Raw genomic sequence first — 56,775 nt, forward strand, 5'->3', positions numbered from 1 at the left:
ATCGGCCCTATAAAATTATGATCATCACCACCAGACAAACAAGAAACACAACCACCAGAACCAACATCCTGTGAAGTTATTTTCCCTGTCAGCCCCTCGCGGCGACTTGGATTAATCTACACACGTTATAGATTGTTCACAAATCACCAGTTTAAAGGGTAAAAACTACGACTTATAACGGGTTATAAGTCGTCTTAAACCGCTACCCTAGCGCCTGCGAAATTTTTCTTACCGCGGCGCAGTACTAGCCAACTTCCGTGCAATAGATCTTCTGCCGAAGGCTCCCATTCCACAGATTCGATGCGCTCGTTATTCACGTAGGCACCTCCCTCTTTGATGGTGCGGCGCGCCGCGCCCTTGGAATCAACCAAACCGGTAGCTATCAACAGGTCTACGATCGATCGCGCATGTCCAGCGCTAATTTCCGCAACCGTCGTTTCTTGCAATGCCCCCTGCAAGGTAGCCTCATCCAGCTGGGTTAAATCAGCCCGTCCAAACAATGCTTGCGAGGCGAGTTGCACCGCTTCGCGGGCTTTCACACCATGAACCAGATCGGTCATTTCTTCCGCCAAACGACGCTGAGCAGCCCGCTTGTGCGGTTCTTCAGCTACAGCACGCTCATACTCACCAATCTCTTCTTGTGAGAGGAACGTGAACATCTTCAAATAACGCACAACGTCGGCATCGCCGGAGTTCACAAAGTACTGATACCACGCATAGGGGCTAGTCTTTTCTGGATCCAACCACAACTTGCCGCCACCGGTAGACTTACCGAATTTCTTGCCGTTTGCGTCAGTCACCAATGGCACGGTCAACGCGTGCGTTTTAGCGCCAGATACGCGGCGATTCAGATCGACACCAGAGATGATATTTCCCCATTGATCCGAGCCACCGATTTGCAAGACCACGTCGTGCTCTTTATTCAAATGCACGAAGTCGTTGGCTTGCAGGAGCATATAGGAAAACTCGGTATATGAGATCCCATCAGACTCCAGGCGACGCTTAACGGTATCGCGATCCAGCATTGTATTCAGGGAAAAGTTTTTCCCGACATCACGCAAGAATTGCACAATAGACATCCCCATTGTCCAATCAGCGTTATTAACCAGGGTAGCGGCATTGTCGCCGGTAAAGTCAATGAATTGGCGCAGCTGCTTTTTAATAGCAGCGACATTCGCTTCTAGTTCTTCTTCGCTCAACATGGAGCGCTCCCCCACATCACGTGGGTCACCAATAAACCCAGTGGCACCACCAGCCAACGCGAACGGCTTGTGTCCAGCTTCCTGGAAACGGCGCAACATAATCATCGGCACCAGGTGCCCAGCATGCAAAGAATCCCCGGTTGGATCGAACCCGCAGTACAGCGCGATGGGTGTCGACGTCGCCTCGCGCAACTCATCGAGATCAGTGGATTGGTTAATTAGTCCGCGCCATTGCAGCTCATCCACAATATTGTTCATGGTTAGTTCTCTCCTTGGCAGTCATTTGGCCAGTCCATCGCTTCTTCTGCGAGCAACACGGGCACGCCGTCGTCGATACGGTAGGCAATACCTTTCCTCTCGTTCACCAGGACGTTGTCTGTGTCGCGATAGTGCAATGGACCTTTGTCTTGTGGACAGGCCAAAATTTCCAATAACCGGGGATCAAGGCTCATGCGGCTAGCTTATCGCTTTGCCTTATCCGCGACAGTGATCGAGGCCCATTCCCGAAACTCTACCGCTGCTTTTTCCACGGATTCGCGCTGCTCGTCGACGCGCTCACCAGCGGTTCCGCCACGGGTTGCCCGCGATGCCACTGCCCCATCGATGGTCAGGACATCGCGTACCTCTGGGGTCAATCGCTTGTCGACGCTTGCCAACTGCTCGTCGGTCAGATCAACCAGATCAACACCCGATTCTTCAGCCAAGCGTACGCACGAGCCAGATGCTTCGTGGGCCTCCCGGAACGGTACTCCTTGGCGCACCATCCACTCGGCTAAGTCAGTAGCCAGCGTGAATCCACGCGGTGCAAGTTCCCGCATCCGGTCTTCGTGGAAAACCAGGGTGGAAACCAGCCCAGTCATAGCGGGCAACACCAGATTGAGCTGAGCGAAGCCGTCGACAAGCGGCTCTTTGTCTTCTTGCAGATCCCGGTTATACGCCAAGGGCAAGGCTTTGCACGTCGACAACAGCCCGGTCAGGTTGCCAATCAGGCGACCAGTCTTACCACGCTGCAGCTCCGGAATATCCGGGTTCTTCTTCTGCGGCATGATCGATGATCCCGTGGACCACTCGTCGCTAAGCGTGACGTATCCGAACTCTGGGGTCGACCAAGCGATGATCTCTTCCGACAAGCGAGACATGTCGACGGAGATCTGTGCCAGGACGAATGCGGTCTCCGTGGCGAAATCACGGGATGAGGTGCCATCCAACGAGTTTTCCGCGGAGCTATCGAAGCCCAGCTCCTCCGCGATAGCTTCTGGGTCCAGCTGCAACGACGAGCCCGCCAATGCCCCGGAGCCATAAGGCGATACTGCCAAACGCTTATCCAAATCACGCAGGCGATCAAGATCTCGCAGCAACGGTTGTGCGTGAGCCAGCAGACCGTGCGCCAACAAAATTGGCTGAGCTGCCTGGAAGTGAGTCTTGCCCGGCATGATCACACGAGGGTGTGCTTTTGCCTGCGCCGCCAGCGCGTCAATAAGATCCACCAACTGCATGGCAACATCACGAATGGCATCGCGGACCCACATCCGAAATAGCGTGGCAACTTGGTCGTTGCGGGAACGGCCTGCGCGCAAGCGACCACCCAGTTCCTTACCGACGCGATCGATCAGGCCTCGTTCCATGGCACCGTGGACATCTTCATCGCCTGGATCTGGGGTAAATTCACCGGATTCAACGTCGCGACCAAGCTGATCCAACCCGTCGAGCATCGATTCCAGATCCTCATCCGACAGCAACCCTGCCTTGTGCAATACCCGGGCGTGTGCTTTGGAGGCCAACACATCGTAGGGCGCCAACACCCAGTCAAAGTGCGTCGACACAGACAGCGCAGCCATGGCATCGGACGGACCGCCCGAAAAGCGGCCGCCCCACAGCGCGCCTTCGTTCGTAGAATGCGCCTGAATTCCAGCCATTAGTTATTTGCCTCGCGATCACGCTTATTGGAAATCTGGGTGGACAGACCGTGCAGCTGAACGAAACCCTTGGCAGCGGTTTGGTCGAAAGTATCGCCGGTGTCGTAGGTAGCCAGGTTGAAGTCATACAGCGACTGGTTCGAGCGGCGGCCGTTAACGATGATGTTTCCGGCGTGCAGTACCAGACGGATATCGCCGGTGACGTGCTCCTGCGTCGACTGGATGAAAGCATCGAGGGACTTTTTCAGAGGGCTGAACCACAAGCCGTCGTAGACTTCCTCAGACCAACGGGCATCGATGCTGCGCTTGTACCGAGCAACCTCGCGCTCCAGGCAGACATCTTCAATAGCCTCGTGAGCCTTGATCAACACCATTGCGCCTGGGGCTTCGTAGACTTCACGGGACTTAATGCCCACCAAACGGTCTTCCACCATGTCCAGTCGGCCCACACCCTGTGCGCCGGCACGACGGTTAAGTTCTTCAATAATCTCTAGCGGCGAAAGCTTCTTGCCGTCGACAGCAACTGGACGCCCGGCCTCGAAAGAAATGATGACCTCATCCGGGGCGTTGCCCAGTGCTGGGTCCTCGGTGTAGGCGTAGAGATCCTTTGTTGGAGGGTTCCACAGATCTTCCAAGAAACCGGTTTCGACAGCACGGCCCCATACGTTTTGGTCGATCGAAAATGGCGATTTCTCCGATTGCTCGATAGGCAAATCGATCTCGTTGGCAAACTCGATGGCCTTATCCCGAGTCCAGGCGTAGTCACGCGCAGGTGCGATGATGTCCAGGGTTGGGTCCAAAGCACGGAAAGAGACCTCGAAGCGGACCTGGTCATTACCCTTACCGGTGCATCCGTGGGAGACATGTGTGCCGCCGTGCTCTTGAGCAGCCTGTACCAGGTGCTTGACGATCAGCGGACGCGAAATCGCAGACACCAGTGGGTACTGCTTCATATACATGCCATTAGCCTGCACCGTCGGCAAGCAATATTCTTCGGCAAATTCGTCGCGGGCATCAACGACGATGGACTCGACAGCGCCGCAATCCAGTGCCCGCTGACGAACCGATTCCATGTCTTCACCGCCCTGTCCCAGGTCCAGAGCAACGGCGACGACTTCACCTTCCGTCTGACGTGCCAGGTATGGGATAGCTACCGAGGTGTCCAAACCTCCGGAGTACGCAAGTACGATGCGGTTTTTCATGATCGTTCCTTTACTGTTGTTTGTTGCTTTCGGTTGTTCCGGGCGCTATCGACGAGAAGCGTGACCCGCCGTTGGTACTCCGTTGGTACAGAGCCAACACCGTCCGGAATCAGTGTAGAAGCCCATCATTGTTTAATAATGTTCGGGGGTTTTGGGTACTTTTCGCGCTGGGTTTACTCGGGGCCAATCGTGGCTGCCCCATCCGCCAAGGAGTCGATGAGTTCCTTTCCAGTGAGCGGATCACGTGCGAGCACAAATACGGTGTCATCACCAGCAATCGTGCCGACGATGTCGGATACACCCAATCGGTCAATGAAACTCGCAAGGTAGGGCGCGGCACCGGGCGGCGTACGCAGCACCGCGGTGTTCGCCGAGTGATCAGCTGCAACCACGAGATCAGCCATCATTTTGCGGAGTTTATCCCGAGGGCCGGACGCAGACGGTACTTGTAGTGATTCAGCGTCGCCGACCGCATAAAAGCTGCGCCCGTCGACGGGTTTGACCTTCCGGGCACCAAGCTCGTCGAGGTCTCTAGACAACGTGGCCTGGGTTGTTTCGAAGCCCTCGGCCAACAAGAGCTTGGATAGTTGCGCCTGCGAATAAATGCGCGTCTGTTCCAGCAATTCCACGATCCGGGCTTGGCGCCCGGTACGGGAATAGGTGTGTGTCATAGCATCCTCGCTTTCGCTACTGGATTACCAGCGGCAAAGCCCAGCAACCACACAAGCACCGCCTTTTGTGCATGCAGACGGTTTTCTGCCTCGTCAAATACACGTGAAGCTGGGCCATCGATGACCTCTGCCGTGACTTCATTACCACGGTATGCCGGAAGGCAGTGCAGGAAAATTGCGTTTTCTGCTGCCTTGTCCATGATTTCTTGCGTCACCCGGTACGGCACGAATGGCGTGGTGCGATCTTTACCGTCGTCTTCTTGCCCCATGGACACCCAAGTATCAGTGATCACAACTTCCGCGTCCGCCACATCTGCTGGATCCGCACTCACGGTCACACTGCCGCCAGTAATCTTTGCTTGCCGACGAGCACGATCAACGAATTTCACCTGCGGTTGAAAATCTTCGGGTGAAATGATCCACACATCCATACCAGCCATCGCCAGGCCCAGCATGTAGGAATTAGCCATGTTCTGGTCGCCGTCACCCAGATATGCAACCTTCTTGCCAGACAATCCTGCCACTCCTGTGTCTGGGCAGAGGGATTCCACCATGGTCTGCAGGTCTGCCAAAATCTGGCACGGGTGGAAATCATCCGAAAGCGCGTTGATGACAGGCACGGTGGCGTGTGCCGCCATATCTTCCAAGCCCGCTTGCTCGTAGGTGCGCCAGGCAATCGCCTCGACGTAGCGTGAAAGCACCCGCGCAGTATCGGCAACAGTTTCGCCTTTGCCCATCTGGGAGGCGCCGGCCTCAGTGACGATCGCACTTCCTCCCAGCTGAGCGATGCCGGCATCGAAAGAAAAACGAGTACGAGTCGAAGTCTTATCGAAAACGACGGCCACACTGCGACCGCCGGACAATGGGCGGTGGCTCAGCGGGTCAGCTTTCAATTCAGCAGCAAGAGCAAGAATTTCTTTTTGCTCAGCGGGAGTAATCGAATCATCCGCCAATAAATGACGAAGCTGTGAAGGTTGTGCTTGCGATGTCATAAAAGTCCTTAATCGAGTATTTCTTGCAGTATTGTTACGCATTCATCGACGTGTCGTCGTTCGATAATCAGCGGTGGAGTCAAGCGCACGACCTTGTCACTTGGAGCATTAAGGATCAGCCCGCGCTCGAGACCTGCAACGACGACTTCTTTCGCGTTCGCTGATTCGAGCACCACTCCGAGCATCAACCCGGTACCGCGAACTTCCGAGACCCCGGAAAGCTGCTGCAGCTGGCTGCGAAGATACGCACCGATTTCACGTACGTGCTGCAAGAATTTTTCATCCAGAGTGTTGAGCACCGTGCGGGCTGCTGCCAAGACCACAGGATTTCCACCAAACGTGGTGCCGTGCTGGCCGGGCTGGAGGTATTGTGCAGCTTCGCCGCGAGCAAGCACTGCCCCCATCGGCAGGCCGCCGCCGAGGCCTTTGGCCATGGTGACGACGTCTGGAACCACCCCGGCGTACTCATGGGCGAAAAATTTTCCGGTTCGTCCTACCCCGGTTTGTACCTCGTCAGCGACCATGAGGATGCCATAGTCATCGCACAGCTGACGCACTACAGCCAGGAAACCTTCCGGCGCGGGTATAACACCAGTTTCTCCCTGAACCGGCTCGGCGAAAATTGCGGCGATACCGTCGGGATCTTGTTCGACGATTTCGCGCAGTTTCTGCACGTCGCCGTAGGGGTAGAAATCCACACCACCTGGCAGGGGTTCAAATGGGGCCCGCTTTTCTGGTTGTCCCGTCAGCGCGAGTGCGCCCATAGTGCGCCCATGAAAGCCGGCCTCTGCTGCCAATACCCGGCCACGACCTGTCAGGCGGGCAATCTTGAACGCAGCCTCATTAGCTTCCGCTCCGGAATTGCAGAAAAACACCCGAGCACTGTCGTCGCTGCCAGCAGCGAAGCGTTGTTTCAGCGCGGTTGCGACCTCAATTGAATGCGGGGTGGCGAAGATGTTTGAGGTATGCCCCAGTGTGGCGATCTGCGTGCTGACTGCCTCGACAATATCCGGGTGTGCCTGCCCTAAAGCATTAACCGCGATGCCAGCGAGCATATCGAGATAACGCTTCCCCTCAGTATCGGTGAGATACATGCCTTGCCCACCGGTTAAGCTGATAGCGGGGGTCCCGTAGTTATTCATCAATGCACTAGACCAATCGTTTGCTTTTTTCTGCATCATGCGTGATCATCCTTTCGCAGCACGGTTCCTCCGGGATAGTCCGTGCTTCGGTGATTATTTGGCAACACCATGGTGCCCACACCGCCTTCGGTAAGTAGCTCCAGCACCACCGAGTGCGCTTCCCTGCCGTCGATAACGTGGGCTGCGTTAACGCCACCGCGAACTGCATTGAGGCAGGCTTCCATTTTCGGGATCATGCCGCTATCCAGACCCGGTAACAAGGCGTCGAGTTCGTCAACTTCAATGGTAGAAACCAGCGAGTCGCGGTCCGGCCAGTCTTTATAGAGGCCTTCCACATTGGTCAGGACCAACAAACGTTCTGCGCCAATCGCGGAAGCTAATGCTCCAGCAGCAATATCGGCGTTAATGTTGTACACCTCGCCGTCGTGATCAGGCGCAATTGTGGAAACCACAGGAATGCGCCCGGCATCAATAATGTCCATCAAGGCTTCCGGGTTGACGCTGACGATATCGCCCACGTGTCCGATATCTACTTGTTCTCCCTCGATATCCAGGTAGCGCTTTTCTGCGGTAAACAGCCCCGCGTCTTCGCCAGAGGTTCCCACCGCATACGGCCCGTGGGAATTGATAAGGCCTACCAAATCACGGCCAACTTGCCCAAACAACACCATGCGGACGACATCCATGACTTCTGGAGTAGTAACCCGAAAGCCGCCTTTAAACTCGCCTTCAAGGCCAAGACGCTCTAGCATCTCCGTAATCTGCGGTCCACCGCCGTGGACTACTACGGGTCGAGCCCCGATCGTGCGCAACAACACCATGTCTTTCGCGAACGCTGCTTTTAGCTCGTCATCCACCATGGCATTGCCGCCATACTTGACGACGACGATCTTGCCGCGGAGGTGTTGTAGCCACGGCAATGCTTCAGACAGCACTGCTGCTCGGTCGCGGTTACTGAGGTGTTCCAACATGGCCACCGGCTCCTTATTTCCTAGTGTCTGTCTTGGGGACGCGTTATGAGCTGTATGCCGAATTAATTTCGACGTAGTCATGGGACAAATCAGTGGTGCGCACGAAAGCGCTACCCGGACCACCGGTGCCGAGATCTACTCGGACGTCGATATCAGCCCCGGACAGGTCGACCTCGCGTGCAGCCGGCGTACCAGTGGTGGCTTTGCAGACCGCGTGATTATTGAAATAGACGCTGATGTTATCCGGATCCATGTCCGCATCAGCCATACCGACGGCGGCCAAAACGCGCCCCCAGTTGGGGTCTGAACCGAACATGGCGCATTTGAAAAGGTTGTCGCGGCCGAGCGTGCGAGCGGCATTGAGCGCTTCTACGTCGTCCGTGGTGCCTTCGACAGTGATTTTCACACGCTTGGTGACACCTTCGGCATCCGCTTGCAATTGGTCTGCCAAGTCCGCACAGGCCGCGAGAACCGCTTCATTCAACGCTTCTTGCGTGGCAGTTTCACCGGATGCGCCGTTGGCCATGAGCACGACGGTGTCGTTCGTGGACGTTGAGCCGTCCACGTCGAGGGTATCAAAAGTCACTGCCGTCGCATTTTTCAACGCCGTGGTGAGTTGTTCTGGGGTAGCTGACAAATCCGTCGTCAAGCACACCAGCATGGTTGCCAGCGATGGGGCCATCATCCCCACGCCTTTGCCCATTCCGCCGAGGTTCCAACCATCGCCTTCGACCACGGTTTGCTTCACGGTGGTATCAGTGGTCATGATTGCTCGTGCTGCACCCTCGCCATGGTCTGGGCTATCCCCTAATACACCAGGTAGCTTTTCGATACCAGCTGATACGTTGTCCATCGGCATCGGCTCACCAATCAGCCCGGTTGAACATACAGCTACGTGGTTGGAGTCGAAATTCAGTAATTCAGCAAGTTCAGTCTGCATCTGCTGTGCGTCGCGAAGCCCCGGTGCACCATTGCACGCGTTGGCATTGCCAGCGTTATACAGCACTGCGCGCAACTGACCGTCGGCAAGAGCTTCGCGCGAGACCTTGACCGGCGCAGCCACCACGCGGTTACGGGTAAAGACACCAGCCGCAGAAAATTCTGGGCCATCGTTGACGACTAACGCGAGGTCAGTCTTGCCGGAGGGCTTGATTCCCGCTGTGACACTCGCCGCCCGAAATCCCTGTGGCACGGTGACCCCACGGGTGTGATGAGCAGACTGCGCAGTCCCTGCTGCCTGTTCCGTGGCATTGTCTGTGCTGTTGTCTGGGGTGCTCATAGAAAATCCTCGTCGCTATTTGTGGCTATTCTGCTTGTGCTGTGGTGAGTTTCGTTGCTTATTGCCGTACCGATACTGGTGCGGCAGGTGGATGCACGGGGTACAGATTCCTCGGTTTAGGGCGCTAGGCCTGGGTGAGTAAGCCCGGCGGTTTCCGCAAACCCCAGCATCAGGTTCATGCATTGCACAGCCGCTCCGCCGGTACCTTTGGTCAGGTTGTCGAGTACTGCGGTGATCAACAGAGTATTGGTTGCCTCGTTAACTTCGGCTTGTATCTGGCATGTGTTTGCACCAATGACATGTTGCGTTTCCGGTTGCTGACCTGCGGGGAGTACCTGAATGAATGGCTCATCGCGGTAGAAATCATGAAAGATATCGGTGATTTCTCCTTGCGACAACGGTTTCGCAAGTTGTGCGGTAGCCGTGGTCAAAATTCCGCGGGTGGTTGGTGCAAGCACCGGGGTGAAGTTGATGCGGTAGTCCTGATCTTGGACTTCGCGAAGGTTTTGGATCACTTCTGGGTTATGGCGGTGGACGCCGGAAGTGTTATAAGCACGCAGATTTCCGGTGGTTTCAGACCCTAACAGCGGAACCGCGGCCTTTTTACCAGCTCCCGAAGTACCGGTAATGGAAACAATATTTATAGTTGGTTCTATTACCGCGGATGCCACGGCCGGTAGCAAAGCAAGCGTCATCCCAGTGGGGAAACACCCGGGAACAGCAACCTTTTTTGCTGCCGCAATTTCAGCGCGGTGCCCTGGCATTTCTGGAATACCATACGGCCATTGGCCTGCATATTCCCCGCCATAGTACGCATCCCAGTCCGCTTTGTTCTGCAACCGAAAATCGGCCGCACAATCAATAATGATGGTCTCTTCCGGCAGCTGCTTCGCCAATGCTGCAGAATGCCCATGTGGCAAACCTAAGAACACAACATCGTGGCCCGACAGCACCTCAACAGTGGTGTCTTCCACCATTCGGTCGCGGAGCTGCGGCAGATGCGGCATCTGTTCCACGACCGGCTTACCGGCGTGTGAGTGACCAGTCAATGCACCGATTGTCAGGTCACCGCTGTGGTAATGCGGGTGGTTCAACAACAGACGAAGAATCTCGCCGCCCGCGTAACCGGTGGCTCCTGCTACAGCAACTGAAGTCGTCATAGCGCCACCCTAGCAAACTTTATGCAATAAAATGCAAATTATTCATTCAGGCATATTTACCACCGCAGTTAGTGCAAAGTCGTGATAACCCTCTCGACAGCGTACAGTGGGGTTATACCGTAATGCAGATCACGCAAAGGAGTGTTCCATGTCTAGTACTGGCTCAATTTCCGCATCACCCGACGGCTTACTCATGGCCCTTGTGCAGTACCGCGTCCCCATCGTCGAAAGCCCAGAAGACGTACAGAAAAACGTGGACGAAATCTGCCGTCGAGTAGCATCCACCAAGGCTGGTTACCCAGACTTGGATCTGATTGTCTTCCCGGAGTACTCCACCTCCGGTTTGAACACCGCGATCTGGTCTTATGATGAATTCCTCATCGCGGTTGATTCACCCGAAGTCAACAAATTCCGTCAGGCCTGCAAAGACAACGACGTCTGGGGTGTGTTCTCCATCATGGAGCCGCACCATAAAGAAGGAAAGCCGCCGTTTAATACCGCGATCATCATCGACAACAATGGTGAGCTCGCACTCCACTACCGTAAGCTCCAGCCATGGACCCCAATCGAACCGTGGTCCCCAGGAGATCTCGGAATGCCAGTCTGCGACGGACCAAAAGGATCCAAGCTTGCCGTCAATATTTGCCACGACGGCATGTTCCCAGAGTTGGCACGCGAAGCCGCCTACAAGGGAGCAAACGTATACATCCGCATTTCTGGTTACAGCACGCAAGTGCAAGACCAATGGATCATGACCAACAAGACGAATGCATTCCAGAACCTCATGTTCACCGCATCCGTCAACTTGGCAGGGTATGACAATGTCTTCTATTACTTCGGTGAAGGCAATGTCTGCAATTACGACGGCAACCTCATCGCTGAGGGTCACCGCAACCCAGACGAAATCGTCACCGCCGAAATCTTCCCAGCACTTGCAGATAAAGCCCGCATCAACTGGGGCCTGGAAAACAACATCTTCAACCTGGGCAACCGCGGTTATGTCGCAGTTCCAGGCGGAGAGACCGGCAACTACCTCACGTGGATCGATGATCTTGCCAAAGGCCAGTATAAAGTGCCGTGGGCGGATGAAGTCCGAATCAAAGATGGGTGGAAGTACTACCCTGATGGCCCACAACTAGGACCACTGCCGGACAAGTTTAAGAAGTAAAATTTCTGAATATTCCCGTCCGCCCCACAATCAGGAAGCTGATTGTTTTTCGCGGCCAGCACAGCATCAATTCATGGCTGTGTTGGCCGCTTTGTGGTTGGCCGCTTTATGCTTGTCGACGCCCTTGCTCCGATGTCGCCGTTTCTGCGTCAAGTACCCTGCCGCTGCATGGGCAGCCTCCACAGTGATAACTATTTCGCACAAGTCCCATTTTGTTCAACAATACCGCTTGTTTTTATAACCTCAGTCACTTATTCTTATAACGCTTGGGCGTAGCCCGTATCACATTTTTACATGTGATGCATGCAGGCACGTAGACCTACGATGTACTGCATTGCACTGCATTCCAACGACTAGAAGGCGAGAAAGTCATATGTCAGAGCAAACTCCCCAGCCGCAAGGCGGCGCGATGGGGCCTGCAACAGATGGAAGGCGTGAATCCTATCTTGATGAAGATCAAGGCCTGTCCAAAGGAATGGGTCAACGCCAACTGCAAATGATCGCCATCGGTTCCGCGATCGGTACCGGTTTGCTCTTAGGTACCGGTAGCCGTCTGGAACAGGCCGGCCCATTCCTGGCTGTTTTGTACCTGGTCTGTGGTTTCTTTGGCTACATCATCCTGCGTGGCCTTGGCGAGCTCATCGTCTATCGCCCATCATCGGGATCGTTCGTTTCTTATGCCCGTGAGTTCTACGGCGAAAAAGCAGCCTTTGTTACCGGATGGTTGTACTGGGGTAACTGGGCAATGACCATTATCGCAGACTCCACTGCCGTAGCCCTATACATATTGTGGTTCGACCGGTACACATCAATTCTGGATTCGATCCCGCAATGGGCCCTAGCCCTAGGGGTGGTGGTCTTCATTCTGGGCTTCAACATGCTTTCGGTGAAGATCTTCGGTGAACTGGAATACTGGTTCTCTCTAATCAAGATTCTCGGACTGTTAGTCTTCATGGCACTGGGTATTTGGGTGGTACTCACTGGCCACCCACAGGGCTATGACACTGGCTTCCAACTGATCAGCGAAGGTGGCGGCTGGCTTCCCAACGGCCTGCTTCCTGCCATTGTTGTCGTTCAGGGAGTTGTGTTCGCCTACGCCGGTATCGAATTGGTCGGCACTACCTCAGGTGAGACCAAAAACGTCGAAAAGATCATCCCGAAGGCCGTCAACGCGGTGTTGTTCCGCATCATCTTCTTCTACTTCGGTTCCGTACTGTTGCTCACGCTGGTTCTGCCGCACACCGAATACATCGCAGGTGTGTCACCATTCGTGACCTTCTTTGATTCCTTTGGCATCGGCGTCGCCGCACCCATCTTCCAATTGGTTCTAATTACCGCGGCTTTGTCTTCCTTGAACGCAGGCCTGTACTCCACCGGCCGCGTGATGTACAACATGTCGATTTCCGGTTCTGGTCCGAAATTCGGCAAGGCACTGTCCAAAGACGGCGTGCCCTATGGCGGAATCTTGCTTGCGGGCGCAATCGCATTCGCTGGTGTGTTCTTGAACTTTGTGGTTCCGGAAATGGCCTTTGAGATCGTACTGAACCTGGCAGCTCTGGGCACCATGGCCAGCTGGGCGGCGATCAGCATGGCGCACTGGAAGTTCGTCAAACTATCCAAGACTGGAGAGTACGAACGCTCTAGTTATGCGAGCCCATTTCACGGATGGGGCGATATCGCAGTTGTGATCTTCATCGGAGTTGTCATCATTCTCATGGCCTTCGACTGGCCGGTGGGAACTTATACCTTGGCGGCTTCTCTCCTGCTCATCCCGATGTTCTGGATTGGATGGAAGGCATGTAAACCAGAAGTAATGGCACAGCTGGAAGCTCGCCAGTCGCGCATGAAAGCGTACAATCAGGGAAGCAACAGCCAGGAACCTGGCGAGTAAATAAAGTTCACATGGATCTTCCGGCTTGAGCTCAGTGGCACAGAAGAAGTCACGTCGGAACCGATTCGAAACACAGAAACTCAGTACGAAAGGAGACCACACACTAATGGTCAAATTTGTAGATGTCGACAACATGGCACGCTGGATCCAGCGCGAAGGTGTCGAAAAGATCATCACCGGTATGGTCGGCTACTTGGAGAAGGATTACGCCGAGTGGGAGCGTTTCGACCTCATCCCTCGCGTTGCTAGCCACACCCCGTTTGGCGTCATCGAGCTGATGCCGACGTCGAACGGCGAAGAATACTCCTTCAAGTACGTCAACGGTCACCCATCCAACCCGGCACGTGGTTTCCAGACTGTTACCGCGTACGGTATGCTTGCCGACGTCGACAATGGTTATCCAACCTTTTTGTCGGAAATGACGCTGCTAACTGCACTGCGCACCGCAGCCGTTTCTTCCATGGTGGCCAAGACGCTGGCACGCCCGGATTCCAAGACCATGGCCATGATCGGTGCAGGTTCGCAGGCTGAATTCCAAGCACTTGGCTTCCGCGGCAATTTGGGCATCGAAGACATCCGTATCTACGACGTAGACCCTGAGGCCTTGGAGAAGGTTCGCCGTAACCTGGAGCCACTGGGCTTCAACATCACTGTCTGCTCCAGCACCGAAGAAGCCGTCGAGGGTGCCGACATCATCACCACCTGCACCGCGGATAAGGCACAAAACCAGATTCTGGGCACCCAGCACGTCAAGCCGGGAGTACACATCAACGCCGTTGGAGGCGACTGCCCTGGCAAGACCGAGTTGGTAGAAGACATCCTGGATATGTCCACCGTCTTCGTCGAACTGCCTGAGCAGACCCGCATCGAAGGCGAGATCCAGCAGAAGCCAGACGACTACGAGGTTGTTGAGTTCTGGAAGGTCATCACCGGCAAGGAAAAGGGCCGTTCTTCCGATGAGGAGATCACCTTGTTCGATTCCGTCGGTTTCGCCATCAATGATTTCTCTGCTCTGCGTTACCTCCGCGATGATGTCGCCGGTACCGAGCTCGAGACCGACATTGACTTAATCGCCAACCCAGAGGATCCAAAGGATCTCTTCTCGCTGGTCGCAGAAGTTCCTTCCCTGGTCTAAGCTTTCGTCGGCTGGCCGGGAGGGCTCCAGGGCTGCGAAGGACCTGGCGCCAAGGGCCGCGGGCCACGGGCAGGATCTTGGGCGAGAACCGGGCACGAATGCAGAAATTACGACCAGTTTTACAAATAGTGGCTTAAAAGTAGGCAGTTTTTGACCACTATTTGTAAAAGAGCGCCCTACCGCACGGTAGGGCGCATTTTTAATGCTCAACGAGCCTGGCGACTGCAGGCAACCCCGCTAGAGCACAAGGAAGCTCGGCGAGGCAGCGAACCGAACTGTCCATATCCTGCCAAGGCCAAACAAGTTTAGGCACGCATGTGCGCACCCAGCTCCACTCGTGCTTTCTCCGCAGCTTGTACACGGTATTCATTAACCTCTTCGTCGGTCAGTGTCCGGTCAGCAGCACGGAATATCAGGTTAAAAGCTAGCGATTTCTTGTCAGCTCCAACCTGCTCACCGCGGAAAACATCGAACAGTTCCACGGACTCCAGCAACTCACCAGCCGCGGATTCGACAACCCGTCGCACAGTCTCGGCCGGAACCTCGTCGTCGACGACCAGTGCCAAATCTTGGTGCAAAGCAGGAAATGCCGACAACCGTGGTGCCGGGAAAGACTCATCCAACGGCAATGCGGAAAGATTCAATTCCATAGCGCACGTACGCGCCGGTAATCCGAGAGCCTCGACAACCTGTGGGTGCAACTCACCGGCGTGACCGACCACGGTGCCCGCAACGCTCAGCTGCGCGCAGCGTCCCGGGTGCCACGGCAAATATTCTGCGTTCGCAATTTCGAGTTCTACGCCACAGGCCCGCGCCACAATGCGCGCAGATTCGATCGCGTCTGCATAGGTGTAGTGCCGACCACTGCCCCACGGCCCAGTAAATTCCTGCTCACCTGAACCAACGGTTACCACGTACAACGGCTGACGCGGCAAACTATCGACGACACTCGCCACGGTGGCATCATCTGGCCGGTCGGCAACCAACGGCATTGGCGTGTAATCCGCAGAAGCAAAGCTCACCTGCTGGAGGCCAAACAAAGCAACCGAGTCACGGCCCCGGGCGACATTGCGGCGTACCGCATCCAGCATTGATGGCAACAACGTGGTGCCTAAAACTGCGTGGTCGGATTCCAACGGGTTCTGTACCGCAACGGTATTCCGGCGTGGATCGTCAGCGGCCAATCCCCAAATATCGAAGGTGTCGTTGGCGATAAACGGCGTCGGCAAGATCTCCGCATAACCGGAATACGCCAAAGCATGGCCAACTGCGCGGCGACGTTTTTGTGCGGGGTTCAAGCCACGGCCCGCCGAAGGCGTCGGCAAGATCGTCGGAATATCTTCCAGCCCTTCTAGGCGCAAGACTTCTTCCACCAGATCGACTGCAACCCCGAGATCAGAACGCCAGGTTGGTGCAGTCACACGTAATTGGTCCCCATCCTTGACGACGTCCGCGCCGATTTCCTCCAAACGGCTGATAACGGCCTGTTCGGGGTAGTCGACGCCAGCGATCCGCGATGGGAAACTCACATGCATGGAAATTTCCGGCCTGGTAGGAACATCCCCGTGCACAGTACGGGTGGCTTCTATGGTGCCGCCAGCGATATCTGCAAGCAGCACGCAAGCCAGATCGAGGCTCACCTCAACCAGTGCCGGGTCGACACCTCGTTCAAAACGACGGGATGCTTCCGACGACAACTTGTGCCGACGCGAAGTGCGAGCCACGGTGATCGGATCCCAGTTTGCAGCCTCGAAGTAGACGTCGGTGGTCGTATCACTGATTTCTGAAGTGGTTCCACCCATCACTCCAGCCATGGACTGAATTCCAGAATCGTCGCAGATCACAACGTCTTCCGCATTCAGGGTACGGTTGACGTGATCAAGCGTCTCAAACTTCTCGCCTTCCTCTGCGCGGCGTACGGTAAGCCCGCCCTGAATCTTGCCCGCGTCGAAAGCGTGCATCGGCTGCCCCAACAGCAACATCAAGTAGTTCGTGATGTCCGTGGCGGCGTTGACCGGGCGCTGTCCGGAAAGCATCAATTCGCGCTGCATCCACCATGGTGACTGCGCAGTCGGGTCAATCCCAACGACTTTGCGTAGACCAAAACGGCGGGTCTTGGTCTCCTCGGCGATGTTGACAGACAGGGTTTCGCCGTCGGCAGCAGGTACGCCGTCGATGTTCAACCCTGCAACAGTAGGGTCGACTGCGGGATCAACATACTTCAGATCAAACGCCGAGGCGATTTCGCGGGACAATCCACGAGCGGACAGCGCATAACCACGGTCCGGAGTGATGTTGACATCAAAGATGACATCATCCAAGCCCAAATAACCACGGGCATCCTCGCCTGGGTCACCGGCATCAGCCGGGAGAGTCAGAATGCCGTCAGATTTATCGGTGAGACCCAGCTCAGCCACCGAGCAAATCATGCCGCGAGACATTTTTCCGTAGGTCTTACGCTCGCCGATGGCAAAACCACCCGGTAGCACGGTTCCGGGAAGCGCGATAACCACGAGATCACCTTCCGCGAAGTTGCGCGCACCGCAGATAATTCCCTGCATCTCGCCGGTGCCATTGGCCTTGCCAACATTGACTTGGCAATAACGGATGGGCTTTTTAAACTCGGTCAGCTCTTCGATTTCTTCTACCCGCCCGAATACCAATGGGCCGGTGGTTTCTTCGATTGCCTCGTAGCCTTCGGTTTCGAATCCAACGCGGACGTAACCGCCGTCAAAATCGGCCGGGCTGACGGCCCACTCCGGGTTGTGCTGGTTGAGTAGACGGGTAACCCAGTTCTGGGTGATCAACATAGTTGCGGCTCCTTATTCTGGGTTGGTACTTAAGCGTGGATTCCGAATGGCAGGGTGAAGCGAACGTCGCCTTCGACCATGTCGCGCATATCTGACAGGCCGTTACGGAACTGCAAGGTACGCTCCAGGCCCATGCCGAAGGCAAAACCGGTGTATTCGTTCGGGTCTACCCCAACGGCAGTCAAGACGTTGGGGTTGACCATGCCGCAGCCGCCCCATTCGATCCAACCTGCACCGCCTTTTTTGTTGGGGAACCAGACATCAACCTCAGCGGATGGCTCGGTGAACGGGAAATAATTGGTGCGCATACGCGTCGTGGTCTCTGGGCCGAACAGCGTTTTCGCCAGGTGATCCAAGGTGCCGCGAAGATGAGCCATATTCAGGCCCTTGTCGACGGCCAAGCCTTCGATCTGGTGGAACACCGGGGTGTGAGTGGCGTCGAGTTCGTCGGTACGGAACACACGTCCTGGGCAGGCGATGTAGAGCGGCACGTCGCGCTCTAGCATCGAACGCACCTGCACCGGCGAAGTGTGGGTACGCAGCACCTGCTGTGAGCCTGGCTTGCCGACGTGGAACGTATCCTGCAGCGTACGTGCTGGGTGGTCTGGCTTGAAGTTCAACGCATCAAAATTAAAGTACTCGGCTTCCACCTCGGGACCATCGGCGATCTCCCACCCCATACCGATGAAAATATCCGAGATGCGCTCAGACAAGGCAGTAATTGGGTGTAAAGCGCCGGTCTGATGCCGGGTGGTTGGAATCGTGACGTCAACTTTTTCCCGAACCAGTTGCGCTTGGCGTTCCTGTTCTTCTAATTCCGCCTGAATGCCTGCGAAGAACTTCTCTGCTTTGCCGCGCGCCATGTTCACAGCTTTACCGGCGTCTTTGCGCTGATCCTTCGGCAACGAACCCAACGATTGCCGAGCACGCGGAATATAAGCACCATCACCAAGATGTTGCCGACGAGCTTCAGTGAGTTCTTCCATGGTGGATGCCGCAGAGAAATCTGCTATCGCTTTTTCGGCAGCGGCATCCAGGGCTTCCTGGCTCAAATCAATGTCAGTTCCATTATCAGGTGCATTCGACACGTCAGCTATCCTCGCGCTAATCGTCAGGTGGTTAATATTAATGGGTGAAATTTCAGTATCGTCCGCATGCCAGTCTAGCGATCGTTATGACACAACCGTTAGCGGCATCTGTTTTATGTATGCAGCCTGTCCGCTCACTCTAAAAGAGGCAACACCCCATCCGCTAGAGGGCCCGCTTCTGCGCTTTCGCAGATTCGTATAGGCAAATTGATGCCGCTGTCGCCAAGTTCAGCGATTCTGCGTTCCCACGAATTGGGATGGACACGCGGTGGTCAGCTCGGCCTGCGACGTCGTCAGAAAGTCCGTGGGCTTCATTGCCCAGCAACCACGCTGTAGGTTTTACCAACATGCCGGTTTCTTCTGCTTTTTCTAGGCTGATCTCGCCATCGGCAGCCGTAGCGAGGATCTGCAGATTGGCAGCGCGCAACTGGCCTAGCACGTCATTGATTCCTGTCTCGCGAGCAACCGGAGTATGAAATAGCGAACCAGCGGAGGCCCGCGCGACCTTGTTAGAGTGCGGATCGACGGTGTTTCCCGCAAACACGACGCCATCTGCTCCGAGGGCATCCGAGACGCGAATCAATGTGCCCGCGTTGCCGGGTTCGGAGGTTTCTACCGGAACCGTCAGCAATCTGGGTGCGGACTTGATGATCTTGCCAGCGCTAAACATCACCGGCAAGCACACGGCAAAAATACCGGGAGTGGTGGTGGTTTCTGATAGCAGATTGGCGGCACCGTCGGTGATGGGATGGATATAGACGTCCATAAACCCAGCGGTGGTCACGATGTGCGCGAAGCGCTTCGCCGCAGATTCGGTAACAAACACGTCAGTAGCCGCACCCGTCGAAACTGCAGCATCTACCGCATTTTCTCCCTCAATAAGGAAGCGTTGTTCCTTTTTGCGGGCGGCTGCACGGTGCAGTTTTGCAGCGCGAGATACGCGTGGGGTGCGCTCTGTAAACGGCTCAGAGAAATCTAGCGTCATGGTGGCTAAGTCTACGGGAACAGCCTCGCGGATTCTAAGGCGGTGTGAGCACAGCAAAACGCCCCCGGAATCTTTCCGAGGGCGTGCGACGCATACGTACGGTATTGCGCGGGAAATTAAACCTTTGCTGGTGCGTTGACGTCTGCAGGCAGTGCGGACTTGGCAGCCTCACACAATGCGGAGAAGGTGTCGAAATCATTGACGGCCAACTCTGCGAGCATCTTACGGTCAACCTCGATCTCGGCCAGACGCAGTCCGTGGATCAGACGGTTGTAGGTGATGTCGTTTATGCGGGCTGCAGCGTTGATGCGCTGGATCCACAACTTGCGGAATTCGGACTTACGCGCGCGACGGTCGCGGTAAGCGTAAGTCATGGAGTGCAGCCACTGCTCTTTCGCTACGCGGTAGCGGCGAGAGCGCTGACCCCGGTAGCCCTTAGCGGACTTCAGGATAGTGCGACGCTTCTTCTTGGCGTTAACGGACCGCTTTACTCGTGCCACGGTGAAACTTCCTTAAATCTTATTGTTGGTACTGATGTGGGATGAAACGAGCGGGCCTTTAGGCCTTGCCAAGCAAACGCTTGATGCGTTTCTGATCAGACTGTGCAACGTCAACGTCACCCTTCAGGCGGCGGGTGCGCTTAGAAGGCTTGTGCTCCAGCAGGTGGCGACGATTCGCCTGCTCACGACGCAATTTTCCGGAGCCAGTCTGCTTGAATCGCTTTGCTGTGCCCTTGTGGGTCTTCTGCTTCATGGAGTTTCCTTAATTCCTTAATTGACGGTTCGTTATTTCTTGCCCTTGCGTACTGGACCAAGCACCATGGTCATGTTGCGACCATCCTGCTTCGGCTTAGCTTCCACCACGCCATATTCTTCGACGTCGTTGGCCAGCCGTTCCAGCAAGCGGAAACCAAGTTCAGGGCGCGACTGCTCACGACCGCGGAACATGATGGTTACCTTGACCTTGGAGCCCTTTTCCAGGAAGCGGACAACATTGCCCTTTTTGGTCTCATAGTCATGGTCGTCGATCTTCGGACGGAGCTTTTGCTCCTTGACGACGGTCTGCTGCTGATTCTTCTTGGACTCACGGGCTTTTTGGGCTTGTTCATACTTGAACTTGCCGTAGTCCATGATCTTGGCGACAGGTGGCTTTGCCTTTGGGGCAACCTCAACTAGATCGAGATCGGCCTCGTAAGCAACCTTGCGGGCATCGTCGGTACGAACGACACCAACCTGCTCACCTTCAGGACCGATAAGACGGACTTCCGGTACTCGAATACGCTCATTGATGCGAGCTTCAGCGCTGATGTGTGACTCCTAAGTTCAAAAGGGGCGAATGAAACGTCTACCCTGCCACAATAGGAGTACTCCCCCGAGAAAAACACATACCGGGACAGTCGGCATATGTTGCCGTGGTACCGGTATGTACCTTTACCCGTAGCCAACCTAAGCAGCGGCATGAGGTGGGAGGAGACTCCACTTGTGACCTAAGTTCCTGGACGGAACCCTAGGTGGTAGTGCATTAGAACTTAGCATACGCACTGAGCCAACACAAATTGCGACAGGAAGCCCATCGCCGTTTTGTCTCAGCGCCGTTTTAAGCATTGAGTATCTCTGCCAAGAATTGCCCGGTATACGAAGCTTCCACTTGCGCCACATCTTCTGGGGTACCTTGCGCTACCACGGTGCCGCCACCGGAACCGCCTTCCGGCCCCATGTCTACGATCCAGTCCGCAGCCTTGATCACATCGAGATTATGCTCGATGATCAGCACGGAGTTGCCTTTATCCACCAGGCCTTGAATTACCAGCATCAAGCGGCGAATGTCTTCAAAGTGCAGCCCAGTCGTCGGCTCATCCAAAATATAAACGGTGCGTCCGTGCGAGCGCTTCTGCAACTCGGAGGCAAGCTTTACGCGCTGCGCCTCGCCACCGGATAACGTCGTTGCCGACTGTCCCAGGCGCACATAGCCCAGGCCGACGTCGACAAGCGTGTCCAGATAACGGTGGATCGACGTGATCGGCTCGAAGAACTCCGCGGCTTCGGAAATTGGCATATTCAGCACTTCGGCAATGTTTTTGCCCTTGTAGTGCACCTCCAGCGTCTCGCGATTATAGCGCGCACCGTGACACACCTCGCACGGCACGAACACGTCCGGGAGGAAGTTCATTTCGATCTTCAAGGTGCCCTCGCCCTGGCAGGCCTCACAGCGCCCACCCTTGACATTGAAAGAGAACCGGCCGGGCTTATAGCCGCGCACCTTGGCCTCTTGGGTTTCAGCAAACAGGTTGCGGATCTTATCGAATACACCGGTATAGGTCGCTGGGTTGGAACGCGGAGTTCGTCCAATCGGTGACTGATCCACCTGCACCATTTTGTCCAGGTTATCGATGCCTTCCACGCGCTTAGCTCGGCCGGGAACCTGGCGGGCTCGGTTGAGCTCGTTGGCCAAAGTCTTTGCCAAAATTCCGTTCACGACGGTGGATTTACCGGAGCCGGAAACACCGGTAATACAGCACAAAACCCCCAGAGGGATGGTGACGTTGATGCCACGCAGGTTATTTTCTCGGGCACCGACGACAGTGAGCTGCCGCTCCTTATCAATGGGGCGGCGCGTCTCCGGAACCGCCAAAACCTTGCGACCGGACAGGTAATCACCGGTCAATGACCCAGAGCAATTCTCGATTCCCGCAGGCTCACCCTGGTAGACCACTTCACCACCGTATTCACCGGCGCGAGGCCCGATATCTACCATCCAGTCGGAGGCACGAATCGTGTCCTCATCGTGCTCTACGACGATCAACGTATTCCCCAAATCGCGCAGCCTTTGCAGCGTGGCAATCAAGCGATGATTATCACGTTGGTGCAAGCCGATCGACGGCTCGTCCAACACGTACAACACACCGGCCAAACCTGCACCAATTTGTGTTGCCAGGCGAATGCGCTGTGCCTCGCCGCCAGAAAGGGTGGAAGCACCGCGATTGAGCGTCAGATAGGTCAGGCCGACGTCGACAAGAAATTGCAGGCGCGCTTGGATCTCTTTGAGCACGGCACCGGCAATGATTTCGTTGCGGTGATCCAGCTGCAGCGTATCCAGGAACTGCGTGGCTTCTTCGATTGGCAGCTCGGCCAGCCCGGCAATGGAGAGTTCACCGTGCGAAGTCGACGCCAACCGCACCGCGAGGATCTCCGGCTTGAGGCGCGTGCCTTTGCACTTCTTACACGGCACTTGGCGGGTATAAGCCATGAAACGGTCTTTTTGCGAATCGGATTCTGCGGTATCGAGCTTGCGCCGCACATAGCCTGCCGCACCCTCAAACGGTGCCGTCCAATCCCGCTGGCGCCCGTAACGGTTGCGGTAACGCACACGAACTTCAGTCTTCGTGCCGTTGACCAGAGCATCGCGCTGTTGCTTAGTAAGCTCCGAAAACGGTGTTTCTGGATCAAAATCCAGGGCCTTCGCCAAACCTTCGACCAATTTGATGAAATAACGCTGGTTTGGGCTGGCGTACCACGGCTGAACAGACTTATTCGCCGGCGCATCCGGGTCCGGAATCAACAAATCCTGATCCACCTCATGGCGCGAGCCCAATCCATCGCAGGCCGGGCAGGCACCATACGGGGAGTTGAAAGAAAACGACCGCGGCTCGTACTCGTCGATCGTCAAAGCGTGCCCATTCGGGCAGGCGGATTTCTCAGAAAACATCCGGGTAGATTCTGGGTCATCCACAAAATCAATCGTGACCAGGCCGTCGGCAAGCCGCAAAGCCGTCTCGACCGAATCAGTCAGGCGTTGTTTCTGCGAAGCCTTAACCTGCAAACGGTCCACGATGACGTCGATATCGTGCTTGATCTGCTTTTTCAGCGTCGGCGGGTCACTGAGCTGATAGATTTCGCCGTCGATGCGAGCACGCGAAAACCCCTGCGCCGCGAGATCAGCAAACAGATCCACAAACTCGCCTTTTCGCGTGCGCACCACCGGTGCCAGCACCTGAAACTTGGCTCTTTCTTCATGCTCAAGCACCTGGTCGACAATCATCTGCGTGGTTTGCCGCTCAATCACCGCGTCGCACGTAGGACAATGCGGGGTGCCCGCGCGCGAAAACAGCAAACGTAGGTAGTCATAAATTTCGGTAATGGTACCCACGGTGGAACGCGGGTTGTGGTTGGTTGATTTCTGGTCAATCGAGACCGCTGGCGATAGACCTTCGATGAATTCCACGTCCGGCTTGTCCATCTGCCCCAAAAACATCCGGGCATACGATGACAACGATTCCACGTAACGACGCTGTCCCTCGGCGAAGATGGTGTCGAACGCCAACGACGATTTACCCGAGCCAGACAGCCCGGTAAAAGCGATCATTGTATCGCGCGGCAAGTCAATATCCACGCCCTTCAGGTTGTGTTCACGCGCACCTTTGACCACTAAACGGTCTGCCACGGAGCCACCAAGCCTTCCCACAAATTGAGCTGTAAAAACCGGTTTATATAAGAATTAGACTCTTTAAAACTACCAGGACGCAGGCGAAAACAGCTATCTCAAGGAAGTATCCGTAAACTGTCGGTATGAGCACTCTCGCGCTACATTCTTTATCCGTGTCCGAGATGGACAATCAGTGTTATTTTCTTGTCGACGGCGACCAAGCATTGTTGATCGACGCCGCCGACGATGCCGCGAAGTTGTTGGCATTCGCGGAAGAACTCGGGGTCTCCATCACCGCCGTGTTGACGACTCATCGCCACTGGGACCACACCCGCGCCGTGGAAGAGGTAGTGAAAAAGACCGGTGCGAAACACTACGCGTCGCATCTGGATGCCCCGGCGATCCCAGGCGACATTGACGTCGAACTGCACCACGGTGATGTCGTGGAATTTGCAGGTGAAGAATACCCGGTGATTATTTTGCGCGGTCACACTCCTGGTGGTGTTGCCTTGGCCGCTGCGATTGATGGGGTACCGAATTTGTTCGTCGGCGACTCGCTGTTCCCCGGTGGTTTGGGAAAGACAGATTCTGAGGGCGATTTTGTGCGTCTGTTCCACGACGTGAATGGACGTATCTTCGAGCAATATCCTGATGAAACCAAAGTCTGGCCAGGCCACGGAGACCCGACGACGTTGGGTGAAGAGCGCGGAAAATTGGAAGAATGGTGGGAACGCCGCTGGTAAGCCCATATGTGGGCAGCAATTAGGTAGTAACCGTCCGGCGCTGAGGCGCGATGCACCCGCACTGCTCGTCTTCGAATCGGCGAGGCTGCTAGCGGGTTTCTGTCAGTAATACTGACCACATTATGCGCGCTGATGGCGTAGAATTAACCCCTAGTACTTCTAGCTACTATTACAAGGAGCATTACTAGCTATGATCCGCAAGATTGCACGACCAATGCTGGCTTCGGTCTTTATTCTCGACGGCGTTGACGCGCTGCGTAAGACCAACGAGCGTGTTGACACCACCGAAGACCTGATCAAGCGCGTGCGCAAGCTTGTCCCAGCGGATATCGCGGACGCTATTCCAGACAGCCCAAAGACTGTCGCCCGTATCTTGGGTGGCACGAAGGTGGGTGCTGGTTCCCTGTTCGCCATTGGTAAGGCACCGCGTTTCGCGGCCGCTACTTTGGCTGTCACTACCCTGCCGACGCTGATTTCTCGTGATGCTTTCTGGGCTGCCGACGAAGACGGCGAGCGTCGTGCACGCCTGAACAACTTTGCTACCTCGTCTGCTCTGCTGGGCGGCTTGTTCATCGCCTCGCAGGACACTGAGGGCAAACCTGGTTTGAAGTGGCGCGCGGAGCACGCTTCCAAGCAGGCCGGCAAGAAGATGCAGCAGGCACTGCCGACCAAGTCCGACTCCGAAAAGATGTGGGATGAGGCCCGAGAAAAGGCAGGCGACTTCACCGACCAGGCTGGTGACTGGATTAAGGATTCCAGCGAAAAGGCCCAGGCCTATGTCAACGACAACAAGGGCGACTGGTCCAAGACCGCCAACGAATGGCTCGACGCTGCGCGTTCGAACGCCAAAACCGCCAAGAAGAGCACCGTCAAGGCTGCCCAGAAGGCTCAGGATAAGGCCAACGATGCTCTGAAGGAGGCCGAGAAAAAGCACGGCAAAAAAGCCAAGAAAGCGCGTAAGAACGCTGAGAAGATTCAGAGCAAGGCGGATAAAGCTCTGTCTAAGGCAATGAAGAAGCTAGACAAGAAGATCGATTTTTAAGATTTAGGAAACTACCCCACAGTGTCTCCTCGTTTTTCTCGGGGACACGAATCCACAGCTACGCAGAAGAACCAACGAGCACATAACTCAGAGTTTTCTGCGGAGCTTGCTGCCGAACAAAGCTATCTGGATGCTTTGTTCGGCATTTTGGATTCTGATGTCTCCAATGCACGACAGCGTCTTGCCGACGCCCAATTAACTATTGATCCAGCCAACGCTGATTCCGACGCTTTACTGCGCCGGGAAACCGAATACCACCAGCTGCAAGAAAAATTAGATCAACTCAACCTCGCACAGATCGGGCTGGTCTTCGGCCGCATCGATGTCGATGCACAAGGCGAAAACCCAACACCAGAAGGCTTAGATCGCCGCTATATCGGGCGCATTGGTCTGATGGACCGTGACGACGATTACCACTCGCTGTTGATCGACTGGCGTGCACCCATGGCACGACCGTTTTATTTGGCGACCACCGCACACCCAGAAGGCGTGCGCAAGCGGCGGCATATCCGCACCGCGGACCGGGTAGTCAAAGATATTGACGACGAATTGCTCTCCGGCACGGCACCAGACGATGCAGCCCGCGCGGATGTAGCCGGAGAAGCTGCTCTTCTACAGGCAATGAATACCGCCCGTGGCGAACACATGCAGTCGATCGTTGAAACCATCCAGCGGGAACAAGACGCGATTATTCGTGATGCCACCCGCGGGGTACTTGTTGTGGAAGGCGGGCCCGGCACTGGAAAGACCGCTGTGGCTTTGCACCGAGTGGCGTATCTGCTCTATACCTGGCGTGAACAGCTATCACGCACCGGTGTGCTGATTATCGGGCCCAATCCAACGTTTTTGAACTATATTTCGCAGGTATTGCCCGAGCTGGGAGAAACCGGTGTAGTTTTGAGCACGATAGGGCGCCTCTACCCTGGTTTGCGGCCCACGCTGCACGAAAACGCAGAGACTCGTCGGGTTAAAGGCTCGCTGCAGATGGTCGACGTGTTGAAGGCCGCGGTCAAGGCTTATCAGCAGGTACCGAAGCACAACCGCGAGGTGGTATTAGAAGGCACCCGCGTGGAGCTTACCCCAGCGATGGTGAAATCTGCGCGGACCCGGGCACGTCGTTCCCGCAAACCGCACAATGAGGCACGCGAGGTCTTTACCGAGCAGCTACATTCGGAATTGGCGCATGGATTGGCAGCTATCATTGGCCAGGACCCATTGGATGGAGGCAACCTGCTGGATAGCGCGGATATCTCCGCGTTGGGCGAGGATATCTCGGACGAGGCCATCATCGAGGAACTTGTCGACGAATTCTGGCCCCAGTTAGGGCCGCGCCAGGTGCTTCGAGAACTGCTTACCGACTACCACGCGCTACAGGCTGCCTGCCGCGGTAATGGTGGTGAGGAATTCGTTTCCGCGTTGTTGCGCAGTGCAGAGCCCTCCGCACACAGCTGGGCAGATTCTGATGCCGCGCTCTTGGATGAGCTCGCGCAATTGCTCGGTAGCAGTGATGACGAGCAACAAGCTGCTGCAGATGAGCGAGAATGGCAAGAAGCCTTGGACGAAGCCGAGGGTGCACTCGATATTCTGGCTACGTCTGAATCCACCGATAACGATGACGTATTTGATTCGGAGATTCTCTCCGCGCACCACGTGATCGATGCAGAAACGCTGGCGCGACGCCAGCTGGCCCGCGATTACCGCACGACCGCAGAGCGTGCAGAAGGCGATCGCACCTGGGCATTCGGTCACGTGGTTGTTGACGAAGCGCAAGAGCTTTCCGCGATGGAATGGCGGATGGTCTTCCGCCGCAGCCCGAATCATTGGATGACGGTGGTGGGTGATCCTGCACAGACGAGCTCGCCAGCCGGTTGCGATAATTGGAGTGAGGCGCTCGAGCCATTCGTCGGCAAGCGCTACCGCCAGCATCAGCTCACGGTCAATTACCGCACCCCGGTGGAGATCGCAGAATTAGCAGAAGCGATTGTCCGCAAGTATCAACCTGATGCCACGGTGGCGCAAGCAATCCGGAACCAGGAGGCTGCCGTGCGGTGGTTGCCGAGTGGGACGTCTCCGGAATCAGTGCGGGAGCAATTGCGTGCCGACGAGCCACAACGCAGTTGTGCAATCATTACTGCGCAGAATGCATCCCAGCATAAAGGGTTGGAGTATGACCACGTCATCGTCGTAGAGCCTGCGGAGATCATCGCGGCCACACCGCGTGGTTGGCAGGATCTGTACGTCGCCTGTACCCGCGCGACGCAAACGCTGAGCATTATCGGCGAGCTGGATTTAGCCGAATAGCGAAAGGTGTGAGGCTCCGGCTAAGCGACGGTGTGCACGATAATCACGTCGCAGTCGGATTGCCGCGCAATATCTGCTGGTACGGATCCTAATAACCGGCCTGTTAACGTATTGATACCGCGGTTGCCTACCACAAGCACATCGGCATCGTGCTGGGCGACGATACTCATCAATGCGGCGACGGGGCTTCCGGTTTGTACCGCGCTGCTTACTTTTTCTGCGCCTAAAGCGCGGGCTTCTTCTACTGCTGGTTGCAGGATGGCTTCGGCCTGCTCTGCACCCACAACAGGGTGATCACTCACTGGTTCTTGTGGGCCTGCTACATGACCGGGTTCGTAGTACGCGCAAGCGATAAGCAGCTGTGCATCAAAGGCGGCCGCTAACCGTGCCGCGCGTCGCACTGCCAACATGGACGACTGTGAGCCGTCACTGCCAACGACAATGCAGGAATAATCAGCACTGCGTGGATAGTCAGCACTGTGTGGATCGGTGGTTTCCGCCGTCTCTGAAGTCATCGTATCCGCTACCCTGCTGCCCTATCCTTCGCCGCTGGCAGAAGTTGCGGCACCGTCACTGTTGACGACCAAGACATCGACGTCAAAACGGCGGGTAACTTCACTCGGAATGCTGCCGAACACGCGGCCGGATAACGTCTTCAGCCCGCGGTTACCCACCACGACGAGATCCGCTGCGGAATTTTCCACGACTGTGCGCAGCACTGCCACGGGGCCTCCGTTGACCGGGCGAAGTTCTATGTCTTTTGCGCCTTCGACGACGGAAACTTCGCGTGCCTCGCGCAAGATCTCCTCGGCGGCTTCCCGGTTGATCACAGGCAACGCATGAGCATCAGCTTTCGCGTCAATGACCAGCCCGTGTTTTTCATAATAAGCAGACACGATGATCAGCCGCGCATCGTACACTCGAGCCAGACTCGCGGCCGCGCGCACAGCATGCAGGGATGAATCCGACCCGTCAGATCCGGTAACGATGGTGGAATATGCAACCACGGGGTGCTCCTTCCAAGTTTGGCGTTAGTGTGATTCTAACGCCTGGGTGTAGCTCCCACCGGAAAATCACCGCCGTCGCCAATAAATATGATGCGTTTATCACGCTCGCGGGCCTGTCAGGTGACGGCCGATGGTGAGCTGGTGTACCTCATCGGTGCCTTCATAAGTACGCACCGATTCCAGATTGTTCGCGTGGCGCAGCGGGGAATACTCCAGGGAAATGCCGTTGCCGCCCAGCATCGCGCGAGCTTCGCGTGCGATAGTGAGCGCGACGCGTGTGTTATCGAGCTTTCCGGTGGAAATTGTCGCCGGCAAGAGCGAGCCGTGTGGAAGCCCGGTGGCCTGTTCCGCGGCACCAGCGCTATTTTTCGTGCTATCTTTCATCCGACCGATCTGGTGCGCGAGCAAGTAACCGCGATTGATGCCGTAGCGGGCCTCGTTCAAACACCGGAACGGGCCGCCAAGCCCCACTGCGGTTTCTGCGGGCAACATCGCCGATTCCGGCAGGCGAAGATCATTCAGGTGAATTTCACACTGGATTGAAGCACGCATGGACATTTTTGGCTCGATAACCTGCGCCGAATAGCCTTTGGTGTCGGTGGGAACCACGAAACCACGCACGCGCAGCGCGACGTCTTTTTCTTCCGCAGAAAACAGGGAAGCAAGCTGGGTGATATCCACAGCGCCGAGGAATGATTCCTGGCCTGGTGTGCTGGGCTTATTCGGCATAGTGCGACGGGCTCCTCATCTCGCGATTGTGCACATCACACTATAAGGAGGCCAAACTAACTTCAACCGATTATGGAAAGTTTTGTCACTTCGCCTTTCCCGGTATTAGCTCCTGGTATTAGCTCCCGGTATCAGGGGAGCCTAGATTCCGGCTTCTTTCACCCCGCGCAACTCCTTTTTCAGATCCGCGATCTCATCACGCAACCGACCCGCCAATTCGAACTTCAGGTCCCTGGCGGCAACTTTCATTTGCTTCGTCAGATCGTCGATAAGAGTTTGGATCTCGCCTTCTGCCATGGATGACACGTCTGGCTTGTCGACGAGCGCCGCATCGCCAGATTCCGAGTTGCTTGCCGCATCCCCGTCGTCGTCCGATTCGTAGACCTGGTCGAGGATGTCTGCGATCTTTTTGCGCAGCGGCTGCGGGTCTATGCCGTGTTCAGTGTTGTAAGCAATCTGCTTTTCGCGGCGACGTTCCGTTTCATCGATGGCGTTTTGCATCGATTCGGTGATCTTGTCGGCATACATGATGACTTCACCGGATACGTTACGGGCCGCACGACCAATGGTCTGAATAAGCGAGGTTGTCGAACGCAAAAAGCCTTCTTTATCCGCGTCCAGGATTGCCACCAACGACACCTCGGGCAAGTCCAAACCCTCACGCAACAAGTTGATGCCTACAAGCACATCGAACTCGCCCAACCGCAGCTGACGCAACAGCTCTACACGCTGCAAGGTGTCAATATCGGAGTGCAGGTAGCGTACCTTAACGCCGTGCTCCAGCAGATAGTCGGTGAGGTCTTCGGCCATGCGCTTGGTCAGCGTGGTCACCAGCACGCGCTCATTTTTTGCCGTGCGTGTTTTGACCTCATCGATAAGATCATCAATCTGCCCCTTGGTTGGTTTCACGGTGACCTTCGGATCCACCAGGCCCGTCGGGCGAATGACCTGCTCGACGTATTCACCACCTGCGGCAGTAATTTCGTAGTCACCAGGTGTCGCGGAGAGATAGACAGTCTGGCCGACGCGTTTTTCAAATTCATCGAATGTCAGCGGCCGGTTGTCCAGCGCGGAGGGTAAACGAAAACCGAAATCCACCAGGTTGCGCTTGCGCGACATATCGCCTTCGAACATGCCACCAATCTGTGGGACGGTCACGTGGGATTCGTCGATGATTGTCAGGAAGTCCTCCGGGAAATAATCCATCAGCGTGGCCGGGGCACTTCCTGCTTCACGCCCGTCAATATGCCGCGAGTAGTTCTCGATGCCGGAACAGAAACCGACTTGTTCAATCATTTCCAGGTCGTATTCGGTGCGCATGCGCAGCCGCTGGGCTTCCAGGAGCTTTCCGCGATTTTCCAGCTCAGTGAGACGCTGCTGCAGTTCTTCTTTGATATCCGCGATGGCTTTTTCCATGCGCTCGGGGCCGGCGACGTAGTGCGTGGCTGGGAAGATGCGTACTTCATCAACCTGTTCGAGGACATCACCGGTCAGCGGATGGATATAGTACAGCGCATCGATATCGTCGCCGAAAAATTCGATACGCACAGCGCGTTCCTCATAGGCCGGGATAATATCGACGGTATCGCCATTGACGCGGAAAGCACCGCGGGTGAAACCAACATCGTTACGCTCGTACTGAATATCGACGAGCAAGCGCAGGAACCGATCACGCTCTACTTCATCATCAACTTTCATGACCACGGAACGGTCCAAGTAGGACTGCGGGGTTCCCAGGCCGTAAATACAGGACACCGACGAGACCACGACGACGTCGCGGCGTGACAGCAGCGCGGAGGTCGCGGAGTGACGCAGCCGTTCGACGTCTTCGTTAATCGAGGAGTCTTTTTCGATATAGGTGTCTGTCTGCGCGACGTAGGCTTCCGGCTGGTAGTAGTCGTAGTACGAGACGAAGTACTCCACCGCGTTATGCGGAAGAAGTTGGCGCAATTCGTTGGCCAGCTGTGCCGCCAGAGTTTTATTCGGCGCCATGACTAGGGTTGGACGCTGCTGTTGTTCAATCAACCAAGCTGCGGTGGCGGATTTACCGGTACCGGTGGCACCGAGCAGGACGACGTCAGATTCACCTTCTTTGAGGCGCCGATCTAGCTCTTTGATTGCTGTGGGCTGGTCACCGGCCGGTTGATATTCGGAGACAACCTCGAACGTCTTTTTCCGGCGCTCGATTGCGCCGACTGGACGGTGTTCGGATTCAGATAAAACGGGGTACTCAGCAGCAAAAGCCATAGTCGTCAGTCTACTCTGCTAACTCGGTTGCTATTGCTTGGTCAACTGCTTAATCTTGTCGACGGCTTGTGCTATTTGCTGTGTTAGATCTTCTTCGCTGCCGTTGTTGTCGAGGAGGATATCTGCGTATTGTTTGCGCGTCTCGTCGTCAATCTGTGCGTTGATGCGCCGTCGGACATCGTCGCTATCGAGGCCGCGCTTGGTGGTCAGCCGTTCGAGGCGCACGTGCTCGTCGGCATGCACAACGATGGTGGCATCCATGTCTTCATGCAGGCCCTTATCGATGAGCAGTGGCATATCATAGATGACTGCTTCTGCCCCATTCCTGCGTGCTTCGTCGAAAAGTTCTTGTGTGCGTTGGTTGATGCGCGGGTGGGTGATTTCGTTGAGTCGTGCGGTGGTTTCTTTGTTTTCGAATGCACGTGAGGCGAGTAGTCCGCGGTCGAGTACACCGTCGGCATCGAGGATGTCGGCGCCGAATTCTTCGGCTAGTTCTTGCAGTACCGGCTGGCCGGGTTCGACGATTTCGCGTGCGATGTGGTCCGCGTCGACGATGGGGTAACCGTGTTCGTTGAGGGCGCGGGCGACGGTTGACTTACCGCTGCCGATCCCTCCGGTAAGTCCGATGATTTTCATAGGCCCAGTGTAGAACGCAAAAACCCACTTCTCAATGCCCCGGTTGGGACAGAAAGAAGTGGGTTGCGATCTTGCGACACTAGCCGGCGGGCGGCTAGCTAAGCGTGCTGGCTAATTTAGTTGCCGGCCAGCTTATCGCGAAGTGCAGCAAGCTGCTCATCGGAAGCCAGGGAACCTGCATCCTCGGTGGTGCCTTCGGATGACGGAGCGGCATCCGATGCGCCGGATTCGGAGGAGTAGTTAGCGGCTTCATCGCTGTTAGCAGCGGCTTCAGCTGCGGCACGGTTGCGCTCGATCTGCGCGGTGTGCAGCTGGAAGCGACGTTCGGACTCGGCGTAACGAGCTTCCCAGGCCTGACGCTGTTCGTCGTAGCCTTCCTTCCACTCGTTAGTCTCTGGGTCGAATCCTTCTGGGAACAGGTAGTTGCCCTGCTCGTCGTAGGAGTCGGCCATGCCGTACTTGGAAGGATCGAATTCCTCAGTGTAGTCCTCGTCAGCCTGCTTCAGGGACAGCGAGATACGACGACGCTCGAGGTCGATGTCGATGACCTTGACCATGGCTTCTTCGCCAACGTTGACAACCTGGTCTGGAACCTCGACGTGGCGCTGAGCCAGTTCGGAGATGTGAACCAGGCCTTCGATGCCCTCTTCGACGCGAACGAATGCACCGAATGGAACGAGCTTGGTGACCTTGCCCGGAACAATCTGGCCCACAGCGTGGGTGCGGGCGAACACGCGCCATGGATCTTCCTGGGTTGCCTTCAGAGACAGGGAAACACGCTCGCGGTCCAGATCAACGTCCAGAACCTCAACGGTGACTTCGTCGCCGACGGTAACAACCTCGGATGGGTGATCGATGTGCTTCCAGGACAGCTCGGAAACGTGTACCAGACCGTCGACACCGCCCAAGTCCACGAAGGAACCGAAGTTGACGATGGAGGAAACGACACCCTTGCGAACCTGACCCTTTTGCAGCTGGTGCAAGAATTCGGAACGAACCTCGGACTGGGTCTGCTCCAGGTATGCACGGCGGGACAGAACGACGTTGTTGCGGTTCTTGTCCAGCTCGATAATCTTGGCGTCAAGCTCCTGGCCAATGTATGGCTCCAGGTCGCGAACGCGGCGCATTTCAACCAGGGAGGCAGGAAGGAAGCCACGTAGACCGATGTCCAGAATCAGGCCGCCCTTGACGACCTCGATGACGGTACCGGTGACGTGCTGATCGTTTTCCTTGAGGTCCTCGATGGCACCCCAAGCGCGCTCGTACTGGGCGCGCTTCTTGGAAAGCAGCAGACGGCCTTCCTTGTCTTCCTTCGTCAGGACCAGGGCGTCGATCTGGTCGCCCAGCTCCACAACCTCATCTGGGTTGACGTCATGCTTGATGGACAACTCACGCGAAGGGATAACACCCTCGGTCTTATATCCGATGTCAAGCAGTACCTCGTCGTGATCGACCTTGACGACGGTGCCTTCTACAATGTCACCGTCATTGAAGTACTTGATGGTCTCGTCGATCGCGGCGAGAAAATCCTCAGCGGTGCCGATGTCGTTTACGGCTACCTGAGGGGCCTTAGAAGCTGTCATATTGTTGCGTGCTCCGAAATGGATAGGAAATCGATTGTGTACATTCGCAGTCTCTCACGGGGCTCCTGCTCTGATACGGAAGCGTCTAGCTCGGTATTCAGCGGTGAAGACCCGCAATCTCGCGCTACAAGTGCGTCAAACTTCCTATCAGAGCTCACGCACTCCTAACGCATAGACATGCCCTACAAAGCATAAACCCGTAACCCGAGCTACGCAAGCCTTTCTTCGAGCTTCTTCCTTATAACGAGCAGCTCTATCCCCAATGGCCTTGTTACCGCACACAACGCCGCAGCTGGGTCAGCACAGTACGACTAAAATGGGCTTATGGCCCGCACACGTACTTCGTACCCAGCAAGCACCCGTTTTTTGCAGGTGCTGCGCGTCCAGGATGTCACCGACGGCATGCGTCGGGTCACCCTGGGCGGTCCGCAATTAGCAGCACATACTGCCGACAACGGCTACGCCGTCCCAGAGTTTCGCTCAGATAATTTCGACGACTCCATCAAACTAATCCTGCCCAGTTCTCCCGGAAAAGAACCCGTGGGCCCGTCGCAGCGGGACCGCAAGCTGGATTGGCCTGCGAAATCTTCGTCGTCGCCACGCCGGACTTATACCGTGCGCCGTTTCGATAGCCAGCACGGCGAGCTAGACGTAGATTTTGTTTTGCATGGCTCCGGCCCCGCCACCTCGTGGGCTTCGCAAGCCCAACCCGGCGATATTCTGCAAATCGCGGGCCCGAAGTCGACGTCTTCCCACCCGCACGGCGCTGACTGGATCCTTGCCGCCGGCGATGCCACTGCGTTGCCCGCGCTGAGTCGTTGGCTGGAAGAATGGCCTGCCGGGCAGCGCGGCAAATTTTTTATTTTGGTTGACGAGCACTCCCACCGCCAACAACTCCCCTGCCCAGATGGCGTGGAAATCACCTGGTTGTTCCACAGCGATGCGCACACGCTTTTCGACGCCATCTCCACCACCGATTGGTGGGACGGCGAGGTTTTCGCCTGGGTGGCTGGCGAGTCTGCCAGTTTGAAACCGATTCGCCGGTGGCTGCAGGAGGCCAAGGGGCTACGTAAACACCAAATGCATTTTTCTGGTTATTGGAAATCCCGCACGAAACGCTACTCCACGCCACCGCGCCGGGCGACAGAAACGCTAGCCAGCCCCAGCGCGCATAGCGCAACTACGAACGCTGCCGAACCAGCACAATTAACACCGCACAAGGATGGGCACGCTGGGAACGGTACGTCAAGCCACAACGCTCAGGAAGAATTTGTTGCCCTGAGTGACCTCACCGCGGCTTTCGCCATTCGCACGGCAGTAACCGTGGGGCTGGGCACCACCTTGGCCACCGCCCCGCGTTATGTGCACGAGCTTGCTGCAGCCACGAACACCCAAACAGTTGGGCTGGAAAAGCTTTTGGTGTACCTGGGAACCCTGGGCTTGGTTTCCCGTGCCGAGTCTGCGCAGTGGCAGTTGACTGCTTCTGGCCGCATTTTGGCTGAAGACGCCACCGTCGAGCAGCTATCTGACAACAATCAGCGTAACCAAGCAGCATTGGCGGGTCTTGTGCACCTGCGTACCGCGCTTGTCGACGGCTACCACCCGGGAGTTGCGGCTGCGGCCGGGACATCCACGGGATTAGGCACCGCAGCAGCACCAACCGAGGCAACAGAAGCAACAGAGACAACAAACACAACTAACTCAGTGATTCCGGTGACCGCAGATCTGGTCCAACGCGACGATGCGGCGGCAACCGAGTATCTGCAGGATCTCTACCGCAAGCAACAACACGCCGGGGCAGATTCGCTGCGGCTTGCTTGCCAGTGCCGGTTGCCGGATTCCACTGGTGAAACCGGTTTCTCCGCACCGTCTGCTGCCTCACGTTCTGACACCGCGCAGTCTAGTGTCACGCAGTCTAGTGCTGAGCGGTCTAAAGCCGCGCGGTCTAGAGCAGAAAGCGCACTGGTCACCTTCGCACTGTACGGCGAGAAGCTGCGCAGCCGGGAAGAGCTGTATTATCTCTTCGGCCGCGCAGGGTTGCCGGCGCCGACCGTCGGCAAGCACGGCTCCGATCAGCCAGGTGCGGGCAGCGTAGTCTTCGAGTTTCAGACCTAGAAGAAGTGGCTCACGCCCCGACCGCAATGCCGAGCAACTCACGGTTGGCTCTCGAGCACTCCAGAATGCTGCCGGGTGCTAGCTAGGCTAGTGCTCGGCAGCTTGCCAGTTGGTGCCCGAGCCGGTGGACACCTCCAGCGGGACGGTCAACGTGATAGCTTGATCCATTTCGCGTTCCACCAGCTCACGGACCTGCTCTAGCTCGCCTTGCGCGATTTCCACGACCAACTCGTCATGCACCTGTAACAACACCCGGGAACGCAGCTTCGCTTCCCGCAGCGCATCATCAACGCGGATCATCGCCACCTTAATGATGTCTGCGGCAGTACCCTGAATCGGCGCATTCAACGCGGCCCGTTCGGCGTTTTCCCGGGCCACGCGGTTATCCGAGTTCAGCTCCGGCAAATAACGACGCCTGCCAAACACCGTTGCGGTAAAGCCATCATGCCGGGCCTTGTCGACGACCTCATCCAGGTACTGCTTCACCCCACCAAAGCGAGCGAAGTAGTTTTCCATGATCTTTTTCGCCTCCCCCGGTGGAATATTCAGCTGCTGCGATAAACCATAAGCAGACAAGCCGTACACCAGGCCGTAGGACATCGCCTTAACGCGGCGGCGCAGTTCCGGGGTGACTTCTTCCACCGGAACGTCGAACACGCGCGAACCGACGTAATTGTGCAGGTCTTCGCCTTCTTGGTAGGCCTGGATCAGCCCCGGATCACCGGATAAGTGCGCCATCACGCGCATTTCGATCTGCGAGTAGTCCGCACTCAGCAGAGTTTCAAAACCTTCACTGACCTGGAATGCCGAGCGGATTTTGCGTCCGGCCTCGGTGCGCACCGGGATGTTTTGCAGGTTCGGATCGGACGAGCTCAACCGGCCGGTTGAGGCCACCGTCTGGTGGAAGCTGGTGTGGATGCGCCCGTCACCTTGCACGGTTTTGGACAAGCCTTCCAGGGTGGTCTTCATCTTCTGGTATTCGCGGTGGGCCAGCAGGCGGTCTAAAAATGGGTGCGGGTGCTTCGCGGCCAAGGCTTCGATCTCACCAGCAGCGGTGGAATAGCCGGTTTTGGTTTTCTTCGTCTTCGGTAAATCCAAGGTCTCAAACAGCACGGTTTGCAGCTGTTTGGGCGAGTTCAGATTCAGGTTCTCATCACCGGCCAGCTCGCGGGCGGCGTCTTGTTCTTCGCGCACCATATCGGCGAAGGTCTCGGCTTGCTCATCCAACACGTCACGGTCGACGGCAATGCCGGTGGCTTCCATCGTTCCCAGGATCTGCACTAACGGCAGCTCCAGGTCGCGGTACAGCTCGAAACTTTCGATCTTCAGCAGCTCGGTGGTCAAAAGCTCCGCCAACTCGAGGATCGCCCCGGCTTTTTCCAACAGCTGCTGGGTTTCCCCTTCCCCGCCCGGCAGGGTTTTCTGCAGGTGGCGCTGGTATACATCGGCCAGATCATAACCGCGCTGGCCTGGGCGCAGCAGATATGCGGCGATCGCGGTGTCGTGGCTGATGCCGCGCAGCTGGTAGCCACGGCCTGCCAGCATGTGGAAGGCTGCTTTGGCCTCGTGCAAATATTTGCTGGCGCCGTCGTCGGCAAGCCATTCTGCCAGGGCTTTGTCTTCGTCGGCGGAAAGATCTTCCAGCACCACCGTGATGCCTTGCCGGTTCGTGTCAACGAACGCGATCGCCGTAGCATCACCCTGCCCCGGCGCGCCGTTGCCGTCGACGAACATGGCGACGCCTTCGGTGTGCTCGGCGAGCCAGTCGGTGAGTGTGGCTTCGTCGTGTGTGATGGCGGGCAATTCTGGGGTGTCGTCAATCTCGGCTTCAGCGCCAAATACGCCGAGTACGCGGTCGCGCAGGTTGGGGCCAAATTCGAGGTCGTCGAAATGGGCGGCCACTTGGTTGGCGTCGACGTCGGCAAAAGAAAGATCATCCGGGCTGTGCGAAAGTTGCATATCGGTGATCATTTGCGTGAGTTCACGGTTGAGGCGCACTTGTTCGATGCGTTCGCGGAAGCTGTTGCCGGCTTTGCCTTTGATGTCGTCGGCGTGTGCGATCAGCTCGTCGAGGCTGCCGTATTGTTTGATCCATTTTTGTGCGGTTTTTTCGCCGACGCCGGGGATGTTGGGCAGGTTATCGGATGGGTCGCCACGTAGCGCGGCGAAGTCCGGGTATTGCTGCGGGCTCAAGCCATATTTTTCTTCTACGGCATCCGGGGTGAAGCGGTGCAGTTTGGATACCCCGCGCATGGGGTACAGCACGGTGGTGGTGTCGTTGACCAGCTGTAGGTAGTCGCGGTCGCCGGTAACGATCAGGGTTTCGTATTCGCCGGACTGTGACCCGGCTGCGGTGGCCAGGGTGGCGAGGATGTCGTCGGCCTCGTAGTTTTCGACTGAGAGCGTGGTGATGCCGAGTGCTTCGATGACTTCGCGGATGAGTTCGACTTGGCCTTTGAATTCTTCTGGGGTGGCCGCGCGCTGGGCTTTGTAATCCGGGAATTTTTCGGTGCGGAAGGTCTTGCGCCCGACGTCGAAGGCCACTGCGATGTGGTCGGGTTTTTCATCGCCGACGATGCCGGTGAGCATGGTGAGGAATCCGTAGACCGCGTTGGTGTGCTGGCCGCCGCCGGTGGAGAAATTTTCTGCCGGGAGTGCGTAAAAAGCACGGAAGGCCATGGAGTGTCCGTCGATGAGCAAGAGGCGTTTCATGCCCTACACTTTAGCCGTCACCGGCAGCACACTACAGCCGCAGCGCTAAAGCTAGAACACAGCAACCAGCGTGGCGTGCTGCTCCGTTACGCTTGACGACGTTCGAGTTCCTGCCATTCCACGTTAAGTTCAGGTTCCGCCAGGCCGCGCACCCGCTCGGCGAGGAAGCAGTACAGGTTATCGGTGCCGTCTTCGATGCCGTCGGCAACGTCTTCTCCGGCGGAGGTGATCGCCAGTATGGCCCGGCGCGAGAGCTCGTCGACGTGTACTAGTTGTGCTCCCCATCCACCTTCGCCACGGTGGCCGTTGTCGTCTACCGAGAGGCTTTCCAGCCAGGCGTGGGCTAATGCGCAGACGTCAGCGCCTTCGAGGACTGCACGCACTGTAGCGGGGGTGCCGTCGTTACCGGGTGGTGTGCCCCAGAGCCAATCCAGGTTCACACGGTAGGGATAAAGCATTGGGGGTTACCTTTCGCCGTATTCTTCCCTGGCATTCTAGCTCTGCGAGAATGGAAGAATGAGCGCTTCAGAATCAAATAAGTCTTTTACCGAACGCGGAATTCCGACCCACCAGCAACTCGTTGTGCCTGTGCTCAAAGCAATGCATGTTTTGGGTGGATCTGCCAGGGCTAACGAAATTACCGAGCACGTATTAGAGCTAGTCCCGGGTTCAGAAGACCTTCAGCAAATTACTTATCCGACTCGCCCAAATCTCTCTGTGCTGATTGACCGCATTGGGTGGGCTCGTACTACGGCTAAACGAATTGGCGTGCTCGAACAACCAGGGCAAGGAATGTATTTGCTCACCGATAAAGGCGAAGAGCTTCTTGAGCTTACGGAAGTGGATGCTTTCGACAAAGTTCAAGACCTTGATCGAGAGATTTCCCGAGCACAACGGCAGCGGAAGAAATTAGAAAAAGAAGCGAAAACTACAGACTCTGAAGTGGAAGACGATATTTCTGACGCAGAGATTCGCGAAGACTCCGACGACGAAGAAATGGATAGAGATTGGAAGAGTCAACTACTGGAACGACTCCACCAATTATCGCCGGACGGCTTCGAAAAGTTTGTTATCTATTTGCTTCGGCGACAAGGCCTGCACCTGCAACAAACCGGCGGTTCTGGTGACGAAGGCGTCGATGCCATCGGTACAGCACCAATCAGTTCAGTGCTTTCTTCTCGTGTGGCAGTACAAGTCAAGCGCTATGCCCCAGATAAGCCTATTGGCCGTGATACGGTGGCGCTTTTCCAACGCGATGCTCATACCAAGGGAGCAGAGCGCGCCATTATCGTCACTCTGAGCCGGTTCACAGAACCCGCCCGTAAAGCTGCTACGGCATCGGTACCCACAGTAGATCTCATTAGCGGTGACCGTCTCGCGGAACTGATTCGCGCGGACGGTGAATCAGGCGTCAAGCTACGCCCAACTGTGGATCTTCGGTGGTTCGACAAGTTTGACTAAGGTGTAACGCAAAACCATTTTCATTCCGCTAGGACACGCATGCGTACTAAGCTCGCCCTACTGACTGCTATCGTGGCCGCTACTGCATCTCTTACTACTGGTGCTGCCGCAGCTCACACGGCACCTCCGGGAAATACCGTATTGGCCGGTGACAGTTTGGTCGCCAACCCCGTGCCCTTCGATGTTGTGCGCAATAACATGCCGCTTTCATCAGATAGCGCCACTGATATGTCCAGTAGTAGTTCTGCTATGTCAGGCAGTAGCAAAGACATCATAACCACCGGTGTCGGTTGCGTTACCGACGGCGCCATCGCCAACGAGATCCGTCAGGCGTCCGGCGTTGCTCGAGTGGATCAGTATCAGTGTTCTGGTGCTTCGTTAGCTAGCGGTGAGCCTCGTATTGACGATACTCTCCGCACTGCTACAGAACAGGCCGATCTCACCCGGAGTACGAAAAACGTGGTTATTGTTGCGGGGGCTAACGATACCTACCGTTACGGACTCGATACGCAGGCGGTTGATCACGCGGTCCGTAGTGGCTTGCAGAACGCCATCGACGTTATCCACGAGCACGCACCGAATGCCAAGATTGTGGTGGTTGGATATCCCCGTGTCACCAGCGATGGCACAACATGTGCGAACAGTGGGCTGCATTCATCTGACCCGCTACCTATCCCTACTCCCCTTATTGCCGCTACGGAGCAGCGTTTGCAGAACAACCTGCGTGAGGTAGCCGAGCACAATGGGGCCACCTTTGTCGACGCCTGGCCTGCCTCTGCAGGCCACGATATGTGTTCGCCGCAACGTTGGTGGCGCAACCTTTTTGACGTTGCACCACCAGCACCGGGAAACATCCCGCTGCACCTCAACGCTCTCGGAATACACGGATACGGACAATTGATTGGGCAGCACCTCCACTAGCAGGCCGCGAAAACAATGCGACCTTTGGCTCTTCAACGCGTGCAGTATTGAAAAATGCATCCTCGGATCATCGACGCTGACGCTGGAAAAGAATTACGTCGAGCCGTAGGATCCGCGGAATACTGTGCATAGCTCCACGCACCTAGGCTAATTATTATGCTGATGGACGTATTCTGATGTTTATCGTCATGCTAGATGGGCGAAGCTCATTATGGTTCGCAAAAATCAAAATGGCAAGAAAATCGCCCAAGATCACCGAAACAGCTGCGACGTTAATTAAATCCCGAATGGTCCCCATACTTGTGGGACCTGAATGAAAGGAATCAACACAATGACCTTAAAACAAGCATCCGCCCTAGGAGGAATCGTTGTTGCTGCAGCGTATTCGATCATTGCTGATTCTCCGATTTGGGGGATAGTCGTGGCACTCGCGGCACTATCTGGCTACAACTTAGCGACGGCCACTTCCTCCAAAAAGAAAGACAGTGCAGCATAGAATCATTAACGCGGGCACTGGCCAGGAACCATAGGCTGGGCCGTTCGATGAGGTCTGCCGCTGATCCGATTGGAGCTATAACAACGGCCAGACCGACACGGGCATCGATATGGTTGCCCACCGCTATATCATCTCGACGACGGATCGGTGGTCCTCGAATGCCGAGGCCGCGCTGGCGAACGAAATCATTGAAACCAGCCGTATCGACATCGCAGATATTGCCTCTGCCCCGGTGAACTGGGATATGGCATTCCCTAGTTCAGAAATCCAAGTGAAACTGGAGCGTAAAGAAGCTTTCCAGCCCCTCAAACACTTTGGCAACGAGCTTAGCGATGAAAGCGCGTGAGCATCCTCGAAATTTTCCACCCAAGTTGGGTACGAACGCGCGCGAACTACGTTTTGGCCGTTTGATTGCTTCAAAACTGAGGCCGCTGGTTCACTTCAGCGCCTCGCTCCTATTGCGGGGCCACCTGAGGCTTGACGTATCATGTAAAATTAAATTGCATTCGTCAGTTGACGACCTACCCGACCCGAGGAGTGTGTGGTTCCGGTGAACATGTGATCTCCACTCAGCCTTGCTGAGACGTGACCGAAGTTATTTCTACGTCTTGGAGCTCACCATGCCCGATATTTTCCTCGATAGTATTTCCTTTTCATTCGGCTCCCGCCTCATTCTCGATCGTGTGAGCTTGCACGTGTCAAACGGTGAACGTGCCTTTGTGATTGGCCCAAACGGGGTCGGCAAGTCCACTCTGTTAAGAATCCTCACCGGCGATCTGACGCCTGATACGGGCCGAATTGTTCCTGGCCCTGTTCCTCAGCACGTTCCCGACCCAGAGCGTTTCGACGGCAGTGTTGCGCAATTCCTTGACTCGGTGCTCAAACCGTTTAATGAACTACTCACGCGCTTCCACCAAGCCACAGAAGCCATGGCAGCAGGAGACACTCATCGAGCACTGGAGTTTGACCAACTCCTTGCCCGATTGAATGCCCTTGATGTGTGGTCGTTGGATGCACGGGTGAATGAAACACTCGCAGGACTGGGACTCGTAGATTTCATAGGGGCAGGAAAAAATCGAATGATGCATGCGCTATCGCCAGGTCAGCGTGCACGGCTGAAACTGGCCGCCCTGCTGATGGTGCGACCCGAGGTGTTGGTCCTAGACGAACCGACCAATCATCTCGATCGTGAAGCAGCCGATTTCCTTTCGCGTGTAGTCGCGAACTGGGGCGGCCCAGTGCTTGCGACTAGTCACGACAGGTCTTTTATCGAAAGCACCGCCACCGTCATTTACGACATGGACATCACAGTGTGGAAAGAACTCGCCAGGGCTGATGGTGAGACCATTGTGGGCGTGTACCGCAACGCAGGCAACTACACGGACTACCTAACGGCGAAGACGATTGCCCGGGCAAAACACCAGCAGATTCACTCCGCGCAGCAGGCGGAAAAACGTGATCTACACGAACACCGCCGCGAGAGTATGAAGATCGCCCGTGGTGGGGTTCGGGTGGAAACCGCAGCTCGCAAGGAGAAGAAGTTCTTCACCGATCGCGCAGCAGCCACATCTGTAAAACGAACGCGTAATGACGATGTCCGTCTGGAGCGCCTTTCCCAGCGAGAAGTGCGAAAACCCCGCCACTATGGCCTGACGTTTCCCTCGTACAAATCTGACCCCGGATCTGGTCTGGCCGTCTCACTCAGAGATGCAGCAGTAGCAGGTCGGCTTGCGCCGGTCACGTTCGATTTAGGACGAGGAGAACATCTCCTCGTGACGGGAGCAAACGGGGCAGGTAAATCAACCCTGCTGAACTGGATCGCCACAGGTAGCGCACCTACAGGGACTGTGAAGAGTGGCACCATGACCCGTGATGAGCCAGTAGGTGTGGTACCACAGACACTCCCCGACGCTTCATCGGCAGGATTTGGCACGGAAAGGGGGCAAAGTGGCATTGGTGAGGCAGGGAAAGGGATCTTGCATCCGTCGATGTGGAGCATTCCCGTTGCGGACTTGTCTGCAGGGAATCAACGCCGGGCCCAATTTGCAGTTGCACTCGCCACAAACCCGGCCGTGTTGATCATTGATGAACCAACCAACTACCTTGATCTGGAAACGATGGACGCACTCGAGGACGCGCTACGGGACTGGCGAGGGCCCCTCATCATCGCCAGCCATGACCGCTGGCTGATTGAGCACTGGCACGGACGCCATCTTCACCTCGATCCTATGCGCCAGTCAGCATCTACATGAGACTTGGGAGTCGTGGTGATGAGGTACGCATACACATTAGTAATGTGCGTCTTCGGACCCAAATGCCCTCGAGCTGGTACACACCGACGGCGTGATGGTCGAGTTCGGTTCCCGTGCCACTGGAGCCCAACCCACAGAAAGCCGTTGCCATGAGCGTTTTTGGTCGGATACACCTAATTCGAAGTAGCTAGGGCAACGATTCCGGTTACGAGGAAAGCCCCGTAGAACGGCCAGATCGCCCAGGCTGTCATCACCGAGCAATGCTCGAAGAAGGAGTTCTTGCGGGTATCTCCTGAGTTCTTGTAATTAAGTGAGTACGGTGGAACATCACCAGTCGCTATCCGCTCATAGAGATCGCGGTACTTCCGCTCGGTTCGCAGGTATCCAACGTCAAGCATGCCGAATACCACTGTCGCAACAATGCCGAGAACTGCCACAGATATGGATGATTGTGTGAACGCATACCCGTAAGTTGCGGTCACAACTGGAAGGAACCAGCTCTTCGTGTTTGATGAGGACTGAGCCATGCGTGTGATGATGTCCTGAGCAAAGGATAGATGCTGTCTCTTGTCCTCTGCGTCAACTGTAGGACCTGGTAGCACTGTGCTCGCGCGGAGCTTGGACAGTACACGATCCTTGTCCTCGTCTGAGTAATGCGACGCCGGTGGCCAAATCTCACCGATTATGTCATCTTTCCATCGTGGTAGGACGTGTACGTGGACGTGCGGCACGCTTTGGCTGGCGGCCTCGCCGTTGGACTGGATGATATTGATACCATCCGGCTGACATGTTTCCTGAAGACTTTTGGCCATTGCCTGCGCCGCGCTCATCACACGGGATACCTCGTCGGTAGTCAGTTCCGAGAAATGCTCGACGTGACGGAGTGGGGTCACCATGCAATGGCCCAGCGCGGCTGGTTCGGTTGGGAAGAACACAACCACCGAATCGTCACGGGCAACCTCGCGTACAGCAGCGTCTTCCCCCTGAACGATCGAGCAAAAAGGACAGAGGTTCACCGGCCCCGCCTTACTCGTCCTTGAGAACTCCAAGAGCGAACACTATCCGCAAGCTTTCGGTAGGTTGCCTTCGAATCGATATCTCCAAACCGGTCGTTTACTGTGGGATCGAAAATCGGGAGTCCTGGGTTACTCCCCTCATAGCCAGATATTTGTGTGAATGGGTCAGAGCCGATGGTGTCGACTTTTCCCATGGAAGAAAGCCCATGAATGCGGATCCCGAGCAGCGGTTTCTTGGCATCCCAGGCCTTTTGGACTTCGTACTGCACCCAAGGCCGCAATGCGGTCTCCCGTCCTATGAGGACAATGACAGCAGTTTTGTACTTCATCTGCTCGTCAATCCAGTTAGCGATTGCTGAGCGACCACCCGCTCGAACTGATTCCCAATCTTGGGAATTGAGAATCCGCTGTCCTTCAATGAGCCCCATCTGTCTGATGAGCTGCACTCGGTTGGCGTCACGTTCGTAATGGAAACTGTAGAAAACGGCCATTTCATTGCTACCTTTCCTTTGGTCTTATTACACTACGACTTTTTTGATCATGGTGACGATGTCGTCGCGTTTGAGTTGCGGGGCGAAGTGGACGGAGATGTTCTCATCACTGATCGACTCGAAGAACTTCCGAGCAGCCTTGATGCGTAGTTCCTCGGTTCCTCGCAAGTCAGCCTTGGAATCGACGTCTTTGGTTTCAACGATGAAGTTCAGCGACATTTTGCCGTCAGTGGTTTTGAGCACGTACATGAAGTCCGGGCTGGTCGTCCCACCAAAATAAACCGGCACTTGGATTGATCGGCGTGGGATCTTGCCATAGACAACGACCTCGTCGAGAACAGAGTCACGCATCGTGGTCTGTTCCTTCGGGGAGTCGTAAACGAACGCGTCGTAAAGGAACTTCTCTGGCACCTCGGAGGTGGTGTCACGGTAAACACCGACGTTTCCTTGCGCAATCGTCTTCAGCGGTTCACCGTCAGGGTCGGTCAGCGCAGTGGCGCCCATTGGCCCGTCGATACGGGTGTAGGAGAACCGTTTGACATATTCGCGCTGCATCCAGCCATTGAACTGCGCAACAAACTCACCCAGTGTGGCCTTGTTGAAGAAATCTCTGGGAAGCTTTTTCTTCGCGTTGCGTCGCACCAAGCCCGCGTGAATCTCACTGATGGGTAGATAAGTTTGGGTGTAGGCCAGCTTCAGCCACTGCCCATAGGGCATCGACCCGTCAACGGCGTAGGTTTCCTTCGTCGACGAGATGGTCGTCAGCACCCCGTCTTCGCCGGTCGTGACCAGGTCTTGGGTGAACCTACCAGTTTGTGCCTTGTAGATGCCCTCGTCCAGAATCTCGTCGATGCAGGTACTGATTTCGGCAGGTGTGAGGTCGTCGAGTCTGAGGTAGTACTTGGCGTTGACCGCTTCCCACAGTTGCTTGAGTTCGGAGTAGCGATTCTTGCGGATTCCGACTCGGGCTTTCTTTTTGTCGGTGACAACTTTGCCGGGTTTGAGCTTGCCTTCTGCGAATTGCGGATAAAGCTCAAAGAGCTCCTCGGCCTTGCCTTCGATTAGGTTCTTTTCGCTATCGACCAGGCCTTTTTGGAGTAGTTCAATGAACAGCTCGGTTTCGTCCTTGCCCAGTTTGGCTGCCACACGCGGCAGCAGTTCCTTAACCGAGGGGGCCTGGCCACCGGTGTCTGCGTTGATTTCATGCACAAGACTGTTGGCGAATGATTCCTCGGTGTAATCGATGAGGTAGGTCAGCCGGAAGTCCTCATCAGCTAGTCGACTGCCGCTGACATCAACGGGAAGGCGTAGCCCGCGCCCGACCTCTTGGAGTTTCGAGATTTCCGATCCCGACGAGCGTAGTTTCACGATTTGGAAGACATTGGGGTTATCCCAGCCCTCACGCAGCGTCCACTTCGAGAACACGAACCTCATCGTGTTCGACGACCCATCCGCTTTCGTGAATGCCAGCATCGATTGCTTATCGCGCAGAATCAGGTCCACCTCGGCCTGGATTGCCTCATCGGTGGACGCATTATCAGCAGAGAAGTAACCACCGTTTGTTGCCGACACATCGGCCAGCGAATCCTTCAAGTATGCGACGTAGTCTTTGGCTATCTGTGAGGTCTTGTCCTCGTGTTCGGCGATGACCTCTTTGAGCTTGGCAGCCAGCAGTTCCTCGAACCTGCGGCGTAAGTGGCCTGGACCGTCCTCACCACGGTAGGACTCGATCGAGTCAATAAAAAACAGAGTCAAGGTTTTCACGCGGGTAGCGCGCCGGAAGTTTTCCCACTCCGTCTCGAAGTGATTATCCAGCGCACGGGCAATCATTAGTTCTTGATAGGTCTGGGAATACACTCCCGCAACCACGGTGTCGCCCTTACCCAGGATCTGACCATTAGACAGCGTCACCCCAGACTTGATCGTCGGGTTCTCTGTCTTGCCCACAGCCTCGATCGTGATGCCTGCGAATGCTCCATCCGCCCCAGCCAACGAGCCGCCCAACCCTACGGTCAATGTCTTGGAGGTACCGAGGTTGGTGAACGTGGCCTGTTTCGGCTTGCGAGCCGACAAGCTTGTCAACTTCAGCCTCGTGGAGTCTTGCCCATCGTCCTCCGGGTACTGCACAGCCACGCCCTTAACGAGCTGTTCGTTGAACGCCTCGACCGCGCCAAGATTGAACACCAAATTGTTGTAATCGATCTGGCCGGTCTTATCGTTCTTCGGGAAAGTCGCACCGAACCTGACCACAGCTTGGGGTTGGATCTGGTCAATGATCGTTTGGTAAGCCTTGTTCTCACGGCGGAACCGATGCGGCTCATCAATAATCACCACCGGCCGAGTCGCCGCCAATGCCTCATACGGCTGGCTCGACATACCCAACACTGTTTGATCATAGATAGCACCCATCGTCGCTGCCGAACGCAACATGCCATCAGTCATCAACAACGCATGCACACGGCCCTTGGTTAGCCGGGATGCCGACACGAAATTCGCGACCGCGCTAGGGAAGAACTTCCGTCCCTTGGAACGCTTCTGTGGATCAAGAACATCCAGCTCCAGCTTGATGCTGCCACGATAATTATCGTCGAAATAGTTACGCGCATACTCGGACGTGATGAATGACCTGGTCCCCAACTTGATCGCTGTCGACGGCACCACAACGATGAACTTGGTAAATCCATAGAGCCTGTTGAGTTCGTACATCATCTGCGTGTAGACCAACGTCTTACCCGTGCCGGTCTCCATCTTCACGTCGATACCGAGCACACCATCATCCACCCGGCCCCGCCAAGCACGTGGGATAGCAGGTACACCCTCGACCGCGCCGTTCTGCAACTCAGAAATGTTATGAGCCAGCTGCGAATCAGCAAGATTGAAGGTCGGATTGGCCTCCATCAACCCGCCAGAATCGAAATCCAGGCCATGAAAAACGCGGGTAATCGCCGTCAGCGCCCGCTGTTGGTGCTCAAGGGTCTGTAGCCTCATCTGCATCGCCCTACAGCCTCTCAATCACAGACACAGTGCGACCAGATTTCAGCACCGAGAGATTCTTCTTCAACTCATGCATCACACCAAACGTAACCGAGTACCCGAACACCACAACACGAGAAACCGCAAGATCCCCGTTCTCAAGCAAGCAAACAAGCTCCACCACGTCATCACTCGTCAAACCCGGCGAGATGATATAAGCAGAATCTCCGCACACATCCAGCTCATAGCCAGCCAAGGTAACCTGTTGCGCGCCAGTGACCAGCCCATGTCCGTCTTCAACTAGCCACGTCGCCAGCACCGTGTCATGCCCAGGCGTACCGTTCAGGTCGAACTTTGAGACATAATCCCCAGCTAGCAACGTACCGTCCTGCTTCGGATCAAACGTCAGCAGATCATCAAGAATCTGCCCAGACGGCTCGTTCAGCCTGTAAAGCTTGAAACCGTAATCAATATCCGCGCCAGTTTCTTCCTTGATCTTTGCAGTTGCGCGTTTGATTCGTTCGCGGCCAATCTCGTCAATAGTGTGGTAACCAGCGCGGAAAGCAGGCTTGTCATGCTCGATCTTCTCGGGCAATTGAACAATGATGAATTTCCGGTGGCCACCATCCTCAGCATTGAGTTGTATTACTGCGTCGGCCGTCGTAGCAGATCCAGAGAAGAAATCTAAGACAAGTGAGGATTTGCCAGTGGCCATACGCAGAACTCGTTCAATGAGTGCAGGTGGCTTGGGCGCTTGAAACAACTTGTCTCGAGAGTCAAACAGATCATCGAAGTCTTGTTGTCCTTCTTCGGTGCGCATCTCTGACTCGGTCCACAGCGATTTCACCTGCTTCCTGACCGCTTCATCGCCATCATGACCATACGCTTTACGATAAACCTTCCATTGGCCATTGACTTCCTTAGCAACTAGAAGGTTCAAATCGCGGCGAGCGAGCTCCTTACTCCAGGTCCAACAACCTTCGAAACCATCTCCCCAAAGAGGAAGCACTTCAATTGTCGCTTCAGGGCTCTTCTCAAGTAGAACCTCCCCTGACGCTGTAACGAAGAATGGGTAATAGAGATTTGGCCTATTATGGCGTCCAAACTCACGGTGAGTGTTCCGTAACTCAAGCTCTCTGTAGGCTCTGCCGTCCTCATCTCTAAGGGGGTAATCTTTGGATATCTCTTTCGCTGTTTTAGGGATTGACACCGACCCTTTTGGCAAGACTGTGCGCGAATATGCAAGAAGATACTCGTGATTGTTGGCGACATACATATCTTGGCTTCGCCCCTTGGGGTTTGTTAGTCGAATCAGCTGACTAACAAACCCTTGTTCACCGAAAACTTCATCGCAGAGGAGTTTTAGATTAGATTGCTCGTTGTCGTCGACGCTAATGAAGATAACGCCGTCGTCCGCGAGGAGTTCCTTTGCGAGTTGCAGGCGTGGGTACATGAAGGTGAGCCATGCTGAATGAGATGATTTTCCTTGGAGGTCAAGAACGCGTTCGGCTTCATCTTCGGTGAGCCCGACCTTTTCAACGAGTTGGGGGGGTGAAGCCGAAGTCGTCGTTGTAGATAAATCCGTCGGATCCCGTGTTGTAGGGCGGGTCGATGTAGATGCATTTGACTTTACCTGCGTAGGAGCCAAGCAGATGTTTGAGGGCATCGAGGTTGTCGCCGACTATGTAGAGGTTCTCGGAGTCCTTGTTTTCAGGTTTCGAGTTGTGCTCAAGGTCTGGCACGACGACTGTTTCGGTCTTCATGGACGTGAGGTACTTCGCGTAGGATTTGCCGAGGAATTTCAGCTCGTATCCCTCGCGGGTGAAATCGACGTCTCCGTCTTGGAGTGCCTGTTGGAGTCGGTCAATCATGAAGTTGCCGTCGCCGTCGAAATACTCGGGCAGGGCAGCGCGAAGCCGTTCCATTTCGAAGTCGTTTGGCTTAACGGTTTCGTTGTGTTCGCTGGTGTTTCTGATCATTTCGTTGGCTCCTTGATAGCTTCACAGATGCTCACTATATCAACCACTATTGCCATACATATTCACGCAAGGACATTGATTATGACGTTTCCGTCCCACCCATCTTGGCGATGATTGCATCAGACAGACCGGTCGCTACGCGCAAGACTTCTTTGATCATGCTTCGGTCGATCAGGAGTTTCCACATTGGCTTAAATCTAATGGTCACTTTGCATCTGTGGGGCAACCTCACTACCGATTGACGCTGTGGAATCGCGCGCAAACGAGTTAAGCAAGCGGCTAGCCGCATGACATTTCGGAATTCGATGCACCATTATTCATTTGACAAGGCCTGGTCACTCCCACACGCCAGGCGGCGTTCAACCAGATAATTGAGCGGGCCGTTGAATTAGGGGATATGCGACAAAAAGGGTGCAGATCTTTTGCAGTCGCCAGATTTTAGCAGGTAGTATCTGGTAACAATCTTTCATTTTCGCCTGCCTAGTGGCATAAAATTAACGACCAACCTGGTAGCGGCCAGGGGTTATTTTGAATGTGTTTTGAGTGCTGGAAAATGACATAAATTTAACTTAATTCCAGTTTACTAATACCGTACCAGTGCGGTAGAATGATTATTGTCAGACCGAAAGGCGCTACAACAACTAAATAGAAGAACTGAAAATGTCAGCTACACAGACATCATCGCGACAATCACACTGATCGTAATGATTTTGATCTGGCTCGACACTCGCAAGTAGTGCCGAATAGCCACTAACAAAAGTCCCGGCCATAAATAGGATGGCCGGGCACCCCTCACCATACAACACGAAAGGAAAATCATGCGATTTACGCTCATCTCCACCGCTGCAGCCACCATCATGGCCTTGGCGGGTGCTAGCGCGTTATTCATTCCTGCTTTCCTTGCCGTCGGTATCGCCATCGACAGCAACGAAAGGAAAAAGCATGCAGCCTAAGATCATTGACGCAGACACGGGGAAAGAGCTTTGGCGCGCCGTAGAGTGCGCCAAACACTGCGACATCACCACTCGCACGTGGGCGAGTTACTACGCGAATGGGCGCACGCCCGACCCTGTGGCCATGCTCGATGGCCGTAGTGCATTGTGGTTTGCCGAGGATATTAAGCACTGGCACGCAAACCGGCCCGGCTCCCCGGCTCAGCTACGCCGGTAGCGTTATCCTCCAACCGTTTTCCAGTTATCAGCGATGCTTGGTTCGGAGCGACCCCCTGGCGACTATCGATAGAGACAGCTTTTTCATCTCAAATCATAGGATTGAGATGAAAAAGCTGGAGCTAGATAGCTAAGCACCTCGGGAGCTGAATAGAGACAGTACTCAGCTCCCGGGGTGCCCACCCTCTCTCAAAATACCACAACCCAGAAAGGACACATCATGGACATCATGTCTAAAATTTCCAACGCACTAATCGTGCTCGCGATACTTATCGCACTCACCATAGGAGATACCCCAATATTCTGGATGGTCATGGGCGCCACTGCGGTTACGCTCACAATTGAGACCGTACAGCTCGTACAGAAATGGCGGGAACATGCAGCCTAAGATCATTGACGCGGACACCGGTCAAGAACTCTGGACCGGTGCAGATTGCGCCGACCACATTGGAGTGAGCTACGCAGCGTGGCGAAACTACTCAGCCAACCACCGCACCCCAGAACACGTCGCCATGATTTTGGGCCGCACGCGACTGTGGCTTGCGGACGAGGTGCGCGAGTGGCACACAAACCGGCCAGGATCTCCCCATCAACTACGCAAATAGTGCTAATCCGTAATTCCGCTAGATCTCGCATAGGATCCTCATTAAGCAGTCCCCATCCCTAACGCTGCACGAATCGCAGGGCCAGCGGTATTGACATCATCGACCCTAAGTTCAATATCAGGTTGGCCCCATTTTTCGCGGACGACAGCTAGTGCTTGGGCAACCGTAAGATCATTATTCGCACAATCAATGATTAAATCCTGCAATTTACCCCCAGCACCCCAGTCAAAGACAGCATCATCTACGGTCGAATCGTCACAGGTAAAAATCCGCTTTTCATCGCAAATAACCGGGATGACCTTATCCCGAGTGCGATACACCATAGCAAGACCAGGCCGAGGCTCATGCGACCAAGCGCCGTAGTGCTTATTCGGCAACATCTCTAAGCCCATTTCCTTATAACGATCAGGCATCTTGACCGATCACCTCCACAAATACGTCGTAGCCAAAAATTACTCATTCCCCACTACTTCCTTACCAACTTACGTGTTAGGAAGTAGCTCCGCACTGCGAAAACCAGATAGAACTGGTGTGTTCTGCGTTAGCCTTCGGTCCCGGGAACTCCACAAACTATTTCCGCCAGCTAGACCTGCTCCCGCCACTTCCATGCGTTCCCCAAAGCGTCGCCGTGAGATCACCTGCCGCAACAAAGCCTTTCGATGGCGCAGGCGTTACACCACACGCAGGCGGCATTACTGGTGCAATCTTTTGACTCCTGATGTTTTTCACGCTTGCTTTTTAGCTACACTGGTTAAAACAACTTGGCTACCCCCGATGTGTCCACTTTCAGGAGGCGGGCCCAATGCCAAATGAATGGCCCGTAGGCAAAGCTGAAGTCGATGCTCTCGTTCGCTATGCCCTCACCCGAAAACCGGGACTGATGCCCGGAAAGCCTCAGACCCACTAAAGTGGAATAAGTAAACCGCAAGTGGGATTAGAAAACCTCCGCACAATACAGAAGGAAATCAAGAGATGACAACCATCACCGCGCTTATCAGCGCATTATTCATCATCACCAAAGCTCCAGCTTGGGCTACCGCCACAGCACTTGCATCCACGACCGTGTGCTTAGCCCTGGATACCCGCGAGCAATGGCTAGAAAGGAAACACCATGCGGCCTAAAATTATTGACGTGGATGCAGGGAAGGAACTTTAGCGCACTGTAGAATGCGCCAAACACTATGGCATCACATGGTCCCGCCCCGTTTGGTGCGCACGCCCATTACCTTTCACCGGAAAACATCTCCTCATACGAATTTCACGATCCCTCTTACAGAGCACCCCAAAAAGATCTGGGCAGAGTAAACCGCCGCCACCAAGCACCCATAAACGGTCCCCAACAACAAGGGTTTCTAGTACACCAGTAAGGAATCAAACCTTACCCAAACCCCACCAAGGTAGCGCCATCTCAATTACACAATTGATTAAGTCGACGCATTATCACCAGCAATGCCAAACCTATCAACCGCTTCATAGTAAAAACGCACCCATAATTCATCCCGAATTTGATCAGTGATGAAGCGGTCAACAACATCTATTACTTCGCGGGCGAGAGGAGCATTTATCGTATCGAATAACGTAGCTAGCGCAATGTCCGGATAACTAAACTCGTTATCAACTTTTGCGTCCTCAATAGCATCTCGGGGGGCTGAAACTTTATCCACTAGCCATTCAAACAAGTCACGCTCTTTAACGAAACCGTACGGCCTACTCATTACGGGTAACCCCCTTTCCTGACACGGGATAGGCAGTCATATCATACGGCTCATTGTCCCTAATCTGGTACACAACCCGGATCTTTACACCATCAACCTGACCAAGAATTGTACACTTATCTCCATTCTTCCTCGCGTTGATCTCCTTAGCCTCTAAAAGACCACGCACGGCGTCAACAATCTTTTTGCTCTGACCACCCCGAGGAAACTTCGCCGCACCAGGGCGCTGAGAATCCCCCCATGACCCGCTCGAGTCGAGGCCAAATGTAACGGCATATCGCCATTATTCGTAGGCCGATCCTGCCCCGTACAACACAGGGCTTGTCCCCCGGAAAGCAGACATTACAAAAATCCCTCCTTAAGGGACCTTGTTAGTTATACGAATTTGCCGTGCACCGGCCACGCATCAGGAAACGAATAATCCGTGGCATCTTCCTTCGAGGAAGCACCTGGCTTCAAATCCTCTACCGGGTAATCTGACGGAGGTGCGGCACGCTTCGCAGCCTGCGCCTGTAGCTCCCCAAGACGCTTCGCGTTGTCATCGAACTTCTGCGGGTCCGAGCCAAGCAGATCTGCGTTGTCCTCCGAGATTCCGTACTTTGACAGTGCCTTCGACCGGGCAAGCTCCACCTGGAACTGCGTCGCTTTATTACGCTCAGCTTCCAATGCCTCCTGGGCGCGCTGCAGCTCAGTCTTTTCAGCATCCTGCATTTCACGGAACTTTTCAGCATCGGCTCGATACTCGTTACGCTCGGTGCGGTATTTCGCGTTTTCCTTACGTAATTTTTCAAGCTCTTGCTGGTAGGACTCCGTGGTGCGCTCCGGTTTTGAGTTCCCCTCCTCCTGGGCAGGGTCCTGCTGGGCCACCTCGGCGGCTTCGTTGTGTCCATCGTTGGTGGCGGTAGTTTCTTCTGCCATTGCGTAACCTCCTGGGTTATCTAATTTTGGGCATGAAAAATCCCCCGCCACCAACCAAGTGGTGTGGGGTTGCGCGCTAAAGAGGAATCGAACCTCAACGAACTGTCACCAGATAGCACAGAAGCCACCCCATAAAACAGGGTGGCCAAAGATTAGAGTATCTAAACAGGCTTATGTGCCTAAAGCGGCTCGAAGCTCTGGACTCGCATCATTGACATCCGCAACGGGAAATTCAATATCAGGTTGGCCCCATTTTTCACGGATGACAGCCAATGCTTCAGGCACCGTAAGATCATTATCCGCGCAATCAATGATTAAACGTTGCAGATTTTTACCAAGCTCCCAGTCAAAGTCAGAAGCATCGACGTCTCCATCAGCACAAAGAAGTATCTTTTCTTGGTCACTAAGGACAGGAATTACCTTACCTGAGGTGCGGTAAACCCATACGATTCCGGCGCGCGGCTCATGTGACCATGCTGCGTAATGCTTATTCGGCAGCATTTCTAAGCCCATTTCCTTATATCGATCAGACATCTCGACAGATTACCTCCACAAATACGTCAACGTCGCAAACTATTTCCTTCAATTTGACCTGCTCCCACCGTTTTCCATGTATTCCCAAAACATCGCGATGAGATCGCCGTCATCGACACAGCCGGCGCCGTTATAAGGATGATCCCTTCTTCAGAACGCCATAGACTCATAAATGAATCCCCATCATTATTCATACTCGTATCAATTTGCGGCACTATGTAAGGTCAGGCTACCGGAACTACCAGATGGCTGACAATCGTTGTCAGGGAGAGCACACCGAACCAACCAAAAACGATTACCCCTTAACCGGCAAATCCTCTCCTCATGCGAATTTCTCAACCCCTATTACAGGACGCCCAATAAAGATCTGGGCATCACGCCCCGACATCAGGGCCCAATCCCAGGGCACCCAACAACAGGGGTTTCTAGTGCACCAGTAAGGAATCGAACCTTACTCAAACACCCACCAAGGTGGCGCCATCTCAATTACGCAAAGCTAAGAAGATGCACCGACGCGCTGCTTCGCCTTTATCAAAAAAGCCTCAACACCAGACGCATCACGGTTGAATTCTTGTAGACGCGGAATAAACCGTTCAATTATTTCCACAGCTTCCGCAGGCAAAGGCGCATTTGCTGCATTCAGCAAACTCGCAACACCTATCGCTGGGTAACCGCCATATTCCATGTCCTCAAACGCATCAACCCAACTAAACTCGGAAACGACAGGGCGCATTAGGGGCGCAACTGCATCCCACAAATCATATTCAATCTGATTAACCAATTCTAATGCCATCGCACTCTACCATTTCGCTTCACATTTGACGTCCCAGAATCTGGCGTAGGCAATGGATACCCAAAAACGCCCTGCCCTTTCCTGTCCGCCACAAAGTATTTTATTCTAATAAAAACCCCGTCAACCTCGTCCTCAATCATTCGTTTATCATTATCCACCATGATCTCCCCGTCTCAAGAATACCCGCAAAAGAATTAACGATCTTTTGATCAGACCACGACTGTGGGGTCAAGTCCGTTTGAGTGGTGTTTCTATCTTTCGATAAAGCATGCAGTGTGATGATGTCAGGGGCCATCACGTGCT

Annotated in this window: 51 protein-coding genes and 1 pseudogene; 17 read left to right on the plus strand and 35 right to left on the minus strand. The window is 55.2% G+C overall.

Annotated elements, in window-relative coordinates:
• Positions 1 to 194 precede the first annotated feature (194 nt).
• The 10 genes from tyrS to argC all read right to left on the minus strand — a co-directional run bounded on the left by tyrS (position 195) and on the right by argC (position 10,535).
• Positions 195 to 1,460, minus strand: a complete 1,266-nt coding sequence (gene tyrS / locus QP888_RS09545) for a tyrosine--tRNA ligase (RefSeq protein ID WP_284813339.1) — start codon at positions 1,458 to 1,460, stop codon at positions 195 to 197.
• 2 nt (positions 1,461 to 1,462) lie between these two features.
• Entirely contained in the window at positions 1,463 to 1,654 is a 192-nt protein-coding gene (locus QP888_RS09550) for a Trm112 family protein (protein WP_284813340.1), read from the minus strand.
• 9 nt (positions 1,655 to 1,663) lie between these two features.
• Positions 1,664 to 3,109: an argininosuccinate lyase gene (argH, locus tag QP888_RS09555; RefSeq protein ID WP_284813390.1), complete on the minus strand. Its 1,446-nt coding sequence runs from the start codon at positions 3,107 to 3,109 to the stop codon at positions 1,664 to 1,666.
• Between the two features lie 8 nt (positions 3,110 to 3,117).
• Positions 3,118 to 4,320 carry an argininosuccinate synthase gene (locus QP888_RS09560; protein WP_018120143.1) on the minus strand — a complete coding sequence of 401 codons (1,203 nt, stop codon included), beginning with the start codon at positions 4,318 to 4,320 and terminating at the stop codon, positions 3,118 to 3,120.
• A 173-nt stretch (positions 4,321 to 4,493) separates the two neighbouring features.
• Entirely contained in the window at positions 4,494 to 4,991 is a 498-nt protein-coding gene (locus QP888_RS09565; protein ID WP_284813341.1) for an arginine repressor, read from the minus strand.
• A complete protein-coding gene (gene argF / locus QP888_RS09570; protein ID WP_284813342.1) occupies positions 4,988 to 5,983 on the minus strand; it encodes an ornithine carbamoyltransferase in 996 nt (331 codons plus the stop codon). Before argF ends, QP888_RS09565 begins: the two co-directional genes overlap by 4 nt.
• Positions 5,984 to 5,991: 8 nt before the next feature.
• Positions 5,992 to 7,164: an acetylornithine transaminase gene (locus tag QP888_RS09575; protein ID WP_284813343.1), complete on the minus strand. Its 1,173-nt coding sequence runs from the start codon at positions 7,162 to 7,164 to the stop codon at positions 5,992 to 5,994.
• Complete coding sequence (gene argB / locus QP888_RS09580) at positions 7,161 to 8,096, minus strand: acetylglutamate kinase (RefSeq protein ID WP_284813345.1); 936 nt, start codon at positions 8,094 to 8,096, stop codon at positions 7,161 to 7,163. The genes QP888_RS09575 and argB overlap by 4 nt, the downstream gene beginning before the upstream one ends.
• Positions 8,097 to 8,139: 43 nt before the next feature.
• The gene (argJ, locus tag QP888_RS09585) at positions 8,140 to 9,375 is read right to left on the minus strand and encodes a bifunctional glutamate N-acetyltransferase/amino-acid acetyltransferase ArgJ (protein WP_284813346.1); all 1,236 of its coding nucleotides are present in this window, start codon (positions 9,373 to 9,375) and stop codon (positions 8,140 to 8,142) included.
• 116 nt (positions 9,376 to 9,491) lie between these two features.
• Positions 9,492 to 10,535 (minus strand): N-acetyl-gamma-glutamyl-phosphate reductase, encoded by a 1,044-nt coding sequence (gene argC / locus QP888_RS09590; RefSeq protein WP_284813347.1) that lies wholly within the window; start codon positions 10,533 to 10,535, stop codon positions 9,492 to 9,494.
• 148 nt (positions 10,536 to 10,683) lie between these two features.
• Between argC and QP888_RS09595 the strand changes: the two genes are divergently transcribed.
• From QP888_RS09595 to ocd, 3 genes are all read left to right on the plus strand, one after another.
• Complete coding sequence (locus tag QP888_RS09595) at positions 10,684 to 11,703, plus strand: formamidase (protein WP_284813352.1); 1,020 nt, start codon at positions 10,684 to 10,686, stop codon at positions 11,701 to 11,703.
• Positions 11,704 to 12,199: 496 nt separating this feature from the next.
• Positions 12,200 to 13,594, plus strand: coding sequence for an amino acid permease (locus tag QP888_RS09600; protein ID WP_284813391.1), 1,395 nt, complete (start codon positions 12,200 to 12,202; stop codon positions 13,592 to 13,594).
• 106 nt (positions 13,595 to 13,700) lie between these two features.
• Complete coding sequence (ocd, locus tag QP888_RS09605; protein WP_284813353.1) at positions 13,701 to 14,729, plus strand: ornithine cyclodeaminase; 1,029 nt, start codon at positions 13,701 to 13,703, stop codon at positions 14,727 to 14,729.
• Between the two features lie 305 nt (positions 14,730 to 15,034).
• Here the strand turns inward: ocd and pheT are convergent, their stop codons facing one another.
• The 7 genes from pheT to uvrA all read right to left on the minus strand — a co-directional run bounded on the left by pheT (position 15,035) and on the right by uvrA (position 24,052).
• Positions 15,035 to 17,539, minus strand: a complete 2,505-nt coding sequence (gene pheT / locus QP888_RS09610; protein ID WP_284813354.1) for a phenylalanine--tRNA ligase subunit beta — start codon at positions 17,537 to 17,539, stop codon at positions 15,035 to 15,037.
• Positions 17,540 to 17,568: 29 nt separating this feature from the next.
• A complete protein-coding gene (pheS, locus tag QP888_RS09615) occupies positions 17,569 to 18,627 on the minus strand; it encodes a phenylalanine--tRNA ligase subunit alpha (RefSeq protein ID WP_018120131.1) in 1,059 nt (352 codons plus the stop codon).
• Positions 18,628 to 18,790: 163 nt separating this feature from the next.
• Positions 18,791 to 19,612, minus strand: coding sequence for a TrmH family RNA methyltransferase (locus QP888_RS09620; protein WP_284813355.1), 822 nt, complete (start codon positions 19,610 to 19,612; stop codon positions 18,791 to 18,793).
• Positions 19,613 to 19,728: 116 nt separating this feature from the next.
• Positions 19,729 to 20,112: a 50S ribosomal protein L20 gene (gene rplT / locus QP888_RS09625; RefSeq protein ID WP_284813357.1), complete on the minus strand. Its 384-nt coding sequence runs from the start codon at positions 20,110 to 20,112 to the stop codon at positions 19,729 to 19,731.
• Positions 20,113 to 20,170: 58 nt separating this feature from the next.
• Positions 20,171 to 20,365: a 50S ribosomal protein L35 gene (gene rpmI, locus QP888_RS09630; protein WP_147578869.1), complete on the minus strand. Its 195-nt coding sequence runs from the start codon at positions 20,363 to 20,365 to the stop codon at positions 20,171 to 20,173.
• Between the two features lie 32 nt (positions 20,366 to 20,397).
• Positions 20,398 to 20,919 carry a translation initiation factor IF-3 gene (gene infC / locus QP888_RS09635; RefSeq protein ID WP_082150525.1) on the minus strand — a complete coding sequence of 174 codons (522 nt, stop codon included), beginning with the start codon at positions 20,917 to 20,919 and terminating at the stop codon, positions 20,398 to 20,400.
• Positions 20,920 to 21,208: 289 nt separating this feature from the next.
• Complete coding sequence (gene uvrA, locus QP888_RS09640) at positions 21,209 to 24,052, minus strand: excinuclease ABC subunit UvrA (protein ID WP_284813358.1); 2,844 nt, start codon at positions 24,050 to 24,052, stop codon at positions 21,209 to 21,211.
• 125 nt (positions 24,053 to 24,177) lie between these two features.
• On the opposite strand from uvrA, the gene QP888_RS09645 reads away from it, so the two are divergent.
• From QP888_RS09645 to QP888_RS09655, 3 genes are all read left to right on the plus strand, one after another.
• On the plus strand, positions 24,178 to 24,777 hold the full coding sequence (locus QP888_RS09645; RefSeq protein ID WP_284813359.1) for an MBL fold metallo-hydrolase: 600 nt from the start codon (positions 24,178 to 24,180) through the stop codon (positions 24,775 to 24,777).
• Between the two features lie 190 nt (positions 24,778 to 24,967).
• Positions 24,968 to 25,819, plus strand: a complete 852-nt coding sequence (locus QP888_RS09650) for a DoxX family protein (protein ID WP_284813360.1) — start codon at positions 24,968 to 24,970, stop codon at positions 25,817 to 25,819.
• A 21-nt stretch (positions 25,820 to 25,840) separates the two neighbouring features.
• Positions 25,841 to 28,120 (plus strand): HelD family protein, encoded by a 2,280-nt coding sequence (locus tag QP888_RS09655; protein ID WP_284813361.1) that lies wholly within the window; start codon positions 25,841 to 25,843, stop codon positions 28,118 to 28,120.
• 20 nt (positions 28,121 to 28,140) lie between these two features.
• On the opposite strand, the gene QP888_RS09660 is transcribed toward QP888_RS09655, so the two are convergent.
• The 6 genes and pseudogenes from QP888_RS09660 to rpsA form a co-directional block, all read right to left on the minus strand.
• Positions 28,141 to 28,635, minus strand: coding sequence for a universal stress protein (locus tag QP888_RS09660; protein ID WP_284813363.1), 495 nt, complete (start codon positions 28,633 to 28,635; stop codon positions 28,141 to 28,143).
• Between the two features lie 21 nt (positions 28,636 to 28,656).
• Positions 28,657 to 29,127 (minus strand): universal stress protein, encoded by a 471-nt coding sequence (locus QP888_RS09665; RefSeq protein WP_284813364.1) that lies wholly within the window; start codon positions 29,125 to 29,127, stop codon positions 28,657 to 28,659.
• 99 nt (positions 29,128 to 29,226) lie between these two features.
• A pseudogene (locus tag QP888_RS09670) lies at positions 29,227 to 29,748 on the minus strand (acyl-CoA dehydrogenase family protein); the annotation flags it as partial.
• A 249-nt stretch (positions 29,749 to 29,997) separates the two neighbouring features.
• Positions 29,998 to 32,103: an excinuclease ABC subunit UvrB gene (uvrB, locus tag QP888_RS09675; protein WP_284813368.1), complete on the minus strand. Its 2,106-nt coding sequence runs from the start codon at positions 32,101 to 32,103 to the stop codon at positions 29,998 to 30,000.
• A gap of 30 nt (positions 32,104 to 32,133) precedes the next feature.
• The gene (gene coaE, locus QP888_RS09680) at positions 32,134 to 32,739 is read right to left on the minus strand and encodes a dephospho-CoA kinase (RefSeq protein ID WP_284813370.1); all 606 of its coding nucleotides are present in this window, start codon (positions 32,737 to 32,739) and stop codon (positions 32,134 to 32,136) included.
• A gap of 116 nt (positions 32,740 to 32,855) precedes the next feature.
• A complete protein-coding gene (gene rpsA / locus QP888_RS09685; RefSeq protein ID WP_284813371.1) occupies positions 32,856 to 34,322 on the minus strand; it encodes a 30S ribosomal protein S1 in 1,467 nt (488 codons plus the stop codon).
• 324 nt (positions 34,323 to 34,646) lie between these two features.
• On the opposite strand from rpsA, the gene QP888_RS09690 reads away from it, so the two are divergent.
• A complete protein-coding gene (locus QP888_RS09690; RefSeq protein WP_284813373.1) occupies positions 34,647 to 36,437 on the plus strand; it encodes a siderophore-interacting protein in 1,791 nt (596 codons plus the stop codon).
• 87 nt (positions 36,438 to 36,524) lie between these two features.
• Here QP888_RS09690 and polA read toward each other — a convergent pair whose 3' ends face one another.
• Positions 36,525 to 39,149 carry a DNA polymerase I gene (polA, locus tag QP888_RS09695; protein WP_284813374.1) on the minus strand — a complete coding sequence of 875 codons (2,625 nt, stop codon included), beginning with the start codon at positions 39,147 to 39,149 and terminating at the stop codon, positions 36,525 to 36,527.
• A gap of 86 nt (positions 39,150 to 39,235) precedes the next feature.
• Positions 39,236 to 39,607: a hypothetical protein gene (locus QP888_RS09700; RefSeq protein WP_284813375.1), complete on the minus strand. Its 372-nt coding sequence runs from the start codon at positions 39,605 to 39,607 to the stop codon at positions 39,236 to 39,238.
• A 58-nt stretch (positions 39,608 to 39,665) separates the two neighbouring features.
• On the opposite strand from QP888_RS09700, the gene QP888_RS09705 reads away from it, so the two are divergent.
• The 5 genes from QP888_RS09705 to QP888_RS09725 all read left to right on the plus strand — a co-directional run bounded on the left by QP888_RS09705 (position 39,666) and on the right by QP888_RS09725 (position 44,279).
• Positions 39,666 to 40,610, plus strand: coding sequence for a restriction endonuclease (locus QP888_RS09705; protein WP_284813376.1), 945 nt, complete (start codon positions 39,666 to 39,668; stop codon positions 40,608 to 40,610).
• A gap of 39 nt (positions 40,611 to 40,649) precedes the next feature.
• Positions 40,650 to 41,531 (plus strand): GDSL-type esterase/lipase family protein, encoded by an 882-nt coding sequence (locus tag QP888_RS09710; RefSeq protein WP_284813378.1) that lies wholly within the window; start codon positions 40,650 to 40,652, stop codon positions 41,529 to 41,531.
• A gap of 331 nt (positions 41,532 to 41,862) precedes the next feature.
• Entirely contained in the window at positions 41,863 to 42,027 is a 165-nt protein-coding gene (locus tag QP888_RS09715) for a hypothetical protein (protein ID WP_021352231.1), read from the plus strand.
• 109 nt (positions 42,028 to 42,136) lie between these two features.
• On the plus strand, positions 42,137 to 42,373 hold the full coding sequence (locus QP888_RS09720) for a restriction endonuclease (protein WP_284813379.1): 237 nt from the start codon (positions 42,137 to 42,139) through the stop codon (positions 42,371 to 42,373).
• Between the two features lie 274 nt (positions 42,374 to 42,647).
• A complete protein-coding gene (locus tag QP888_RS09725; protein ID WP_284813381.1) occupies positions 42,648 to 44,279 on the plus strand; it encodes an ABC-F family ATP-binding cassette domain-containing protein in 1,632 nt (543 codons plus the stop codon).
• A 173-nt stretch (positions 44,280 to 44,452) separates the two neighbouring features.
• Here the strand turns inward: QP888_RS09725 and QP888_RS09730 are convergent, their stop codons facing one another.
• The 5 genes from QP888_RS09730 to QP888_RS09750 all read right to left on the minus strand — a co-directional run bounded on the left by QP888_RS09730 (position 44,453) and on the right by QP888_RS09750 (position 50,738).
• Positions 44,453 to 45,295 carry an HIT family protein gene (locus QP888_RS09730; RefSeq protein WP_284813382.1) on the minus strand — a complete coding sequence of 281 codons (843 nt, stop codon included), beginning with the start codon at positions 45,293 to 45,295 and terminating at the stop codon, positions 44,453 to 44,455.
• Positions 45,292 to 45,786, minus strand: coding sequence for a TIR domain-containing protein (locus QP888_RS09735; RefSeq protein ID WP_126849670.1), 495 nt, complete (start codon positions 45,784 to 45,786; stop codon positions 45,292 to 45,294). Before QP888_RS09735 ends, QP888_RS09730 begins: the two co-directional genes overlap by 4 nt.
• 27 nt (positions 45,787 to 45,813) lie before the next feature.
• The gene (locus QP888_RS09740) at positions 45,814 to 48,774 is read right to left on the minus strand and encodes a type III restriction-modification system endonuclease (protein WP_284813383.1); all 2,961 of its coding nucleotides are present in this window, start codon (positions 48,772 to 48,774) and stop codon (positions 45,814 to 45,816) included.
• A gap of 10 nt (positions 48,775 to 48,784) precedes the next feature.
• Complete coding sequence (locus QP888_RS09745) at positions 48,785 to 50,212, minus strand: site-specific DNA-methyltransferase (protein ID WP_249625273.1); 1,428 nt, start codon at positions 50,210 to 50,212, stop codon at positions 48,785 to 48,787.
• 82 nt (positions 50,213 to 50,294) lie between these two features.
• The gene (locus tag QP888_RS09750) at positions 50,295 to 50,738 is read right to left on the minus strand and encodes a site-specific DNA-methyltransferase (protein WP_238633869.1); all 444 of its coding nucleotides are present in this window, start codon (positions 50,736 to 50,738) and stop codon (positions 50,295 to 50,297) included.
• Between the two features lie 818 nt (positions 50,739 to 51,556).
• Here QP888_RS09750 and QP888_RS09755 point away from each other — a divergent pair.
• From QP888_RS09755 to QP888_RS09770, 4 genes are all read left to right on the plus strand, one after another.
• On the plus strand, positions 51,557 to 51,691 hold the full coding sequence (locus QP888_RS09755) for a hypothetical protein (RefSeq protein ID WP_284813384.1): 135 nt from the start codon (positions 51,557 to 51,559) through the stop codon (positions 51,689 to 51,691).
• On the plus strand, positions 51,681 to 51,908 hold the full coding sequence (locus QP888_RS09760; protein ID WP_027017805.1) for a hypothetical protein: 228 nt from the start codon (positions 51,681 to 51,683) through the stop codon (positions 51,906 to 51,908). The genes QP888_RS09755 and QP888_RS09760 overlap by 11 nt, the downstream gene beginning before the upstream one ends.
• 219 nt (positions 51,909 to 52,127) lie before the next feature.
• Positions 52,128 to 52,295 carry a hypothetical protein gene (locus QP888_RS09765; RefSeq protein ID WP_249618678.1) on the plus strand — a complete coding sequence of 56 codons (168 nt, stop codon included), beginning with the start codon at positions 52,128 to 52,130 and terminating at the stop codon, positions 52,293 to 52,295.
• Positions 52,285 to 52,512: a hypothetical protein gene (locus QP888_RS09770; RefSeq protein ID WP_284813386.1), complete on the plus strand. Its 228-nt coding sequence runs from the start codon at positions 52,285 to 52,287 to the stop codon at positions 52,510 to 52,512. Before QP888_RS09765 ends, QP888_RS09770 begins: the two co-directional genes overlap by 11 nt.
• 41 nt (positions 52,513 to 52,553) lie before the next feature.
• Here the strand turns inward: QP888_RS09770 and QP888_RS09775 are convergent, their stop codons facing one another.
• Complete coding sequence (locus QP888_RS09775) at positions 52,554 to 52,925, minus strand: hypothetical protein (protein WP_284813387.1); 372 nt, start codon at positions 52,923 to 52,925, stop codon at positions 52,554 to 52,556.
• 559 nt (positions 52,926 to 53,484) lie between these two features.
• Here QP888_RS09775 and QP888_RS09780 point away from each other — a divergent pair.
• The gene (locus tag QP888_RS09780) at positions 53,485 to 53,634 is read left to right on the plus strand and encodes a hypothetical protein (RefSeq protein WP_242722178.1); all 150 of its coding nucleotides are present in this window, start codon (positions 53,485 to 53,487) and stop codon (positions 53,632 to 53,634) included.
• 302 nt (positions 53,635 to 53,936) lie between these two features.
• Here the strand turns inward: QP888_RS09780 and QP888_RS09785 are convergent, their stop codons facing one another.
• The 4 genes from QP888_RS09785 to QP888_RS09800 all read right to left on the minus strand — a co-directional run bounded on the left by QP888_RS09785 (position 53,937) and on the right by QP888_RS09800 (position 56,472).
• Entirely contained in the window at positions 53,937 to 54,227 is a 291-nt protein-coding gene (locus QP888_RS09785) for a hypothetical protein (protein ID WP_284575829.1), read from the minus strand.
• Positions 54,228 to 54,602: 375 nt separating this feature from the next.
• Positions 54,603 to 55,145 carry a hypothetical protein gene (locus QP888_RS09790; protein WP_284813388.1) on the minus strand — a complete coding sequence of 181 codons (543 nt, stop codon included), beginning with the start codon at positions 55,143 to 55,145 and terminating at the stop codon, positions 54,603 to 54,605.
• Between the two features lie 171 nt (positions 55,146 to 55,316).
• Complete coding sequence (locus tag QP888_RS09795; RefSeq protein ID WP_284573280.1) at positions 55,317 to 55,679, minus strand: hypothetical protein; 363 nt, start codon at positions 55,677 to 55,679, stop codon at positions 55,317 to 55,319.
• A gap of 496 nt (positions 55,680 to 56,175) precedes the next feature.
• A complete protein-coding gene (locus tag QP888_RS09800) occupies positions 56,176 to 56,472 on the minus strand; it encodes an RNA-binding protein (RefSeq protein WP_284813389.1) in 297 nt (98 codons plus the stop codon).
• Between the last annotated feature and the right edge of the window lie 303 nt (positions 56,473 to 56,775).

This window comes from Corynebacterium sp. MSK297 (assembly GCF_030232885.1).
Classification (GTDB): domain Bacteria; phylum Actinomycetota; class Actinomycetes; order Mycobacteriales; family Mycobacteriaceae; genus Corynebacterium.

Excerpts from the sequence above, each read along its gene's own strand:
- tyrS (WP_284813339.1), bottom strand. The coding sequence starts at position 1,460 with ATGAACAATATTGTGGATGAGCTGCAATGGCGCGGACTAATTAACCAA.
- QP888_RS09550 (WP_284813340.1), bottom strand. The coding sequence starts at position 1,654 with ATGAGCCTTGATCCCCGGTTATTGGAAATTTTGGCCTGTCCACAAGAC.
- QP888_RS09560 (WP_018120143.1), bottom strand. The coding sequence starts at position 4,320 with ATGAAAAACCGCATCGTACTTGCGTACTCCGGAGGTTTGGACACCTCG.
- QP888_RS09565 (WP_284813341.1), bottom strand. The coding sequence starts at position 4,991 with ATGACACACACCTATTCCCGTACCGGGCGCCAAGCCCGGATCGTGGAA.
- argF (WP_284813342.1), bottom strand. The coding sequence starts at position 5,983 with ATGACATCGCAAGCACAACCTTCACAGCTTCGTCATTTATTGGCGGAT.
- QP888_RS09575 (WP_284813343.1), bottom strand. The coding sequence starts at position 7,164 with ATGATGCAGAAAAAAGCAAACGATTGGTCTAGTGCATTGATGAATAAC.
- argB (WP_284813345.1), bottom strand. The coding sequence starts at position 8,096 with ATGTTGGAACACCTCAGTAACCGCGACCGAGCAGCAGTGCTGTCTGAA.
- argJ (WP_284813346.1), bottom strand. The coding sequence starts at position 9,375 with ATGAGCACCCCAGACAACAGCACAGACAATGCCACGGAACAGGCAGCA.
- argC (WP_284813347.1), bottom strand. The coding sequence starts at position 10,535 with ATGACGACTTCAGTTGCTGTAGCAGGAGCCACCGGTTACGCGGGCGGC.
- QP888_RS09595 (WP_284813352.1), top strand. The coding sequence starts at position 10,684 with ATGTCTAGTACTGGCTCAATTTCCGCATCACCCGACGGCTTACTCATG.
- QP888_RS09600 (WP_284813391.1), top strand. The coding sequence starts at position 12,200 with ATGATCGCCATCGGTTCCGCGATCGGTACCGGTTTGCTCTTAGGTACC.
- ocd (WP_284813353.1), top strand. The coding sequence starts at position 13,701 with ATGGTCAAATTTGTAGATGTCGACAACATGGCACGCTGGATCCAGCGC.
- pheT (WP_284813354.1), bottom strand. The coding sequence starts at position 17,539 with ATGTTGATCACCCAGAACTGGGTTACCCGTCTACTCAACCAGCACAAC.
- QP888_RS09620 (WP_284813355.1), bottom strand. The coding sequence starts at position 19,612 with ATGACGCTAGATTTCTCTGAGCCGTTTACAGAGCGCACCCCACGCGTA.
- rpmI (WP_147578869.1), bottom strand. The coding sequence starts at position 20,365 with ATGAAGCAGAAGACCCACAAGGGCACAGCAAAGCGATTCAAGCAGACT.
- QP888_RS09645 (WP_284813359.1), top strand. The coding sequence starts at position 24,178 with ATGAGCACTCTCGCGCTACATTCTTTATCCGTGTCCGAGATGGACAAT.
- QP888_RS09650 (WP_284813360.1), top strand. The coding sequence starts at position 24,968 with ATGATCCGCAAGATTGCACGACCAATGCTGGCTTCGGTCTTTATTCTC.
- QP888_RS09660 (WP_284813363.1), bottom strand. The coding sequence starts at position 28,635 with ATGACTTCAGAGACGGCGGAAACCACCGATCCACACAGTGCTGACTAT.
- uvrB (WP_284813368.1), bottom strand. The coding sequence starts at position 32,103 with ATGGCTTTTGCTGCTGAGTACCCCGTTTTATCTGAATCCGAACACCGT.
- coaE (WP_284813370.1), bottom strand. The coding sequence starts at position 32,739 with ATGAAAATCATCGGACTTACCGGAGGGATCGGCAGCGGTAAGTCAACC.
- rpsA (WP_284813371.1), bottom strand. The coding sequence starts at position 34,322 with ATGACAGCTTCTAAGGCCCCTCAGGTAGCCGTAAACGACATCGGCACC.
- QP888_RS09690 (WP_284813373.1), top strand. The coding sequence starts at position 34,647 with ATGGCCCGCACACGTACTTCGTACCCAGCAAGCACCCGTTTTTTGCAG.
- polA (WP_284813374.1), bottom strand. The coding sequence starts at position 39,149 with ATGAAACGCCTCTTGCTCATCGACGGACACTCCATGGCCTTCCGTGCT.
- QP888_RS09700 (WP_284813375.1), bottom strand. The coding sequence starts at position 39,607 with ATGCTTTATCCCTACCGTGTGAACCTGGATTGGCTCTGGGGCACACCA.
- QP888_RS09705 (WP_284813376.1), top strand. The coding sequence starts at position 39,666 with ATGAGCGCTTCAGAATCAAATAAGTCTTTTACCGAACGCGGAATTCCG.
- QP888_RS09710 (WP_284813378.1), top strand. The coding sequence starts at position 40,650 with ATGCGTACTAAGCTCGCCCTACTGACTGCTATCGTGGCCGCTACTGCA.
- QP888_RS09715 (WP_021352231.1), top strand. The coding sequence starts at position 41,863 with ATGACCTTAAAACAAGCATCCGCCCTAGGAGGAATCGTTGTTGCTGCA.
- QP888_RS09720 (WP_284813379.1), top strand. The coding sequence starts at position 42,137 with ATGGTTGCCCACCGCTATATCATCTCGACGACGGATCGGTGGTCCTCG.
- QP888_RS09725 (WP_284813381.1), top strand. The coding sequence starts at position 42,648 with ATGCCCGATATTTTCCTCGATAGTATTTCCTTTTCATTCGGCTCCCGC.
- QP888_RS09735 (WP_126849670.1), bottom strand. The coding sequence starts at position 45,786 with ATGGCCGTTTTCTACAGTTTCCATTACGAACGTGACGCCAACCGAGTG.
- QP888_RS09740 (WP_284813383.1), bottom strand. The coding sequence starts at position 48,774 with ATGAGGCTACAGACCCTTGAGCACCAACAGCGGGCGCTGACGGCGATT.
- QP888_RS09745 (WP_249625273.1), bottom strand. The coding sequence starts at position 50,212 with ATGTACCCACGCCTGCAACTCGCAAAGGAACTCCTCGCGGACGACGGC.
- QP888_RS09750 (WP_238633869.1), bottom strand. The coding sequence starts at position 50,738 with ATGATCAGAAACACCAGCGAACACAACGAAACCGTTAAGCCAAACGAC.
- QP888_RS09755 (WP_284813384.1), top strand. The coding sequence starts at position 51,557 with ATGCGATTTACGCTCATCTCCACCGCTGCAGCCACCATCATGGCCTTG.
- QP888_RS09760 (WP_027017805.1), top strand. The coding sequence starts at position 51,681 with ATGCAGCCTAAGATCATTGACGCAGACACGGGGAAAGAGCTTTGGCGC.
- QP888_RS09765 (WP_249618678.1), top strand. The coding sequence starts at position 52,128 with ATGGACATCATGTCTAAAATTTCCAACGCACTAATCGTGCTCGCGATA.
- QP888_RS09770 (WP_284813386.1), top strand. The coding sequence starts at position 52,285 with ATGCAGCCTAAGATCATTGACGCGGACACCGGTCAAGAACTCTGGACC.
- QP888_RS09775 (WP_284813387.1), bottom strand. The coding sequence starts at position 52,925 with ATGCCTGATCGTTATAAGGAAATGGGCTTAGAGATGTTGCCGAATAAG.
- QP888_RS09780 (WP_242722178.1), top strand. The coding sequence starts at position 53,485 with ATGACAACCATCACCGCGCTTATCAGCGCATTATTCATCATCACCAAA.
- QP888_RS09785 (WP_284575829.1), bottom strand. The coding sequence starts at position 54,227 with ATGAGTAGGCCGTACGGTTTCGTTAAAGAGCGTGACTTGTTTGAATGG.
- QP888_RS09790 (WP_284813388.1), bottom strand. The coding sequence starts at position 55,145 with ATGGCAGAAGAAACTACCGCCACCAACGATGGACACAACGAAGCCGCC.
- QP888_RS09795 (WP_284573280.1), bottom strand. The coding sequence starts at position 55,679 with ATGTCTGATCGATATAAGGAAATGGGCTTAGAAATGCTGCCGAATAAG.
- QP888_RS09800 (WP_284813389.1), bottom strand. The coding sequence starts at position 56,472 with ATGGCATTAGAATTGGTTAATCAGATTGAATATGATTTGTGGGATGCA.